Here is a 57,671-nt window from a genome sequence, read left to right as displayed (position 1 = left end):
GCGGTGACCGTCTCGGAGACGGGGGCGGGCGGGTTGGAGACCGTGCACGGGGTGTCCAGCTCCAGGAGGTAGCTGGTGTGGATGTTGTAGTCGCCGGGCGAGAGGGTGATCGCGCCGGGGGTGGTGACCGTGAAGGTGCCGGTCATCGAGAACGACGGGAAGGCACCCTTCCCCGGTACCGGGTCGTTCTTCTTCGGGCCCGCGACCGTGATGTCACCGGCCTGCGCGCCACCGAGGGTGACCTTGCCGGTGGGCGTCATGATGTCGGCGGGCAGGGCGATGTCGACCGGGTTGGACGCGGCGGGCTTGACCACCGTGTACGTGACGATGACCATGTCGCCCACCTTGGGCGCGGCGTTGTCCACCGTGATCTTGGCGGTGGTCGTGCCGTCGATCGGCGGGATGCCCGCGATGGGCGGCGGGACGCAGTGCGTGGCGAAGTCGACCTGCTGAGGCTCCGCGCTCGCGGGACAGGCGAGTGCGCCTCCCCCGGTGACCGCTAGTGCGGTCGCTCCGAGAAGTGCCGCCCAACGGTGGCGTCTTCGGGTTCCTGAACCCATGGTTGCCCCTCCTGAGGATGCGGGCGCAGCGGCTCTTCCGCGTTCTTCTGCGCCGACAGGGGGACATTGATGTGTGGGTTGTGTGAAATGTCAATGGAATCACCGGACGGGAACTGATGGGCCATCAGTTTCTGTCAACTTGCTTGAGATGAGGGGAAGTTGACGTACTCCGGAATCCCCACGCGCCCGCCTCCCGGGGAGCTCAGCACATCGACCGGTGCCGCCGCGCGCAGGCGGCACCGGTCGATGGCTCGACTTGCTCGTGGGGGGCTACGGGGGAGGGCTACAGCCCGGGACTCACTCGAACACGAACGGGCCCGGCGACTGCGCTTCCTCCGCCGTACACGTCACGGTGATGAACCCGAAGATCACCATCTGCAGGGAGCCGCCGAACGCCTCCAGGCTGTCGCCGGGCGCCACGGTGCCGGTCAGCGGGCCGACCGAGACACCGTCGCCCGCCGCCATCGCGGGGTTCTTGGTGCCAGTGAAGGCGGTCGTGCCACCGCTCGCCTTCACCATGGTGAGTGTGGAGGCGATCGAGTCCGCGTCGAGGGCGAGCGGCGCGGTGATCTCGGAGGAGCTGAGGGTGATGGTGGCGGAGGTGCCGGTCTGGGTGGCCGTGAGGGTGGCCTCACCGCCACCGTAGGTGCCGCAGTCGGCGATGATCGTGGCGGACTGGGGGACGACGGCCGCGGCGCCCGGAGCGAGGGCCAGGCCGGCGGCGAGGGTGCCGGCGGCTAACGCCGCACCGATTCCGAGTCGCTTGCATCTCATTGGGGGATTCCCTTCCCTTGTACGGGAATTGCCATGTGGGGACGTTCGACGGGCGCGCCGTCGTGCGGGCACGCGTGCTTGCCACCGGTGCCTGTTCGCGGGCCGGCGACGGTGCGGGGATTCACGTGCGCACGGACCAGTCACCGCGAGCGGTGTGCGGGCACGCTGCGCGGCGACGAATCTGACGGTCCGTCGGAAGAGCTGTCGTCCATTGAGACGCGAGCGGCTCGGGATTGCAAGAGAAGCGGTGGGGAATCTTCCGCCGACCGAAGATGTGGCCGAAGTCGACCGGTGGGACCCGCGCCCCTTGAGGGGCGCGGGGAACCGCGCGACCAGCCACACCCAATCCGCACCCGACAACAAACCCAACGGGGCCTGGGGCGGAGCCCCGGTTTCGGAACGGGGTGGGGCTGGGGAAAGGAAACCGCCCGGGCCTCAGCCCGCAGCCACCCGCACCCGAACCTCCCCATCAAGCCCGGCAACCAGCACAACCGTCCCCGGCCCACCAAGATCCCGTACAACCGCCAGATCGCCGTCCGCCAAGGACTCCGCCTCGGTCACCACAGCCCCCGCCTCCAACGCCTTCGCCCCGGAAGCCACGGCCATGGCCACCGCGGTCTGCAGCGCACTGAGCCGCAGAGAAGGCAGGTCAACGGTCCCCGCAACATACGTACGGCCGGTTTCGTCCCGCACGGCCGCCCCCTCGGGCACACCATTGCGGGCCCGCACGGAACGGGCCAGGGTGACGATCTTGCGGTCCTCGGGATCGAGCGCGGTGCTGTCGGTCATGCCCAGAGCATACGAAGCCCCACCCGATCCCCGCGCGGCGGTACGCGACACCGCCCAGCCGTAGACCCGACACAGCTGCAAACCCTGCACACTCATCCCGGCAGCCCCGGGCTACCGCCTACCTCCGCCACCCTGCTCCCCCCGCTGCCCGGCCACCCCCGCGCTACCCGGCAACCGGATACATCGCCCCACGCCGCCCCTCCGCGGAGGCCAGCCACTCCAGCTTCGCCGAGGTGTTCGCCTCGGGCAGCGGTGTGTGCAGCACGATCGTGAGGTCGGGCCGCGCCGGCACCTTCATGGCGGTCGCCTCCAGGACCAGCACCCCGACCAGCGGATGGTCGAGCTCCTTGCGCGTCTGCCCCGGAGCCTCGATGTCCCGCCTCTCCCACAGCTCCGTGAACTCGGCACTGGCCGCCTTCGCCCTGGCCACTACGTCCTGGAACCCCTCGTCGTCGGGCGCGGCGGCGCAGGAGGCGCGGAACTGGGCGACGACCGTCCGGGCGTTCTCCTGCCAGGTCAGCGACCGCCCCCGGTAGAGGGGGTCGGTGAAGAAGTCGAGGAGGCAGTTCTGCATGTCCTTGGGACGCATGCCGAGGACCGCCCCGGCGGCGTCGTTGTACATGACGCAGTTGTAGTACGCGTCCATGATGTGCGCCGGAAACGGCATCCACGTGTCGATCAGCCGCCGCAGCCCCTCGCACATGTCCCGGTCCCCGGGCGCGACCTCGGGCGCGGGCGGATTGAGCCCGGCGAGCAGATACAGGTGGCGCCGCTCGGCGTTGCTCAGCCGCAGCACACGGGCCACCGAGTCGAGGACCTGCGGCGAGACGGAGATGTCCCGCCCCTGCTCCAGCCACTGGTACCAGGACGCGCCGACACCCGCGAGTACGGCGACCTCCTCGCGACGCAGCCCCGGAGTACGCCGACGGGCACCGCCGTCCGGCAACCCGGCCTCGGCCGGGGACACCCGCGCCCTGCGGCTCATCAGGAACTCACGCAGCTCACTCAGCCGACGGGTCTTGAGCACGTCGTCAACCACGTACGAATCCCCCTCCGGGTGGCTGGTGTTGCGACCACCAGCATAAGTTCCGGCTCCCCACCGATATTCCGACGGCCACAAGCTCGTGCCATGGCGATCGAACCCTCCCCCGTACACGAGCAAGAACGCGAACGCGGACACAACCACGAACCCACCGATCGAGAACCGGCAGCCCCAACCACAACGCCATCCCCCGCCCCCCACCTCTCCCCCCGAGACAAACTCGTCCTCTTCGTCCTCTGCGCGGCCCAGTTCATGGTCGCGCTCGACTTCTCCGTGCTGAACGTGGCCCTGCCGGTGCTCGGCCAGGACCTGGGCATGAGCCAGTCGGCCCTCCAGTGGGCGGTCACGGCGTTCGCACTGCCGTCCGGTGGATTCCTGCTGCTCTTCGGACGGATGGGTGACCTGTACGGGCGCCGCAGGCTGTTCCTCGCCGGGCTGGCCCTCTTCGGCGCGGCCTCGCTGCTCGCGACCTTCGCCTGGGACCCGGCGTCGTTCCTGGCCGGACGGGCACTGCAGGGCCTCGGCGCGGCGGCGATCGTACCGACGGGCATGTCGCTGCTGACGACGACGTTCCCGGAGGGCCCGGCCCGCGACCGTGCCCTCGGCATCAGCGGCACCCTGCTCTCCCTGGGCTTCACCGTCGGCATGGTGGCGGGCGGGGTCCTGACGGACGCGTTCGGCTGGCGCTCGACGATGGGCCTGCTGACGCTCTTCGCCCTGATCGTGCTGCCACTGGCCCCGACCCTGCTCCCGGAGTCCCGGCACACCGAGCGTCCCCGCCTGGACGTGCCGGGCGCGGTGACCGTCACCGGCGGTCTGCTGGCCCTGATCTACGCTCTGTCGACGGCGGCGGAACGCGGCTTCGGCAGCGCGGACGTGATCGCGACCCTGGTCGCCGGAGTCGCCCTGCTCGCGCTCTTCGGGTACGTCGAGTCGCGCACCGCGGAGCCCCTGGTCTCCCTGCCGATGCTGCGCCGCCGCACGGTGGCGTGGGGCAACCTGGGCGGACTGGTCACCTTCTCGATGATGTCGACGGTGATCTTCGTCCTGACGCTCTACCTCCAGGAGACCCTGCACCTGTCGGCCTTCGAGACGGGCCTGGTCTTCGGCGTCGTGGGCGTGATGTCCGCGGTGGCGGGCACCTACGCCCCGAAGGTCATCGGCCGCCTCGGCGCCCGCCGCACACTGGTCGCCTCGCTCGCCGGCCAGGGCGCGTTCATCGCTTCCCTGCTCGCTCTCGGCACCGGCGGCTGGTCGGTCTGGCTGGCCACGGTCGCGGTGTCACTGGCCTGCATGTGCCACCTGGGCGCGATCATCTCGTACGGCCTGACCGTCACCTCGGGTGTCCCCGACCACGAACAGGGCCTGGCCACAGGCCTGGTGACCTCCACCCAACAGGTCGGCCTCACCCTGGGCATCCCACTCCTCGGCATCCTGGCCACCACGGCCCCGAACCTCCTCTCCGGCGTCCACACGGTGGTGGCACTGGACGCGGCGATCGTGCTGGGGGCGGCGGTGCTGGTCGCGGTCGGACTCGGCCGGCGGACGTCAGGGGCGGTCGAGTCGCAGCCGCTCGGCCTTCGGTAGACCGGCGACCACCAGGTCGTACGAGTCCTCGATGAGCTCCCTGACCAGCCGGTCAGGGAGGTCTCCGTCGACCGTCACCGTGTTCCAGTGGCGTTTGTTCATGTGGTAGCCGGGGATGATCAGGCCCTCGTACTCGCCGCGCAGGCGCACCGCGTCATCGGGGTCGCACTTCAGGTTCACCGTGAGCGGCCGTGCGTCCAGGCGGGTCAGGGCGAACAGCTTTCCCAGCACCTTGAAGACCGAGAACTCCGGGGTGAAGGGGAAGTCCTCGACGGTCGCGTTGAAGGACAGGCAGAACGTGCGCAGCTCCTGCGGGGTCACTCCGGCTTCTCCTCCTCGGGGGAGCCGGCCGGGCCCACGGGCTCGACCAGCACCGTGACGATCTTGTTCCGGCGGCCGGCCGAGGCCTCCGCCGTGAGCCGCAGCTCGCGCCCGTCGGGCAGTTCGACCACCGACGAGGCGCTGGCGATGGGCACGCGGCCGAGGGCCTTCGCGAGGAGGCCGCCGACCGTCTCGACGTCCTCGTCGTCGTACGCCTCGAAGCCGTACAGCTCGCCGAGGTCGCCGATGTCGAGCCGTGCGGTCACCCGGTAGCGGTCGTCGCCGAGGTCCTCCACGGGCGGCAGTTCACGGTCGTACTCGTCGGTGATCTCGCCGACGATCTCCTCGAGGATGTCCTCGATGGTGACGATGCCGGCCGTGCCGCCGTACTCGTCGATGACGACGGCGACGTGGTTGCGGTCCTGCTGCATCTCGCGCAGCAGATCGCCGGCGTTCTTCGTGTCGGGGACGAAGGCGGCGGGCCGCATCGCCGTCGACACCAGCTCGCTCTCCGCGTCCCGGCTGATGTGCGTCTTCCTGGCCAGGTCCTTCAGGTACACGATCCCCACGATGTCGTCCTCGCTCTCCCCCGTGACGGGGACGCGGGAGAAACCGGACCGCAGGGCCAGCGTCAGCGCCTGCCGGATCGTCTTGTAGCGCTCGATGACCACCAGGTCCGTACGCGGGACCATGACCTCCCGTACGAGCGTGTCGCCCAGCTCGAAGACGGAGTGCACCATGCGGCGCTCCTCGTCCTCGATGAGCGACTCCTTCTCCGCGAGGTCGACCATCGCCCGCAGCTCGGCCTCGGAGGCGAACGGGCCGCGCCTGAAGCCCTTGCCGGGCGTGAGCGCGTTGCCGATGAGGATCAGGAGCGGCGGGATCGGGCCCATGATCCTGGCGAGCGGCAGCAGTACGTACGCGGCCGCCGTCGCGGTGTTCAGCGGGTGCTGGCGGCCGATGGTGCGCGGGGAGACGCCGACCGCCACGTACGAGACGAGGACCATCACGCCGATGGCGACGGCGAGCGCCTCCCAGGTCTCGGTGAACTCCTTCAGACAGGCGTACGTGACGAGCGCGGCGGACGCCATCTCGCAGGCGACGCGCACCAGCAGCGCCACGTTCAGATAGCGGGTCGGGTCGGCGGCGACCTGGGCGAGCTTGGCGCTGCCGCGGCGGCCGGACCGTACGGCCTCCTCGGCACGGAAGCTGGAGACGCGGGCGAGACCGGCCTCCGCGCAGGCGGCGAGCCAGGCGACCACGACAAGGGTGATGGCGCCTACGACGAGTTGCGGGCTCATGAGACGGTCGGGGCCGGGGACGGGCCGGTCAGGCCCTTCTCCGCACGCCAGCCGTTCACGATGGCCGCCTGGAGGCCGAACATCTCGGCCTTCTCGTCCGGCTCCTCGTGGTCGTAGCCGAGCAGATGCAGCACTCCATGGACGGTGAGGAGCTGGAGCTCCTCGTCCATGGAGTGCTGCGTGTCGGCTTCCTTGCCCTGCCGCTCGGCGACCTCGGGGCAGAGCACGATGTCGCCGAGCAGCCCCTGGGGCGGCTGCTCGTCGTCGTCCTTCGACGGCGGCCGAAGCTCGTCCATCGGAAACGACATGACATCCGTCGGACCGGGCAGGTCCATCCACTGGACGTGCAGCTGCTCCATGGCGTCGGCGTCCACGACGATCACCGAGAGCTCGGAGAGCGGGTGGATCCGCATCCGCGCGAGGGCATAGCGGGCGATGTCGAGGATCGCCTGCTCGTCGACCTCGGTTCCGGACTCGTTGTTGACGTCGATCGACATGGTCGCGCTGGTCTACTTTCGCTTGTTACGGGCGCCCTTGTGGGTGCCGTTCTCCGTACCGTTATCGCTGTCGTACTTCTCGTACGCGTCGACGATACGGCCGACCAGCTTGTGCCGTACGACGTCGGATGACGTGAGGCGGGAGAAGTGGACGTCGTCGAGGCCCTCCAGGATGTCCTGGACCTGACGCAGACCGGACTTCGTGCCGCTCGGCAGGTCGACCTGGGTGACGTCACCCGTGATCACGATCTTCGACTCGAAGCCGAGGCGGGTGAGGAACATCTTCATCTGTTCGGGGCTCGTGTTCTGGGCCTCGTCCAGGATGATGAAGGCGTCGTTGAGCGTGCGGCCACGCATGTACGCCAGCGGGGCCACCTCGATCGTCCCGGCCGCCATCAGCCGGGGGATCGAGTCCGGGTCGAGCATGTCGTGCAGCGCGTCGTACAGCGGGCGCAGGTAGGGGTCGATCTTCTCGTAGAGCGTGCCGGGCAGGAAGCCGAGCCGCTCTCCCGCCTCCACCGCGGGGCGGGTCAGGATGATGCGGTTGACCTGCTTGGACTGCAGTGCCTGCACGGCCTTGGCCATGGCGAGGTAGGTCTTGCCCGTACCGGCGGGGCCGATGCCGAAGACGATGGTGTGCTTGTCGATGGCGTCGACGTACCGCTTCTGGTTGAGCGTCTTGGGGCGGATGGTGCGGCCGCGCGAGGACAGGATGTTCTGTGTGAGCACTTCGGCCGGGGTCTCCTGGCCGTCGCCCTCCCCGTTCTCGCTCGCCCTCAGCATGGCGATCGAGCGTTCCACTGCGTCCTCCGTCATCGGCTGTCCGGTGCGGAGCACCAGCATCATCTCGTCGAACAGGCGCTGGACGAGGGCCACTTCACGGGCATCGCCGACGGCGCTGATCTCATTGCCCCGGACATGGATGTCGGCCGCCGGGAAGGCCTTCTCGATCACGCGCAGAAGGGCGTCTCCAGACCCCAGCACAGTCACCATGGGGTGCTTGGCCGGGACGGTGAACTGCGCTCGTGACTGCCCCTGCGCGGGGGTGTGAGCTGTGGGTGTCTGCGTCATGGGCCGGCTCTGTAGGCCTGCTCATCCTCCTCGGTGAGGCACGCTTGCCGGTACGGCAGCCTTGTGCATCCAAGAGTACGACGGGGCACCGACAACGCCGTAGGACTTTTCGCCCGCACCGGTGGCCCCAGGCGAATCCGCCGGTGCCCCCCGCGCGGATCCACGCCCGACCGCACCCGGATCCACCTGCGCCCTCACGCGGATCGGCCGAACCCGATCGTCGGTACCGCCCGCCGCAGGGGCCACGCCCGGCTCATCTCCGGAAGGAGGGGTTCCAGGAAGGCGTACCGGCCGAGCGCCGCCGGATCCTGGTGGTCGTACGACTGCACGCGGCGCCACCACCCGGCGATCTCCGACCAGCCGGGGGCGGACAGGGACCCCCCGAACTCCTGGACCGACAGGGCGGCGGTGAGGCCCGCGAAGGCGAGCCGGTCGGCCAGCGGCCAGCCGGCCAGGGTGCCCGTGACGAACCCGGCGACGAAGACGTCCCCCGCGCCGGTGGGGTCCATGGCCTCGACCTCGATGGCCGGAACCTCGGCGGTCTCACCGGTCCGTCCGTCCACGGCGTACGCGCCCTCGGCACCGAGAGTGACGACGGCGAGCGGCACGTGCTCGGTGAGGGCGTGGGCGGCGGCGCGGGGGCACGAGGCGCCCGTGTACCGCATGGCCTCCTGGGCGTTCGGCAGGAACGCCTCGCAGTGCGCCAGGTCGGGGAGCCCGGCGAGGTCCCAGCGGCCCGTGTCGTCCCAGCCGACGTCGGCGAAGATCCGCGTCCCCTTGCCCGCCGCCCCGGCGATCCAGGGGGCTCGGGTGCCGGGCGTGAGCGAGGCGACGGCCGCGCGTGCGCGGGGCGGGCAGTCCGGGGCGGGCTCCTCCGGGGGCGGCTCGTGCCCGTGGCTGACCATCGTCCGCTCGCCCTCGTACGCCATCGAGACCGTCACCGGGGAGTGCCAGCCCGGTACCGTGCGTGATGTGGAGAGGTCGATGCGTTCGCCCTGCTCCAGGGCGTCCCAGCAGTACTCGCCGTAGTGGTCGTCGCCGAAGGCGGCGGCGAGGGACGTCTTCAGGCCGAGCCGGGCGAGCGCGGTGGCCATGTTGGCGACCCCGCCAGGGCTGGACCCCATCCCGCGCGCCCAGGACTCGGTGCCGCGGACCGGGGCGGAGTCGAGTCCGGTGAAGATGATGTCGAGGAAGACTGTGCCGGTGAGGTAAACGTCCCAGGGCGGGTCGTCGTGAGCGCGCAGCCCTTCGAGGGGGTCGACCTGTGCGGCCCGGCTGTGCGGTCCCTCTCCGTTGGACGCGGTCACGGTGCGCTCCCATGAGGTGGTGCGGATTCAGGCCAGTGTGCACCAATCACTCCACCGACCGTGGAGTGTCACGCCGCGCCCGAAGGGTTTTCGCCCCCGCCGCCCCTACCCTCCCCCACTCTCGGCTTCGCTCGAGCGGGGGGACCCCCATCGTCCCTGACTCAGGGGCTCCGCCCCCGAACCCCCAAAAGACTGCGCAGTTCCTCGCGCCCCTTTCAGGGGCGCGAGGAACTGCGCGATCAGCCACAGCCGGACCCGCACCCGACAACACACCCCCACGGGGTCTGGGGCAGAGCCCCAGGGGAAGGGAACGGGTAGGGGCGGCGGGGGCGAAGAAAACCCCCGGCTCCGTCACGGGAACTCGTACATCTCCACCTCCGCGAGGTACCGCGCCCGTCGCTCCTCGTCGTGGTCGAGGAAAGACGCCACGAACGAGTTGCGGGCGAGCTCGCGCAGGCGGTCGGGGGACAGCCCCAACGCCTCCCGCACGGCAAGGAAGTTGTCCCCGACGTACCCACCGAAGTACGCGGGATCATCGGAGTTGACGGTGCACAACAGCCCCGCGTCGAGCATCGCGGGCAACGGATGCTCCTCCAGAACATCCACGGCCCGAAGCCGCACATTGGACAGCGGACACAACGTCAACGGCACCCGCTCCCGTACGAGCCGAGCCACCAGCTCAGGATCCTCCATGCACCGCAGCCCGTGATCGATCCGCTCGACCCCGAGCACATCGAGCGCCTCGGTGATGTAGGAGGGCGGCCCCTCCTCCCCCGCGTGGGCGACCCTCCGCAGCCCGAGCGCGGCAGCGGCCTCGTACACCTCGCGGAACTTCACGGGCGGATGCCCGACCTCGGCGGAGTCGAGCCCGACGCCGACGATCCGGCCGAGGTACGGCTTCGCGGCCTCCAGCGTCTCCATCGCGGACTCGGCGGACTCGTCCCGCAGGAAGCACATGATCAGCTGGGTGGAGACCCCGTGCACGGCCTCGCTCCGGTCGAGCGCCCGCCCGAGCCCCTCCACCACGGTCCCGATCCCGACGCCCCGGGAGATGTGCGCCTGCGGATCGAAGAAGATCTCCGCGTGCCGCACCCCCTGCGCGGCGGCCCGCGCAAGATACGCGTCGGCGAGGTCCGCGAAGTCGTCCTCGGTCCGGAGCACGGCCATGAGCTCGTAGTACAGGTTCAGGAACGACTGCAGGTCCGAGAACTGATACGCCTTACGGAGATCGTCGGTGTCCGCGTAGGGCAGCGCGACACCGTTGCGCGCGGCGAGCGCGAAGGCCAGCTCGGGCTCCAGGGTGCCTTCGATGTGGAGGTGCAGTTCGGCTTTCGGGATGGACATCAGGGCATCGTACGGCCGTCTCATCTGCGCTTCGGTACCGGCACCCGCAGCAGATCGTGTGCCACCGTCAGCTCCCCCTCGAAGCCGGCGGCCCGCGCCTGCCGCTCGAACTCCTCGGGATCGTCGTACCGCTGACTGAAGTGCGTGAGCACGAGATGCCGTACGCCCGCGTCCCGGGCCACCGCGCCCGCCTGACCTGCCGTCAAGTGCCCGTGATCGACGGCGAGTTTGACGTCCCCGTCCAGGAACGTCGACTCGATTACGAGCATGTCGCAGCCCTCCGCGAGCGCGTACACCCCGTCGCACAGCCGGGTGTCCATGACGAACGCGAACCGCTGCCCGCGCCGCACCTCGCTGACCTCGTCGAGCGACACCTCCCCCAACGCGCCCTCCCGCTGGATCCGCCCCACATCCGCGCCCCTGATCCCGTACGAGGCGAGCCGCTCGGGCAGCATCCGCCGCCCGTCGGGCTCGACGAGCCGGTAGCCGTACGACTCGACGGGGTGGGAGAGCTTGCGGGCCTCCAGCACGTACGACGCCGTGGTCGCGAGGACGCCGTCGGAGTCGACCGGTGCCTCGGTGAGCGGGACCGTCTCGCGGTAGGCGGTCGAGTACCGCAGCCGGTCGTAGAACCGCTGCCCTGAGCGCGGGAAGTGGGCGGTGATCTCGTGCGGCACCCGGTCGAGGTTGATCCGCTGGATCACCCCGGCGAGGCCGAGGGAGTGGTCGCCGTGGAAGTGCGTGACGCAGATCCGGTGGAGGTCGTGCGCGGCGGCCCCGGCCCGCAGCATCTGCCGCTGCGTGCCCTCGCCCGGGTCGAAGAGGATGCCCTCGCCGTCCCAGCGCAGCAGATAGCCGTTGTGGTTGCGGTGCCGGGTGGGCACCTGGCTGGCGGTACCGAGGACCACCAATTCGCGTACGGACACGTCGAGTTACCCGGGTTTCCCGTGCGCCGCGGCTAGCCCGGCGGCCACTGCATGCCGCGGCCGCCCAGCACATGGGCGTGCGCGTGGAAGACGGTCTGCCCCGCCCCGCTGCCGGTGTTGAAGACGATGCGGTAGCTGTCGAGCTTCTCCTCGGCGGCGACCTCACCGGCCTCCCGCACGACATCCGCGAGGATCGCCGGCTCGGCGACCGCGAGGGAGGAGGCGTCCGGGTGGTGGACCTTCGGGATCACCAGGACGTGGATGGGTGCCTGCGGGTTGATGTCCCGGAAGGCGACGGTCGTTTCGGTCTCACGGACGACGGTCGCCGGGATCTTCCCATCGACGATCTTGCAGAACAGACAGTCGTCCTGCGCTTCCCCTGCCATGCGGCCTCCTCACGCTGGATGATCGTTGCCCGGGCATGGTACCGAGCGGCAGTCACTCCCGACCCGGTCCCGTGCCCCGTCAGGGGCGCGGGGAACTGCGCGACCAGCCCCCACGCACCCGCACCCGAAGAACCGCACCCCGGGGGTCTGGGGGCGGAGCCCCCAGGGACGGCACCCTCAGCCCCGGCCGCCCTACTCCGACGGCAACACCGGAGCCGTCCTCGCCGGGTTCTCCTCCAGCGCCGCCAGCGCGATACGGATCGCCTCGTCGAGCTGTACGTCACGCCCGGCCGCGTAATCCTGCGGAGCCTGGACCACCTCGACGTCCGGATCGACGCCGTGGTTCTCCACGCCCCACTCGTACCCCTCGAGCCAGAACGCGTACTTGGGCTGAGTGACGAGCGTGCCGTCGACGAGCCGGTAGCGGCTGTCGATCCCGACGACGCCACCCCACGTACGCGTACCGACGACGGGCCCGATACCGAGGGCCTTGATCGCGGCGTTGACGATGTCGCCGTCCGAGCCTGAGAACTCGTTGGCGACGGCGACGACGGGCCCGCGCGGCGCGTCCTCCGGATAACTGGTGGGCCGCATGCCGCGCGCGAGGTCCCAGCCGACGATGCGCCGGGCGAGCTTCTCGACGACCAGCTGGGAGGTGTGGCCGCCGCGGTTCTCGCGGACGTCCACGACGAGGCCCTCGCGGGCGACCTCGATCCGCAGGTCGCGGTGGATCTGGGCCCAGCCGGGCGCCTGCATGTCGGGCACGTGCAGATAGCCGAGCCGGCCGCCGGACTTCTCGTGGACGTAGGCGCGCCGGTCGGCGACCCACGCGTGGTAGCGCAGCGGCTCCTCGTCGGAGATCGGTACGACGACGGCGTGCCGCGGATCACCGCCGCCCGCCGGGGACACGGTGAGCTCGACGGCCTTGCCCGCCGTGCCGACGAACAGCGGTCCCGGCCCGGTCACCGGGTCGACGGGCCGCCCGGAGACGGCCACGATCGCGTCCCCGGCGCGCACGGCGACCCCGGGCGCGGCGAGCGGCGACTGCGCGTCGGGGTCGGAGGTCTCCGACGGCAGGATGCGGTCGATGCGCCACCGCGGCGAACCCTGTGGGCCGTCCTCGTGGCGGGAGATGTCGGCCCCGAGCAGCCCCTGCCGCTCGCCGCCGCCGTATCCGCCGCGCGGCATGACGTACGCGTGCGAGGTGCCGAGTTCGCCCTGCACCTCCCACAGCAGGTCGACGAGGTCGTCGTGGGTGGCGACCCGTTCGAGCACGGGCCGGTACCGGTCCAGTACGCCGTCCCAGTCGGTGCCGCCCAGGTCGGGGCGCCAGAAGTTGTCGCGCATGAGGCGGCCGGTCTCGTCGTACATCTGACGCCACTCGGCGGCCGGGTCGACGGTCTGGCGGATGCGCGAGAGGTCGACGGTGATGTTCGTGTCGCTCTCGTCGTCGTTCGAGGCGCGCCGGTCGCTCGGTACGACCTTGAGCTTGCTGTCGGTCCACAGCAGGATCCGCTTGCCGTCGCCGGTGACCATGAAGCCGTCGGCGTCCGAGGCGAGATGCTCCATGCGCTGCTGGACGAGGTCGTAGCGCTCCAGGTCGGTCTTCGGGTCCGGGTCGTCCGGGGTGGCGCGGGAGGCGCCGAGCACGCCCCGCACGGGGTGCCGCAGCCACAGCAGCCCGTCCTTGGCGGCCTTCAGCCCGGAGTAGCGGGCGGCCTCGACGGGGAACGGCACGATGCGGTCGCCGAGTCCGTCGAGGTCGATGCGTGTCGCCGGGGAGCCCTCGCTGTCGGGCGTCTCGTCCTTGTCGGGCGCCTCGAAGGGCCGTCCGTGCCGCTGCGGCCCGAAGGGCGAGGGGGTGGTCGCGGCGAGGGTGATGAGATGCGGCCGCGAGCCCCCGACGAAGGCCAGGTCGAAGACGTGCTCGTCGTAGACGGGGTCGAAGGACCGCGCGGACAGGAACGCCAGATGCTTCCCGTCGAGCGTGAACGCGGGCGCGTAGTCCCGGAATCTCAGCGGCGTCGCCTCGGTCACGGACAGGTCCGCGGTGTTGGCGAGCTTGAGCTGGCGCAGCGGGCGCGGGCCGGGGTGCGACCAGGCGAGCCAGGCCGAGTCGGGCGAGAAGGCGAGCCCGGAGACCTCGCCGTCCTCGCTGCGGTCGACCTCCCGTACCTCGCCGGTCTCCCGCTCGACGAGCAGCACGCGTCCGTCGTGCGAGGCGACCGCGGCGCGGCTGCCGTCGGGCGCCACCGCGAGCCCGAGCACCCGCCCGAGCTGTCCGGCGGCGAGGCGACGCGGGGTGGCCCCCGGCGCGACACCGGTGGCGGGCGCGAACTCGAGCGCGTCATCGCCCTCGGCGTCCGTCACCCACACCACATGCTCCTCGCCGTCCGCGCGGAAGGTGCGGGGCAGCCGGGCCCGTACGCCCTGTTCGGCGGCGAGCGCGCGGGCCGGACCCGAGCGGTGGGTGACCCAGTGGACGGCTCCGCGCACGGCGACCGCGCTGCCGCGTCCGGTGTGGTCGGGCGCGGCGGCACCGAACCAGCGGCCCGCGCTCACGGGATGCGGCTGCAGATCGACGCGCTGTCCGCCGAGCCGGATGTCGAGCCGCCGCGGCTCGGCCCCGTCGAGGTCGTCGAGGATCCACAGCTCACCGGCGGGACGCGTAGACGACGCGCGTGACGTCGGTGGAGGCGTGCCGGGCGTAGAACCCGTCAACTGCCGTATGCCGCCGCAGATCCGACCCGTCGGCGAGGGAGGAGTACACGGCCCCCACACCTTCATGATCGGAGAGGAAGACGACCCGCTCGCCCACCCACGAGGGGTACTCCAGATTCCCGTCCAGGTCGGCATGCAGCCGTACGAACTCCCCGGCCTCCCCGTCGCCCTCCCGGTCGATCCACAGCTTCCCGGCCGTGCCGCCCCGGTACCGCTTCCACCAGGCGGCCTCACGGCCCATGGGCGCGGACAGCAGGAGCGTGCCGGGGCCGCCCCGGGCCACATCGCCGACAGGCCCGTACGGGAGGGTGGTTGCCGGACCGCCGTCGAGCGGGACGGCCCGGGCCCAGCTGCGGCGCAGGCTCGCCTGGCCCTGCGTGCTGAGGGCGAGCACCTCGCCCTCCGGGGTCCAGCCGCGCACCTGGGTCTTCCAACTCCCCCAGTACGTAAGACGTTTGGTGGACCCGCCGTCGACGGGGGCGATATGCACCTCGGGTGCCCCGTCTCGGGTGGAGGTCCAGGCGACGGTCGTTCCGTCCGGGGAGATGCGGGGATGGTTCACCGGGACGTTGTCGGCGCTGACCCGCCAGGCACGGCCACCGTCGAGTGGCGCGACCCAGACGTCGTCCTCGGCGGTGAAGGCGATCAACTCGCCGTGCAGATGCGGGTACCGGAGATACGGGGCAGATGCGGCGGATGCAGTCTGTGTCACCCGATCACCCTATGCAGCGGCCCTGTCCGCGACCAGAGCTTTCGATCACTTGCCCTGGAAGCAGGAGCAGGTGGGGTGCGGGTACTCGGTGACGGTCCTGGTGACAGTGACGGTCGCCTCCGGCCGGCCGGGCGGCGGGGTCGTCTTGTGATCAACAGGCGGTGTCCACGGGTTGACGGTGCTCGGCGTACCCGCCCTGCAGTTCCCGAGCACGTCCACCCGGAACCACTCCTTGCCGCCCACTCTGGCGGTCAGGTCACCCCGTACGCAGGTCCCGTTGATCTCCTGCGTCACCTTGCCCTTGATGGTGATCTCGCGCCCGTCCTTCTCCTCCCCGACACAGTCGACGGTCGCGAAACTCCGCACGCTGGGAGAACTCCCGCCGGTCTGCCCGTTGTCCCCGTTGTTCCCGTACGAGGCGGTGCAGCTGAGCCACTGGACGTCGACGCCCTGCTTCTCCAGCTCGCGGGTTCCCGTCTGGTCGGTCGTGATCGCCACCGCGGCGGCGCTGATTCCGTTGCCGGGTTCACACGCGACCGCGCCGAACACGGCCACGACGACGGCGCCGGCCGCGACCGGTCCCCGCCGCCCGCCCAGCCGACCCCGTAAACGCCTCAATGCCCCCATAGACGGCAGCGTGCCACCCCCGAGCGAAGCTCGATAGACCGCATGCAGCCAGGATTCCACCCCCGCCGCCCTTACCCATTCCCGTCCCCTGGGGGCTGCGCCCCCAGACCCCCCTTATCGGCCTGAACGGCCTCGTCCTCAAACGCCGGACGGGCTGAAAGTGTCGGCCCGGGCCGCAATGTATTCAGCCCCTCCGGCGTTTGAGGAGCGGGGGTTCGGGGGCTGGCCCCCGAAAAGGGACGGGAATGGGTAGGGGCGGCGGGGGCGAGAAAACTGGGCGTCAGGACCAGCGGCCCGTGCGGGTCAGTAGCAGGGCCGTCGCGGCCGTGCCTGCGGTGGAGGTGCGCAGCACGCTGCGGCCCAGCCGGCAGGCCTTCGCTCCGGCCTCGGTGAAGGCCTCCAACTCCGCAGGGGACACGCCGCCCTCGGGGCCCACGACGAGCACGATCCGCCCGGCGGAAGGGAGTTCGGCCGTCGCCAGCGGCTCGCCCCCGTACGCCCGGTCCTCGTGCAACACCACCCCAAGGTCCGCTTTGGCGAGAAACGCGGCAACCTGCTTGGTCGTCATCGCGTCCGCGACCAGCGGAAACCGCACCCGCCGAGACTGCTTCCCCGCCTCACGCGCGGTGGCCCGCCACTTCCCGAGCGCCTTGAGCCCCCGCTCGCCCTTCCACTGCGTGATACAGCGGGACGCGGCCCACGGGACGATCTCGTCGACACCGGTCTCCGTCATGGTCTCGACGGCGAGTTCACCGCGGTCGCCCTTGGGGAGGGCCTGGACGACGGTGATACGGGGAGCCGGCTCGGGCTCCTCACGTACCTCGGCGATGTCCGTCACCACGAGCCGGTCCTTGCCCTCGGCGGCCTTGACGACGCCCTCGGCCCAGCGCCCGAGCCCGTCGGTGAGGACGACGTCCTCTCCCGCCCGCAGCCGCTTCACGGACACGGCGTGCCGCCCCTCGGGCCCGTCGAGCACGAACTCGGGCCCGCCCGGCACCACGTCCACCACGAACACCGGGGCGGTCAACGGACCGGGCCCCCGCCCGAGTTGGACGACAACGCTGTCTTGGCGGCGGCGAGTTCGGCCGCGAGCACCTCGACCAGTTGCCCGGCGGGCAGCTCGCGCGCGAGCCGGTGGCCCTGTCCCGCCCACAGCGCCATGCCCTGGGCGTCCCCCGCCTTGGCCGCGGCCTTGCGGAGCGCGGAGGTGAGGTGGTGGACGTCCGGGTAGGCGGCGGGCGCGTACGGCCCGTGCTCGCGCATGAAGCGGTTCATCAGACCCCGCGCGGGCCGGCCGGAGAAGGCGCGCGTCAACTCCGTACGTACGAAGAGGGGGTTGGTCAGTGCCTGCTTGTGCACGGCGTTGGCGCCGGACTCGGGGGTGGCGAGGAACGCCGTGCCGAGCTGGGCGGCGCTCGCGCCCGCGGCGAGCGCGGCGGCGATCTGGCTGCCGCGCATGATGCCGCCGGCCGCGACGATCGGGATCTGCACGGTCTCGCGGACCTGCGCGATCAGCGAGAGCAGTCCGATGCCGGAGCCGTCGGTCTCCGGGTTGTCCCGGTGGGTGCCCTGGTGGCCGCCGGCCTCCACGCCCTGCACGATCACCGCGTCGGCGCCCGCCCACTGCACGGCCTGCGCCTCCTCGGCGGTGGTCGCCGTGACGAGGGTCAGCGTGCCGGCCCGGCTCAGGGAGTCCAGGACGTCGCGCGTCGGGCAGCCGAAGTGGAAGGAGACGACCGGTACCGGGTTGTCGAGGAGTACGGCGAGCTTGGCGTCGTATCCGTCGTCGCGTCCGCTGTCGGGGTCGCCCAGTTCGGTCTCGTACCAAGAGGCCTCGCCGGCCAGTTGGTGGGCGTAGACCTCGACTGCGGCCGGGTCGGCGTACTCGGGCTGCGGCATGAACAGGTTCACGCCGAACGGGCGGCTGGTGGCGCCCCGCAACTGCTTGATCTCCTGGTACATGCCGTCGGCCGTTTTGTACCCGGCGGCGAGAAAACCGAGCCCGCCGGCTTCGGACACGGCCGCTGCGAGCTGCGGCACGGAGACGCCGCCCGCCATGGGGGCCTGCACGATCGGGAGTGGGAAGAGATCGGTCAGCGCGGAGGACATGACGGCATGTTGTCACGTCCTCCGTACAAGTCCGAATCCGGCCTTCCCCCGGGCATAAGCCACGGGAATTGGGCCGCGGGGAGAGTTCTTCGCCCCCGCCGCCCCTACCCATTCCCATCCCTGACTCAGGGGCTCCGCCCCCGAACCCCCAAAAGACTGCGCAGTTCCCCGCGCCCCAGGTCTTCAGGGGCGCGGGGAACTGCGCGACCAGCCACATCCGGACCCGCACCCGACAACGCACCCCACGGGGTCTGGGGCAGAGCCCCAGGAGGACGGGAATGGGTAAGGGCGGCGGGGGCGAAACAAACCCTCAGCGACCGTTGAACGCGTCCTTCAGCCTGGAGAACAGCCCCTGCTGCCCGGGCTGAAACTGACCCGTGGGCCGCTCCTCCCCCCGAAGCTGCGCCAGCTCGCGCAGCAGCCGTTCCTGCTCGGGATCAAGCTTGGTCGGCGTCATGACCTCGACATGCACGATGAGATCACCACGCCCCCCACCCCGCAGATGCGTGATCCCACGGCCGTGCAGCGGAACCGACTGCCCGGACTGCGTACCCGGACGGATGTCGATCTCCTCCATCCCGTCGAGCGTCTCCAACGGAACCTTCGTGCCGAGAGACGCCGCGGTCATCGGGATGGTGACCGTGCAGTGCAGGTCGTCACCGCGCCGCTGGAAGGTGGAGTGCGCGACCTCGTGGATCTCTACGTAGAGGTCACCGGCGGGACCACCACCGGGCCCGACCTCGCCCTCGCCCGCGAGCTGGATCCGCGTGCCATTGTCGACACCGGCGGGAATCTTCACGGTCAGGGTCCGACGCGAGCGGACCCGCCCGTCACCGGCGCACTCGGGGCACGGCGTCGGAACAACCGTCCCGAACCCCTGGCACTGCGGACACGGCCGGGACGTCATGACCTGGCCCAGGAAGGACCGTGTCACCTGGGACACCTCACCGCGACCGCGGCACATGTCGCAGGTCTGCGCGGAGGTGCCGGGCGCTGCGCCCTCGCCACTGCACGTCGTACACACGACGGCCGTGTCGACCTGGATGTCCTTCGTCGTACCGAAAGCCGCCTCGTCGAGGTCGATCTCCAGCCGGATCATCGCGTCCTGGCCGCGCCGCGTGCGCGACCGCGGGCCCCGCTGCGACGCCGTACCGAAGAAGGCGTCCATGATGTCCGAGAAGTTCCCGAACCCGCCGGCGCCGAAGCCGCCCGCGCCCTGGCCGCCCGCCTGGGACAGCGGGTCACCGCCGAGGTCGTAGACCTGCTTCTTCTGCGGGTCCGACAACACCTCGTACGCGGCGTTGATCTCCTTGAAGCGCTCTTGCGTCTTCGGATCGGGATTGACGTCCGGATGCAGCTCGCGTGCGAGCCGCCGGAATGCCTTCTTGATCTCGTCCTGGGACGCGTCGCGGCGCACGCCGAGTACGGCGTAGTAGTCCGTGGCCACTTACGACTCCGCCAGGATCTGTCCTACGTACCGTGCCACCGCTCGTACCGCTCCCATCGTTCCGGGGTAATCCATGCGCGTCGGGCCGACCACGCCAAGTTTTGCTACTGCCTCGCCGCCCGAACCGTAGCCGACCGAGACGACGGACGTGGAGTTGAGTCCCTCATGGGCGTTCTCGTGACCGATCCGTACGGCCATGCCCGAATCATTGACCTCACCAAGGAGTTTGAGGAGAACGACCTGCTCCTCAAGTGCCTCCAGGACCGGACGGATGGTGAGGGGAAAGTCATGTCCGAAGCGGGTCAGATTGGCGGTGCCGCCGATCATCAGCCGCTCCTCGGTCTCCTCGACGAGGGTCTCCATGAGGGTGGAGAGCACCGTCGCGACCGTCCCCCGGTCGTCCGACTCGAAAGCGTCGGGGAGATCCTGCACCAGCTGCGGGACGTCCGCGAAACGGCGGCCCGCGATCCGGCTGTTGAGCCGCGCGCGTAGATCCGCCACAGAGGCCTCCCCGAAGGGCGCCGGGCAGTCCACCATGCGCTGCTCGACCCGGCCGGTGTCCGTGATCAGTACGAGCATGACGCGAGCCGGGGCCAGCGACAGCAGCTCCACATGACGCACGGTCGACCGCGTCAGGGACGGGTACTGCACGACGGCCACCTGCCGCGTGAGCTGCGCGAGGAGCCGGACGGTCCGCCCCACGACGTCGTCGAGGTCGACGGCGTTGTCGAGGAAGCTGTGGATCGCCCGCCGCTCCGGCGCGGTCATCGGCTTGACGCCCGCGAGTCTGTCGACGAAGAGGCGGTAGCCCTTGTCCGTGGGGATACGGCCGGCGCTGGTGTGCGGCTGGGCGATGTAGCCCTCGTCCTCAAGGACCGCCATGTCGTTACGGACGGTCGCCGGGGAGACGCCCAGCCGGTGGCGCTCCGTGAGCGCCTTGGAACCGACCGGCTCCTCGGTGCCCACGTAGTCCTGGACGATGGCGCGCAGCACTTCGAGCCTGCGTTCACTGAGCATCGCGCACACCTCCAGCTGGTCTTCCCCGCGGTCTTCGATCATCCTCGATCGCCTTGCCTGGCACTCAGCGTGCGCGAGTGCCAGCATCCCCGGGCCAAGTGTACGGCCGGTAGGTGCGACCCGGGCAAGGGCGGCCCTGCGATGTCACGACGACGTGTACGGGGCTGTCCTGCTCTGTCCCGACTACTGTCCGCGCACTTCACGGGGCGTAGGGCTAGCGTCGGTGTATGAGGGTGACTTGGGAAGAGGCCGGGTGGGAGGAACTGGGTCCGCGGGTCGGGCGCTGCCGGCTTCCGGTGTGGGACTGCACGGTGGGGCTCGTGGTGGGCGAGGGTGCGGCGCTCATGATCGACGCGGGGTCGGGGCTGCGGGAGGGCGCGCGGCTGCGTACGGAGGCGCGACGGTTGCTCGGGGGCGGGCGGGTCACCCATCTCGCGCTCACCCACCCGCACTTCGATCATGTCTTCGGCGCGGCGGCGTTCGCGGGGGTCGAGGTCTTCGGAGCGGTGGGCCTTGAGCGGGTGCTCGTCGACGGAGGGGACGAGTTGCGGGCGGACGCCGAACGCAACGGCGCCGATCCGGGCGAGGCCGCCGAGGCGGCGGATCTCCTCGTCCGCCCCCGGCATCTCGTCTCCGGCGAGTGGACGCTCGACCTGGGCGGCGGAGTGCAGGTCCTGCTGGCGAACGTGGGCCCCGGCCACACCGGCCACGACCTGGCGGTTCTGGTCCCCGGAAGCCCTGGAGCCCCCGACGGCACCGACGGCACCGGGACGCGCTCTCCGGAGATCGTCTTCTGCGGCGACCTCGTCGAGGAGTCCGGCGAACCCCAGGCGGGCCCCGACGCCGTCCCCACCCGCTGGCCCGCGGCCCTGGACCGGCTGCTGGCCCTCGGGGGCGAGGACGCCGTGTACGTGCCCGGCCACGGGGCGGCGGTCGACGCCGGGTTCGTACGGGCCCAACGGGACGCGCTGGCACGGCGTTTCGGCGCGTCGTAGGGGCTCGCGGGGCCGGGTCGCAGGAGGCTTGTCGGCGTGTCGCAGGGGGCTCGGTGCGCCGGGCGGGGACGTTCTCCTATCGTCATCCGAATGCGCCAGTACTCAGCGGACCTGACCCCTCCGTGGAAGAAGCCCAAGCCCGTGCCCGAGGTGGCGGCGGAGCCGGGGCTCGTGGTCGAGGAGCCCGGGACCGGGTTCTGCGGTGCCGTGATCCGTTGCGAGGCCGGGACGGTCACCCTGGAGGACCGCTTCGGCAAGCACCGGGTGTTTCCGCTGGAGCCTCGGGGGTTCCTGCTGGAGGGGCGCGTGGTGACGCTGGTGCGCCCGTCGTCCGCACCCGTACGCCCCAGTCGTACGGCTTCGGGTTCGGTTGCCGTCCCCGGGGCCCGGGCACGGGTCGCCCGGGCGGGGCGCATCTACGTCGAGGGGCGGCACGACGCGGAACTGGTCGAACGGGTCTGGGGTGACGACCTCCGGATCGAGGGTGTCGTCGTCGAGTACCTGGAGGGCATCGACGATCTGCCCGCCATCGTCGAGGAGTTCGATCCTGGGGCGGATGCGCGGCTCGGGGTGCTGGTCGACCATCTCGTGCCCGGCACGAAGGAGTCGCGGATCGCGGAGGCCGTGACGAGTGAGTACGCGCTTGTCGTGGGGCATCCGTACATCGACGTCTGGGAGGCCGTGAAGCCGGCGTCCGTCGGCATCCCTGCGTGGCCCCGCGTGCCGCGGGGGCAGGACTGGAAGACGGGGGTCTGCCGGGCCCTGGGCTGGCCCGACAACACGGGTGCCGCGTGGCAGCGGATCCTCGGCTCGGTCCACTCCTACCGGGACCTGGAGCCGGAGCTCCTGGGCCGCGTGGAGGAACTGATCGACTTCGTCACGGCACCGGGGTGAGCGGGGCGGTCGCAGGGCTTTTTCTCGCCCCCGCCGCCCCTACCCATTCCCGTCACCTACTCGGGGGCCAGCCCCCGAACCCCCGCTCCTCAAACGCCGGAGAGGCTGAAATACCCAAGGGGCGCGGGGAACTGCGCGATCAGCCACATCCGGGCCCGCACCCGAAATCACACCCCCACGGGGTCTGGGGCGGAGCCCCAGGGGACGGGAATGGGTAGGGGCGGCGGGGGCGAAAACAGGCCCTCAGTCCACCAGGTCCCGTACCACCGCGTCCGCCAGCAACCGCCCCCGCAGGGTGAGCACCGCGCTCCCGGCCTCGTACGGCCCAGGCTGAAGGAGACCGTCCGCGAGGGCCCGACGAGACGCCGCAAGCCCGTCCGCATGGAGCAGCGCCAGCGGAACCCCCTCAAGGAGCCGCAGCTCCAGCAGGATCCGTTCCACCCGCCGGTCCTCCTCAGACAGAAGCTCCCGTCCCGCTCCGGGCGACCTCCCCGCCGCCAGAGCCCCCGCATACGCCCCCGGATGCTTTACGTTCCACCAGCGAACACCCCCCACATGGGAGTGCGCCCCGGGCCCGGCTCCCCACCAGTCGGCCCCCCGCCAGTACAGCTCGTTGTGAAGGCAGCGCCCGGCATCGGACGTGGCCCAGTTGGAGACCTCGTACCAGGAGAAGCCCGCCGCGGAGAGACGGTCCTCCGCGATGAGGTACCGGTCCGCGTGCACGTCGTCGTCCGTCATGGGCACCTCCCCGCGCCGGATGCGGCGCGCGAGCTGTGTCCCCTCCTCGACGATCAGGGCGTACGCCGACACATGGTCGGGCCCGGCACCGATCGCCGCGTCGAGCGAGGCCCGCCAGTCGTCGTCGCTCTCACCGGGCGTGCCGTAGATGAGGTCGAGGTTGACGTGGTCGAACCCGGCCGCGCGGGCCTCGGCGACACATGCCTCGGGCCGGCCGGGGGTGTGGGTGCGGTCCAGGACCTTGAGCACATGCTGCCGAGCGCTCTGCATGCCGAACGAGACGCGGTTGAACCCGCCCTCCCGGAGCGCGGCCAGATAGGCCGGGTCCACCGATTCCGGGTTCGCCTCCGTCGTGATCTCCGCGTCCGCCGCGAGCCCGAACTCGTCCCGGACCGCCCCCAGCATCCGTACGAGATCGTCGGCGGCCAGCAGGGTGGGCGTACCGCCGCCGACGAAGACCGTACGGACGGGCCGCGGGTCGTCGCCGAGGACCTTGCGGGCCAGACGGATCTCGTCGATCAGGGTCGAGGCGTAGTTGTCGCGGGAGGCGAGCACGCCCCCCGAGCCGCGCAGCTCCGTCGCCGTGTACGTGTTGAAGTCGCAGTAGCCGCAGCGGGTCGCGCAGTACGGGACGTGGAGGTAGAACCCGAGCGGACGGTCGGCCGCGCCGGCCAGGGCGTGCGCGGGCAGCGCCCCGTCGTCGGGGACGGGCTCGCCGTCGGGAAGTGCGGAAGGCATGTACTCCATTGTCCAGCACCTTCGGCACTCCCCGCCCAGCCCCCTTCGGGGCCGCCTACTCCGCCTGCAGCACCAGCAGTGCCAGGTCGTCCTCCGGCGGTTTGCCGCCGAACTCGTGGACCAGCCGTCGGATCCGTTCGGCGATCAGCTCGGCGCTCAGGCCCGCGCACCCGGCGAACGCGGCGGCGAGGCCGTCGTCGTCGTCGAACTGCCGGTGCCCGCTGCGGCGCTCGGTCACGCCGTCCGTGACGCACAGGAGGCTGTCGCCGGGGCGCAGCTCGAAGGTCCCGCAGAGGTAGCTGGCGTCCTCGAAGACGCCGAGGAGGGTCTGCGGCTGGGCCACCTCGGCGACCTGCCCGGACGGTTGCAGGAGCAACGGCAGCGGGTGCCCGGCGGAGGCGACCGTGCAGTGCACCCCGCCCTCGAAGGGCACCAGCTCGCCGTAGAGGAGGGAGAGGAAACGGGTCTGCGGCCCCTCGTCCGCGAGCCCGGTGCCGCCCGCGGACACCAGGGCCCGGGCGGCCGCGTCGGAGGCCTCGGTCGCGTCGTCGAGGAGCAGCTGGTTGAGGCGGTCGAGGACGTCGGGCACCTCGTAACCCTCCCGCGCGAGGAGCCGCAGCCACGGCCGGGCCAGACCGATCACCACGGCCGCCTCGGGCCCCTTGCCCTGTACGTCGCCGAGGGCGAAGCACCAGCGGCCGTCCCCGGCGGGAAAGAGATCGTAGAAGTCGCCACTGGGTCCGCCCTTGTCGCACGGCTCGTAGACGAGCGCGCTGCGTACGCCGGGGATCTCGGCGACCGCCCCGGGCAGCAGCCCGCGCTGCAGTACGCGGCTGATGGTGGCCTGGCGCGCGTACTGCCGGGCCGCGCCGATGGCGAGCGCGACCCGGCGGCTGAGGTCCTCGACGAGCCCCGTGATCTCGTCGGGGAAGCGGGTCTGCCCGGACCGGCCGATGACCAGCGTGCCGAGCGGTCTGCCGCCCGCGATCAGCCGGAACGCGAGTGCCGATCCGCCGGTCGCCCGCGCTCCCAGTGCCTCGGCGGGCCACGGCACGGGCACGGGGCCCGCGCGGTCCGATTCGGGCAGTTCGGGCGGGTCCTTCTCCAGGAGCCGGCGCAGTTCCTCGATGCGGTTCTCGCTGCCGTGCCAGACGCGGGCGAGCCGTGGCCCGCCGAAGACACCCCCGTCGGAGCGGCCCGGGGCCTCGTCCTCCAGCCATACCGCGCACCAGTCGGCGAGCCGCGGTACGAGCAGCTGCCCGGTGAGCGCGGCGACCAGGTCCTCGTCGAGCTGCCCGGCGAGCAGGTCGGAGGCCTCGGCGAGGAAGGAGAGGACGCCGCGGCTGCGCCAGTCCTGGTCCTGCATGCCGCGGCGGGGTGCGGGGGCGAGGATCTCGGCGGCCCGCTGCCCGCGCCGCAGCGCGTGTTCGCCGTCGTACGCCTCCGCCTCCTCCTCGGCGGTCACGGTCCCGTCGACGGGCAGGCGTGCCCACACTGTCTTGACGCCGGTGCGGTAGGTGATGCCCCACGCCTCGGAGAGCGCGGAGACCAGGTGCAGGCCCCGGCCGTACTCGCCGGTGTCGTACGGCCGCTCGGCCCCGTCGTCGTGCACCGCGCGCGCGGGGTGATGGTCGGACACCTCTATGACGAGGACGCCGGAATCGGGGACGGGCCCTGGCTCGGAGTCGTTGCCCGCACCCTCGCCATTGCCCGAACCTTCGTACGAAGCGGCCGTTCGTACGGTCCTGGAGTCCGACGCGGCGGCCGCCGGGCAGTCCTCCGAGCAACGGCCGAGCCGGCACAGCAGCTCCACGTCCGTGCCGGCGTGCACCACCGCGTTCGTGACGAGTTCGCTGACGACCACCATGGCGTCGGCGACGAGCAGGTCGGTGATGAACTCGGCGCCGGGCAAGGCGAGTTCGGTCCATTCGGCGAGCGCGGTGCGGACGAACCGACGGGCGGCGCCCGGCGCGAGAGGGTTGCCCGGTAAGGACGTACGTGCCACCGCCCGCGGGCGCTCTGGCGCCTCAGGAGCACGGGACACGGACTCCCGTTGCGTCGGTATGGGCCCCACTGTGCGGCTCCCTGAGCAGTTCGGACGATACGCCTCAGACGATGCGGACAGAGTGACAGACTGACCACGCCCATAAGCGCCGAGTTACCGAAGTTGGGCCACCATGAGTGAGAACAGTGCTACGCATGTGCTCGAAGACGGACAGATTCGGGCATCAGATCTGCGTCCTCTGCTCGCCGCCATGACCGCCGCCCGAGACGGCGATTTCAGCAAGGTGCCCGAATCGGGCCACGGGCTGGTGGCCGAGCTGGTCACGGTGTTCAACCAGATCCTGGACCGCAGCCTGCATTTCAACTCCGAGGTGCAGCGCGTCCGCCGGGAGCTCGTCCGTCACGGCCGGCTCGACGAGCGGCTCTCCGCGAGCCCGGGACAGGGCCACTGGACGACCCGGGTCAACGACGTGAACCAGTTGCTGGACGCGCTGGTGGCACCGGCCGCCAACGCGACACGTGTGCTCGACGCGGTGGCGGGCGGCGACCTGACCCAGCGCGTCGACCTGCACGACGGCAACCGTCAGCTGCGGGGCGATCTGCGCCGGTTGGGCCGGACGGTCAACAAGATGGTCGACCAGCTGTCCCTGTTCACCGGCGAGGTGACCCGGGTGGCCCGCGAGGTCGGCACGGAGGGGCGGCTGGGCGGCCGCGCCAAGGTGACGGGCCTGTCGGGCAGTTGGCGGGACGTGACCGAGGCCGTGAACACGATGGCGTCGCGGTTGACCGCCCAGGTCCGTGACATCGCCCTGGTCACCACGGCGGTGGCGCGCGGCGACCTGACCCGCACGGTGACGGTCGAGGCGACCGGTGAGCTGCTCGAACTGAAGCTGACCGTGAACACGATGGTCGACCAGCTCTCCGCCTTCGCCGACGAGGTCACGCGTGTGGCCCGCGAGGTGGGTACGGAGGGCCAGTTGGGCGGCCGGGCCCAGGTGCGCGGTGTGTCCGGGGTCTGGAAGGACCTCACCGACAACGTCAACTTCATGGCCTCGAACCTGACCTCGCAGGTCCGCAACATCGCCCAGGTGACGACGGCCGTGGCCAACGGCGACCTGAGCCAGAAGATCACGGTCGACGCGAAGGGCGAGATCCTGGAGCTGAAGTCCACCATCAACACCATGGTCGACCAGCTCTCCGCCTTCGCCGACGAGGTCACCCGCGTCGCCCGCGAGGTGGGTACGGAAGGCAACCTGGGCGGGCGCGCGCAGGTCCGTGGTGTGTCGGGGGTCTGGAAGGACCTCACCGACAACGTCAACTTCATGGCGGACAACCTGACTTCACAGGTCCGCAACATCGCGCTCGTCTCCACCGCCGTGGCCCAGGGCGACCTCGGCAAGAAGATCACGGTGGAGGCGAAGGGCGAGATCCTGGAGCTGAAGTCCACCATCAACACGATGGTCGACCAGCTCTCCGCCTTCGCCGACGAGGTCACCCGCGTCGCCCGCGAGGTCGGCACCGAAGGAAACCTCGGCGGACAGGCTCAAGTGCGCGGCGTCTCCGGCGTCTGGAAGGACCTCACCGACAACGTCAACTTCATGGCCCTGAACCTGACTTCACAGGTGCGGAACATCGCCCAGGTGACGACGGCCGTGGCGAACGGCAACCTCGGCAAGAAGATCACGGTCGACGCGCGCGGCGAGATCCTGGAGCTCAAGGACACCGTCAACACGATGGTGGAACAGCTTCGCGCCTTCGCCGACGAGGTCACGAGGGTGGCCCGCGAGGTCGGCACCGACGGACGGCTCGGCGGCCGCGCCCAGGTCCTCGGCGTGTCCGGCGTCTGGCGGGACCTCACCGACAACGTCAACTACATGGCGGACAACCTGACTTCACAGGTCCGCAACATCGCGCAGGTCGCGACCGCCGTGGCCCAGGGCGACCTCTCCAAGAAGATCGACGTGGACGCGCGCGGCGAGATCCTGGAGCTGAAGACCACGATCAACACGATGGTGGACACGCTGTCGTCGTTCTCGTCCGAGGTCACGCGCGTGGCCCGCGAGGTGGGTTCGGAGGGCCAACTCGGCGGCCAGGCACGGGTGGAGGGTGTGTACGGCACCTGGAAACGCCTGACGACGAACGTGAACGAGCTGGCGTCCAACCTCACCACCCAGGTCCGCGCGATCGCCGAGGTGGCGTCCGCGGTGGCCCAGGGCGACATGTCCCGCTCGATCACGGTGGAGACGCAGGGCGAGGTCGCCGAGCTGAAGGACAACATCAACCTGATGGTGGCCAACCTCCGCGAGACGACCCGCGCGAAGGACTGGCTGGAGTCGAACCTCGCCCGTCTCGCCGCGCTCATGCAGGGCCACCGGGACCTGATGGAGGTCGCCGACCTGATCCTGCGCGAGCTGACCCCGCTGGTGAACGCGCAGTACGGCGCCTTCTTCCTGGCCGACCCGGAGGAGGACGGCGCCTCGCTGCACACGGCCGTGCCCGCCAAGGGGCTCGCCTTCATCGCGGGATACGGCTCGGCGCAGGGCGCGACCGTCGACACGGGCACCATGCCGGTGCACGGGCTCGTACGGCAGGCCGCGCGGGAGAAGAAGCGGATCCTGGTGGAGGAGGCCCCGCCGGACTACATCAAGATCAACAGCGGTCTGGGGGAGGCGGCTCCCGCGAGCGTCGTCATCATCCCGATCCTCTTCGAGGACAAGCTGCTGGGGGTGATCGAGCTCGCCTCGTTCTCCCGCTTCTCCGATGTGCACCTGGCGTTCTTCGACCAGTTCGTGAACACCATCGGCGTCGCGATCAACACCATCATCGCCAACTCCCGTACGGAGTCACTGCTCGGCGAGTCGCAGCGCCTGGCCGTCCAGCTCCAGGACCGCTCCGACGAACTGCAGTCGCAGCAGGCCGAGTTGCAGCGCTCCAACGCCGAACTGGAGGAGAAGGCGGCGCTGTTGGCCACCAGCTCCCAGTACAAGTCGGAGTTCCTGGCGAACATGTCGCACGAGCTGAGGACGCCCCTCAACTCGCTGCTGATCCTGGCCAGGCTGCTCTCCGACAACCCGGACGGTCATCTCTCGGACCAGGAGGTGCAGTTCGCGACGACGATCCACCGCTCGGGCTCCGACCTCCTCCAGCTGATCAACGACATCCTCGACCTGTCGAAGATCGAGGCCGGCCGGATGGACGTACGCCCGAAGAAGCTTCCGCTGATCAAGCTGCTCGACTATGTGCACGCCACGTTCCGGCCGCTCACGCTGGACCGGGGGCTCGCCTTCGAGGTGTCGGTCGGCGAGGACGTACCGCGCGAGATGTACTCGGACGAGCAGCGGCTCCAGCAGATCCTGCGCAACCTGCTCTCCAACGCGATCAAGTTCACCGCGACGGGCCGGGTCGAGCTGCGCGTCAACCGCGTCAAGGACACCGAGCACCGCTACACCCGCGAGAAGAGCGACCATGTGATCGCCTTCGCGGTCTCCGACACCGGCATCGGTATCGCCCCGGAGAAGCTCCCGGTGATCTTCGAGGCGTTCCAGCAGGCCGACGGCACGACGAACCGCAAGTACGGCGGCACGGGCCTCGGCCTGTCCATCAGCCGGGAGATCGCGGGCCTGCTGGGCGGCCGCATCATCGCCGAGAGCATGCCCGGCAGGGGTTCCACCTTCACGCTGTACGTGCCGGTCGTCAGCCCCGGGCACTCGGCGACCGAGCCGGGCGCCGAGGAGCGGGCCCTGACCATGCCCGAGCAGCTGTCCTCCGAGCCCTACACCGTCCACGACCAGGACGACGGCTGGCCGGCACCCACCAAACTGGAGGCGTGGAAGGCGGGGCGGGCAGGCCAAGTCCTGCCAGGACGACGGGTGTTGATCGTGGACGACGACATCCGCAACGTCTTCGCGCTCACCCATGTACTGGGCCGGGTCGGGATGCCCGTCCTGTACGCGGAGAACGGGCGCGAGGGCATCGAGACACTGGAGCGCAACCCCGACGTCCAGCTCGTACTGATGGACATCATGATGCCGGAGATGGACGGCTACGAGACCATCTCCGCCATCCGCCGCACCCCGCGCTGGGCCGGACTCCCCATCGTCGCCCTCACCGCCAAGGCGATGCCGGGCGACCGCGAGAAGTCCATCGCGCGCGGTGCGAACGACTACGTACCCAAGCCGGTGGACGTCGATCAGCTGCTGACCGTCGTCTGTGCGCTCCTGGACCCCGAGAGCACGGATGCCGAGGAGCAGGGCCTCTCCGTCGCGACCGGCGCGGCGGAACCCCTCGGTTCCGGTGCGCCCGAATCCGTCGCATCGGAGGAGCCCACCGTCCCGCCGGCGAACCAGTGAGGCAGGCAGTCAATCACCATGAGCACTGAGGCATCGACCGACGAGCGCGCCAGCATCCTCCTCGTGGACGACATGGAGGACAACCTGATCGCGCTGGAGGCCGTCCTGGGGTCCCTCAACGAACCGCTCGTACGCGCCCGTTCGGGCGAGGAGGCGATGAAGGCGCTGCTGCGGCAGCGGTTCGCCGTCGTCCTGCTCGACATCCGGATGCCGGGCATGGACGGCTTCGAGACGGCCGCGAACATCAAGCGGCTCGACCAGACCAAGGACGTACCGATCATCTTCCTGACCGGCACGGACTCCGACGCGGGCTACGCGTTCCGCGGGTACGCGACCGGAGCCGCCGACTATCTCACCAAGCCGTTCGACCCCTGGGTGCTGCGTGCCAAGGTGACCGTTTTCCTCGATCTGCACCGCAAGAACCGGCAGTTGGAGCGGATGCTCGCCCGCGAGCAGGCACAGTTCGACGAACTCGCCGACCGCCTGCGCGCGATCGAGACCCACATGGCGACCAGCGGCCTCAAGGACGTCCTCGAACTCCGCCACCACATACGCCACATGGAGGACCTGCTGCGCGAAATGCGAAAGGGGCGGGCTCTGTGACCCTTCCCCGCGCCCCTGTAAGGGGCGCGGGGCTGTGTCGTCGTGCGGCTCCGCCGCGGGGCGCGACCAGCCACAACGAACCCGCAGACGAACCAACACGCGCACCCCCAGCCGGGCCAGGGGCGCCCTCGAGCCCGACGGCTAGGCCTCGCGCGACCCGGCGTACATCTCGTCGATCAAGTGCTTGACTGCATCACCGCGGGGGACGACCCCCGCACCCCCAGCCGGGCCACGACCGCCCTCAAGCCCGACGGCCAGGCCTCGCGCGACCCGGCATACATCTCATCGATCAAGTGCTCGGCTGCATCACCGCGGGGGACGACCCCCGCACCCCCAGCCGGGCCACGACCGCCCTCCAACCCGACGGCTAGACCTCGCGCGACCCGGCATACATCTCATCGATCAAGTGCTCGGCTGCATCACCGCGGGGGACGACCCCCGCACCCCCAGCCGGGCCACGACCGCCCTCCAACCCGACGGCTAGACCTCGCGCGACCCGGCGTACATCTCGTCGATCAGGTGCTTGTACTCCCGCTCGACGACCGGGCGCTTCAGCTTCAGGCTGGGCGTCAGTTCGCCGTGTTCGATGTCGAGGTCGCGCGGGAGGAGCTTGAACTTCTTGATGGTCTGCCAGCGCTGGAGGCCCTCGTTGAGCGTCTTGACGTAGCCGTCGATGAGCTCGACCGTCGCGGGGGCGGCGACGACCTCGGCGTACGACTTGCCCGACAGGCCGTTGTCCGCGGCCCAGCCGAGGATCGACGGCTCGTCGAGGGAGATGAGCGCGGTGCAGAAGTTCCGGTCGGCGCCGTGCACGAGGATGTTGGAGACGTAGGGGCAGACGGCCTTGAACTGGCCCTCGACCTCGGCGGGCGCGATGTACTTGCCGCCCGAGGTCTTGATGAGGTCCTTCTTGCGGTCCGTGATGCGCAGATAGCCGTCGGGGGACAGCTCGCCGATGTCGCCGGTGTGGAACCAGCCGTCGGACTCCAGCACCTCGGCCGTCTTCTCGGGCAGCCCGTGGTAGCCCTCCATGATGCCGGGGCCGCGCAGCAGGATCTCGCCGTCGTCCGCGATGCGCACCTCGGTGCCGGGCAGCGGCTTGCCGACCGTGCCGGTGCGGTACGCCTCGCCAGGGTTCACGAAGGAGGCCGCGGACGACTCCGTGAGCCCGTACCCCTCCAGGATGTGGATGCCGGCGCCCGCGAAGAAGAAGCCGATCTCGGGCGCGAGGGCCGCCGACCCGGAGACACAGGCGCGCAGGTTGCCGCCGAAGGCCTCACGGATCTTGGCGTAGACGAGCGCGTCGGCGACCTTGTGCTTGGCCGAGAGGCCGAAGGGCGCGGAGGCGGTGCCGGTACGGCGGAAGTTGTCCTGCGTGGCCTTCGCGTACTCGCGGGAGACACCGGCCGCCCACTGGAAGATCTTGTACTTGGCACCGCCGCCGGCACGGGCCTTCGCGGCGACCCCGTTGTAGACCTTCTCGAAGATCCGCGGGACGGCCGCCATGTACGTCGGCTGCACGACCGGCAGATTCTCGATGATCTTGTCGACACGGCCGTCGACGGCGGTGACGTGCCCGACCTCGATCTGGCCGGACGTGAGCACCTTGCCGAAGACGTGCGCGAGCGGCAGCCACAGGTACTGGACGTCCTCCTGGCCGACCAGACCGGTCGCGGCGATGGCCTTCGCCATGTACGACCAGTTGTCGTGCGGCAGCCGGACACCCTTGGGGCGGCCCGTGGTGCCGGAGGTGTAGATGAGGGTGGCCAGCTGCTCCTTGGTGATTGCCCCGACCTTCTCCTTGACCAGGTCGGGGTTCTTCTCCAGGTACGCGGCGCCGCGGGTCTCCAGCTCGGCGAGGGTGAGGACCCACTCGCTGGACTCCACGCCGACCGGGTCGATCACGACGACATGGGTCAGCTCGGGCAGGTCACCGCGCTTGTCCCGGGCCTTGGCGAGCTGCGCCGCGTCCTCCGCGATCAGCACCTTGCTCTCGGAGTCGGCCAGGATGAAGGCCGACTCCTCGGCGTTCGTCTGCGGGTAGACGGTGGTCGTCGCCGCGCCCGCGCACATGATGCCGAGGTCGGCGAGGATCCACTCGACGCGGGTCGAGGAGGCGAGCGCGACGCGCTGCTCCGGCTGCACACCCAGCTCGATCAGACCGGCCGCGATCGCGTAGACCCGGTCGGCCGCCTGCGTCCAGCTCAGGGACTTCCAGTCGTCCGGGCCCTCGCTTGAGGCCGACGGCACCGGGTAGCGGTACGCCTCCGCGTCCGGCGTCGCCGCCACGCGCTCCAGGAAGAGGGCCGCCACGGACGGCGGACGGTTCTCGATCAGGGTCTGTGTGTCGCTCACGACATCCTCCGGGGCCCGCGACAGTGCGTGTGGCTGGCTGATTGCGGTTGGCTCTGACAGTTGGCTCAGGGGCAGATTGATGCTGGTGACTCACTGGCGACTGGCTCGACGCACTCGTTGTTTAACTCACGAGTAACCAGCGAGTGGTGATCAGAGTAAAGCCCGTCCGCCCGGTGCGTAAGGGGCGGCGTGCTGTCACTTCCTACAGAGCGTGGGCGGAACGCGGCAGTCCGTGGACGCGGCGGGCCCGTCGCGCGAAAGCGCGACGGGCCCGTGATTCCGCGGCCGTCCGACGACCGGGCCGACGGCTACTTCTTGCCCTTGCCCGAGCCGGCGGCGTCGTCGCTGGACAGAACGGCGATGAAGGCCTCTTGCGGAACCTCCACAGAGCCCACCATCTTCATCCGCTTCTTGCCTTCCTTCTGCTTCTCCAGCAGCTTCCGCTTACGGGAGATGTCACCGCCGTAGCACTTGGCGAGGACGTCCTTCCGGATGGCGCGGATGGTCTCGCGGGCGATGACCCGGGACCCGATGGCCGCCTGGATGGGAATCTCGAAGGCCTGGCGCGGGATGAGCTCGCGCAGCTTTGCGACGAGCCGTACTCCGTACGCGTAGGCCGCGTCCTTGTGCGTGACGGCGGAGAAGGCGTCGACGCGGTCGCCGTGGAGGAGGATGTCGACCTTCACCAGCGAGGCGTCCTGCTCGCCGGTGGGCTCGTAGTCCAGGGAGGCGTACCCGCGGGTCTTGGACTTCAGATTGTCGAAGAAGTCGAAGACGATCTCGGCGAGGGGGAGCGTGTAGCGGATCTCGACGCGGTCCTCCGACAGATAGTCCATACCGAGGAGGGTGCCGCGGCGGGTCTGGCAGAGCTCCATGATCGAGCCGATGAACTCGCTGGGAGCGAGGATCGTGGCCCGGACGACCGGCTCGAAGACCTTGTCGATCTTGCCCTCGGGGAACTCGCTCGGGTTGGTGACCGTGTGCTCCTTCCCGTCCTCCATGATCACGCGGTAGACCACGTTGGGAGCGGTGGCGATGAGTTCGAGGTTGAACTCGCGCTCCAGGCGCTCACGGATGACGTCGAGGTGCAGCAGGCCGAGGAAGCCGACGCGGAAGCCGAAGCCGAGGGCCGCGGAGGTCTCCGGCTCGTAGACCAGGGCGGCGTCGTTGAGCTGGAGCTTGTCCAGCGCCTCGCGCAGGTCGGGGTAGTCGGAACCGTCCAGCGGATACAGACCGGAGAAGACCATCGGCTTCGGGTCCTTGTACCCGCCGAGGGCCTCGGTGGCGCCCTTGTCCTTGCTGGTGATCGTGTCACCGACCTTGGACTGACGGACGTCCTTCACGCCGGTGATGATGTAGCCCACCTCGCCGACGCCGATGCCGTCGGCCGGCGTCATCTCGGGGGACGAGACGCCGATCTCCAGAAGCTCGTGGGTGGCGCCGGTCGACATCATCTTGATGCGCTCGCGCTTGTTGAGCTGCCCGTCGATGACACGTACGTACGTGACCACGCCCCGGTACGAGTCATAGACCGAGTCGAAGATCATCGCGCGGGCGGGGGCGTCGGCGACCCCGACCGGGGCCGGGACGTCACGGACGACCCGGTCGAGGAGCGCGTCCACACCGATGCCGGTCTTCGCCGAGACCCTGAGCACGTCCTCGGGCTGGCAGCCGATGAGGTTGGCGAGCTCCTCGGAGAACTTCTCCGGCTGGGCGGCCGGCAGGTCGATCTTGTTCAGTACAGGGATGATCTTGAGGTCGTTCTCCATCGCCAGGTAGAGGTTGGCGAGAGTCTGCGCCTCGATGCCCTGAGCGGCGTCCACGAGGAGGACGGTCCCCTCGCAGGCGGCGAGCGACCGGGACACCTCATACGTGAAGTCCACGTGCCCGGGGGTGTCGATCATGTTGAGGATGTGGGTGTTGCCCGGGTCGTCGGTCGGGGCCCAGGGCAGTCGCACCGCCTGGGACTTGATCGTGATGCCGCGCTCGCGCTCGATGTCCATCCGGTCGAGGTACTGAGCGCGCATCTGCCGCTGCTCGACCACCCCGGTCAGCTGGAGCATCCGGTCGGCGAGCGTGGACTTGCCGTGGTCGATGTGCGCGATGATGCAGAAATTGCGGATCAGAGCCGGGGCGGTGCGGCTCGGCTCGGGCACATTGTTAGGGATCGCGGGCACGCAGGGTCCTGTCTCTTGAGGCGCCTGTCGCCTCGGGTCGGATCGATACGTAGGCTCCATGGTCCCACGGGCGGGGGCGTGCGACCGGTTTGGGCCACTCGTACGGTGACTGGTAGCCTGAACAGCTGTGTCTCATGCCCTCTCTGCAGGAGGCACATCCTCAAGAAACCAAACGGTGCATGAGGCGAGCGCGTGAGGCGTATTTCCGTTTCCCGATTCTCGTTTCTCGCGTGCCAGAACCTGAGAAGGCTCATTCGTGGCGAACATCAAGTCCCAGATCAAGCGGATCAAGACCAACGAGAAGGCTCGGCTGCGCAACAAGGCCGTCAAGTCTTCGCTGAAGACCGCGATCCGCAAGGCCCGTGAGGCTGCTGCCGCGGGTGACGTCGAGAAGGCCACGGAGGCCGCGCGCGAGGCTTCGCGCAAGCTGGACAAGGCTGTCTCGAAGGGCGTCATCCACAAGAACCAGGCCGCCAACAAGAAGTCGGCGCTTGCTTCCAAGGTCTCCACCCTCAAGGGCTGAACTCACTTGATTTAACCGCCGGAAGGACCTGAGCGGGCCCTCTCTCATCCGCTCCCGACCGGCACCCCGACTCGTACGCGATCTGCGTTCGCCACGCGGGTACGAGTCCCCCGCACAATCCGAGGCCCCGGCCGCTCTCCCTTCCCCAGGGGGGAGGGTCGGGGCCTTTGGTGTGGGGGGATGGTGCTGCAGCGGCGAGGGTTGTGCTGCCGGGGGGCGCTGGGGGTGCGCTGCGGGGGCGGTGGGTTGCGCTGGGGGCGTGGCCGACACTCTTCAGCCCGTCCGGCGTTTGAGGACGAGGCCGCCAGGCCGATTCCCCACCCACCCACGGCCAACCCGCTCACCTTCGTCAGCCCCCGCCCACCCAGCCTGTCCGGCGTTTGAGGACGAGCGCGTCAGCGCTATGCGGGGGCCTGGGGGCGGAGCTCCTGGAAAGGGACGGGAATGGGTAGGGGCGGCGGGGGCGAAAAACGCCCGGCGGCAGCTAGCCGCGGCGGGCGCGGGCCGCCCGGGCAATGGCGACGACGGCCTTCTCGAGGGCGTACTCGGGATCGTCACCCCCACCCTTCACACCGGCATCGGCCTCCGCGACAGCCCGAAGCGCAACGGAAACCCCATCCGGAGTCCACCCCCGCATCTGCTGCCGAACCCGATCGATCTTCCACGGCGGCATCCCCAGCTCCCGAGCAAGATCCGCAGGCCGCCCCCCACGAGCGGACGACAGCTTCCCGATCGCCCGCACCCCCTGCGCCAACGCACTAGTGATCATCACAGGCGCGACCCCGGTCGACAGAGACCACCGCAGAGCCTCCAACGCCTCAGCCGCCCGCCCCTCGACCGCCCGATCGGCCACCGTGAAGCTGGAGGCCTCGGCCCGACCCGTGTAGTACCGCCCGACAACGGCCTCGTCGATCGTCCCCTCGATGTCCGAGACAAGCTGCGTCACGGCGGACGCCAGCTCCCGCAGATCACTCCCGATGGAGTCGACAAGGGCCTGGCAGGCCTCAGGCGTGGCGGACCGCCCCAGCGCCCGGAACTCGCTCCGCACGAAGGCCAGCCGATCCGCCGGCTTCGTCATCTTGGGGCAGGCGACCTCACGCGCACCCGCCTTGCGCGCGGCATCGAGCAGCCCCTTGCCCTTGGCCGCACCCGCGTGCAACAGCACGAGCGTGATCTCCTCGGCGGGGGCGCCCAGATACGCCTTCACGTCCTTGATCGTGTCGGCCGACAGATCCTGGGCGTTACGCACCACGACGACCTTGCGCTCCGCGAAGAGCGACGGACTGGTCAGCTCGGCGAGCGTGCCCGGCTGCAACTGGTCCGACGTGAGGTCCCGTACATCCGTGTCCGCGTCGGCGGCCCGCGCGGCGACCACCACCTCCCGCACGGCGCGGTCGAGCAGGAGGTCCTCCTGCCCGACGGCGATCGTGACGGGGGTGAGCGGGTTGTCCTGTGCAGAGTTCCTTGCCATCGCGCCCAAGCATCCCACGCACCACTGACAACGGACTCCGCCCGCGAGCTGACCCGACGCCCGTGGGAGTCAGGCACCTGGAGGGCGAGCCGTCGGCCGCGCCGAGGCCCGGCGACCGCACGGAGGCCCGCCTGCCAAGGGCCAAGCCCACGGTCGTGCAGCGGCCGAGCTGGTCCTCACCCGCAACCGCGGCCTACGGCTCCTCGCGCCACCCGTCCCACTCCCCCGCGAACGCGTCCAGCTCCCCCGCATCGAGCCGCCCGTCCGAGTCCCGCAGGACCAGCAGCCACTGCGCGTCCTCGGCGTCGTCCTCGCCGGCCAGGGCGTCCCGTACGAGCTGCGGCTCCTCGTCGAGTGCGAACCGCTCCCCGAGCGCCTCCGCCGCCTCATGCGCGGCATCGCGGTCGGGCAGGACCAGTACATGTCTCACATCGCTCACCCGGCCATTTTCCGGTACACGGACAACGCTCCGCGCCGAGGGCGGGCGATCCCCAAAACACCAGGTCAGACCTGCCGGTCGAGGCAGATCCACAGACCAGGCAGTCCCATGAGCCCCGTCAGCCCCGTCAGCCCTGTCAGCCCTGGCAGTCCCGTCAGCCCTTGGGCACGATCTGTACGTCCAGATCGACCGTGATGCTCGGGCCGACCACGGCGATCCCCCGGGCGAGCATCGTCTGCCAGCTCACCGTGAAGTCGTCGCGGCGCAGTTCGGTGCTGGCCCGGCAGGCCGCCCGCACCTCGCCCTCCATGCCGTTGCCGACGCCGAGATACTCCGTGTCGAGCGTGACCGTCCGCGTCACCCCGTGCAGCGACAGCGCCCCGGTGACCGCCCACCGGTTGCCACCCCGGTGCGCGAACCGGTCGCTGTAGAACTCCAGCGTCGGAAACCGGTCGACATCGAGAAAGTCCGCGGACCTCAGATGGTCGTCCCGCATCTTCACGTTCGTGTCGATGGACGACGCGTCGATCACCACATGCATGGCCGAGTGCTCCGCACGCTCGGCCAGCCGTATCACCCCCGCGAACGTGTTGAACCTGCCCCGCACCTTGGCCAGCCCGATGTGCCTGGCGGTGAACCCGATCGTGGAGTGCGTCGGCTCGATCTCCCAGTCCCCCGGCCGGGGCAGTGCGGGCGGCCGGGCGACGTGCAGCATCACTTCGCCGAGCGAGGCCAGCGCGTTCTCCTCCACCGTGGCGTTCGCCCTGAACGGCGCGTACCCCTCGGCCGACACCGCGAGCCGGTACTCGCCCGCCGGCATCGTCACCGTGAAGGACCCGAACGGATCCAGCCCCCCGCCGACCACTTTTCGCCCCGACGTGTCCGTGACCACGAACTCGGCATGCGGCACCGGCTGGTTGACCGGATCCAGCACCCGGCAGCTGAGTACTCCTGCCCCGTCGGGCATCGGCACCGCGGCGACACGATCCGCCCGTTGCGTTCGGTTCGAACGGTTCCCCAGCCAGCTGCCGACCATCTGCGACCCACCCTCGCGCGACACGAACGTTGTGAAATCACCGTTGCAGAGGAGGTATTCGACCACTGATGCGACTTTCGAGGCAACAGACGACTACATCGCAGGAATCCAGCACATGTGCTGGGACTACGCACCAGTAGCCCGAATTGGCAGCTCCGTCAATGTTTCTCCCTCAGGATTGGCCTTTCCTGACAACCGGGACGCGTTCCAGCTCGATCCCGAACCGTTCCCGATACGCCTTCAACACCTCCTCGTCCGTGGCCAGATCCGACCCCTCCTTCCCTCCGTCGGGGTCCGTGACCGTGAGCGTGCGTCCGCTGAGCGTGATGCGCCCACCGTCCTCGGTGAGCCGCGAGCAGACGAGCGACTGCGTGAAGTGCGAGGCCGGCGAGGTGCTGTGCCACCAGGCCCCGGCCAGGCAGTCCCCGAGCACCCGCGGCCGGGTCTCCAGCCGGTACTGCGACCTGCCGTCCCGCACGACGTCCAGGTCCCCGAACCGCCTGTCGTTCCCTCGCACCCCCGCCGGATCCGCCCCGGCCACGATCACCCGGAACGTGCCGCCCGGATCCGTCTGCTCGCCCCGCTCCCCGTACGCCAGCGGATAGTGGCTGTTCGCCCCGAAACCGACGTCGACGAGCCAGTCGCCGCCGTCCACCGTCCGCACCCGCAGCGCGAGATGGTCGAACGGAACCCCCAGTCGCCCCTCCTCCCCGTACACGCGCGCCGCGAGCAAGGTCACATCGAAGCCCAGTGCCCCGAGCAACATCCCGAACGCCCCGTTCAGTTCGTAACAGAAACCGCCCCTCCGGGAACCCACCAGTTTGTCCAGCAGCCACTCCTCCTCCAGCACGATCTCCTCGCCGAGATGGATCGACAGGTTCTCGAACGGCACCGTCATCAGGTGTCGCAACTGGAGCTCACGCAGTACGTCGGCGGTGGGCCAGGCGGGGTGGGCGGCGCCGATACGGCGGAGGTAGGCATCAGCCTGTGCGGGTTTCATGTACTCAGTCTCCCGCCACCAGCAGGCGCTCACCGCCTCCTGCCACGGCGACCGCCCCGTCCTCGTCCGTACGCAGCACCCCCGCACCCCCGGCCCGCAGCGCCGCCACCGTGCTCGGCGCCGGGTGCCCGTACGGATTGTCGGCACCGCAGGAGATCAGGGCCAGGCGCGGCGACACCCGGCGTATGAGGTCCGGATCCTGATAGGCCGACCCGTGGTGGGCGACCTTGAGCACGTCCACGTTTCCCAGGCCGGCGCCCGCCGGTGATCTCAGCAGTGCCTGTTGCGCTGGTGGTTCGAGGTCTCCGAGCATCAGCAGCGTCAGGCCCGCCGACCGTACGAGCAGGGTGACGCTCGCGTCGTTCGGGCCCTCGGGTCGCGGGGCCCGCTCCGGTGGCGGCCACAGGACCTGCCAGTCGAGCGCACCCGTGCGACGCCGCTCCCCCGCCACCGCCCGCGTCACCGGGATCCGCCGGGCCGCCGCCTGCCGGTGGACGGACTCCGCCTGGTCCAGCGGCTCTTCGAAGCCCGTCGTCTCGATCGCGCCCACCGATCGCCCGCGCAGCACGCCCGGCAGCCCGGCGACATGGTCCGCGTGGAAGTGGGTCAGCACGACGAGCGGGATCCGTGTGATGCCGAGCGCTCGCAGGCACCGGTCGGCCAGCATCGGGTCCGGTCCCGCGTCGACCACGACACCGGTACCGTCGCCCGCCGCGAGCACCATCGCGTCGCCCTGTCCCACGTCACACATCGCGAACCGCCAGCCGGGCGGCGGCCACCCCGTGATCACCCGGGTGAGAGGAGGCGGCTGCACCATCACCAGCAGGAGCAGCACTCCGCAGGCCGCGCTGAGCCAGGGGTGTCTCAGGAGTCTGCGGCCGACCAGCACCACAACGGCGATCACCAGGGCCAGCAGCAGGGCGCCTGTCCAACTGCCCGGCCAGTCCACTCCTCCGCCCGGCAGCGCGGCCCCCGCGCGGGCGATGTCCGCGATCCATCCCGCGGGCCAACTCGCGCACCACGCCAGTGCCTTGGCGACGGGCATCGCCCAGGGAGCCGTGGCCAGGGTCGCGAAGCCCAGCACGGTGGCCGGCGCGACCGCGAACTCCACCAGCAGATTGCACGGCACCGCCACCAGGCTCACCCGGGCCGAGAGAACGGCGACCACCGGCGCACACACCGCCTGCGCGGCCCCCGCGGCCGCCAACGCCTCGGCCAGCCGGGGCGGCACCCCGCGCCTCCGCAGCGCGGAACTCCATCTCGGGGCCAGCGTGAGCAGGGCGCCGGTGGCGAGCACGGAGAGCAGGAACCCATAACTCCGCGCCAGCCAGGGGTCGTACAGCGCCAGCAGCAGAACCGCCGTGGCCAGCGCCGGGATCAGTGATCGGCGGCGGCCGGTCGCGATGGCCAGCAGCGCGATCGATCCGCAGGCCGCGGCCCGCAGCACGCTCGGGTCCGGCCGGCACACGATGACGAATCCGAGCGTGAGCGCTCCGCCGGCCAGGGCGGTCGCCCGCAGGGGGATGCCGAGGCGCGGTGCCAGTCCTCGGCGCTCCGCCTGCTGGGCGCGACCGGGTGGCCCGATGAGCAGGGCCAGCAGGATCGTGAAGTTGGCGCCGCTCACCGCAAGGATGTGGGTGAGATCCGTCGCCTTGAACGCCTCGTCCAGCTCCGGCGTGATCCGTGAGGTGTCCCCCACCACCAAGCCCGGCAACAGCGCCCGGGCGTCCGACTCCAGCCCGTCGGTCGCCGCCCGCAGCCCGCCTCGCAGCTCTCCGGCGAACCGCTGTGTGTCGGACGGCTGCCCGACCACTCGGGGCGGGCCGCTGCCGCGGACACGCAGCACCGCCGCGATCCGGTCACCGCCTCCGAGCGGGGGCACGACCCGTGCCGTCACACGCAGCCTCGTGGAGGGCAGGAGGGAGAGCCAGGGCGATCCCTGTCGCTCACGGGCCACCCGCGCACCCGCGTCCACGATCAGCAGCACCGGCGTTCGGGTTTCCACCACCGTCCCGTCCAGCTTCTCGACCTGCCTGACCTCAGCGTTGAGCAGGATGGCGGTCGGAGCCGCGTGATTGCCCTTGATCCGCGGACGCGTCAGCCGTGGATCCGAGGTGACCTCCACCTCTGCGGTCGCCTGGGCGTACTGCCGCGCCAGCTCGGGGACAGGGCCACGCCGCAGATCCGCGCCGTGCAGACCACCCGAGGCGGCCGCCGCCGCGACACAGAGCAACACGGCGGCAACGGAGACCTTCGGCCACGAACGCCATCGACCTCGCCGCGAACTGCCCTGCGGCACACCGCCTCGCTCCGGCTCCGGCTCCGGCTCCGGCTCCGGCTCCGGCTCCGGCTCCGGCTCCGGCTCCGGCTCCGGCTCCGGCTCCGGCCGATGATGCGGCCGCGGCTCACCGCTCGCGCGGCTTCGGCTGGTGGCCAACAACCCACCGGCCACGACGACGCAGACGATCACCACACCGGTGACCCAACCCGGCGGCGCGTCCAGCGCCAACGCTGCCGTCGCCCACGCCGCCAGTGCCGGCGGCACCAACCGCAGATCCGTCGGCGCCTCTTGGCGGGGATGGGCTGCACCGAGCGGATTGCCGGACGTGGCGTGCACGCCCGGGCGGCGGTCGTCGGATCGCAGAGAGCCGTTCTGCACGCCGGGCGCCGGTGAGGCCTGCCTCGCTCCCGGCCCCGGCCCCGGCCCCGGCCCCGGCCCCGGCCCCGGCGGACCGTGCGTCTCCGGGCCCCTCATGGCCGTACGAGATTCTGCAGATCGGCGAAACGGCGGTCGCCGATTCCGTTCACCTCACGGAGTTCGTCGACCGAGCGGAAGCCGCCGTGCTGAGTGCGGTAGTCGATGATGTGCTGGGCGAGTACGGGACCGACACCGGGCAAGGTGTCCAGTTGTTCCAGCGTGGCCGTGTTGAGGCCGACCGGAGCGGCGGCAGCCCCCGCGCCGGCTCCGCCGGAGCCCACGGCACCCGGACCTCCCGCCACACCCGGCCCGGCGACAGCCGGAGGCGCTCCGACGAACACCTGCTCACCGTCCACGAGCAGCCGCGCCCGGTTGAGTCCCTCGGTGTCCGTGCCGGGACGCACCCCGCCGGCCGCCCGGAGGGCATCGGCCACCCGAGAACCGGCCGGCAACCGCTGAATACCCGGCTCCCGCACCTTGCCGCTGACATCGACCACGATGACGGCACCAGCGCCAGCACCGACACTGGCCGCACCAGCCGTACCGGCCACGCCCACAGGATCCCGCGCGGCAGCGGACGATCCCGCCGCCGCCTCCTGCCCGCCCTCACCCTCTCCCCCGTACGAACCCGCGGCCCGCACCACTTCAGGTGCCCGCACCGGCTGGGTGCGCCCCGACCAGAAGTGCTGCGCGGCGAAGACCGCCGCGACCACGAGAACCACCGTGAGCGCGACCACGCTCCTCCGCTCCAGCCCGCACCTGGACTGCAGCCACAAGGGCATCCGCTCCCTGACGGCAAGCCCGGTCCGCTCCCGCCACACGGCCCCAGCTCCAGCCCCAGACCCGGCCGCAACCCCAGACCCAGTCTCGCCTTCAGAGCCAGCCTCGAACTCGGCCCCCGCCCGTCCCCGGCCCCCCGCCCGTGCATCGGTCTCAACACCGGCGACTACACCACCGCCGCCACGGCTCCACTCCTCCCGCCCCGACACCACCGGCGGACCGTGCCTCAACTCCCCGCGCACTCTCGTCCGTTCGGCGAAGAGTGTCTCCGCGCGCAGGCGCAGCGCCTCCGCGGAGGCCTCTCGGCGCCGGGACCTGCCGCGATGGCCGCGATGGCGATGACGGCGGTGTCGCATGCGGCTGTCGGAGACCGGGCCCCGTCCCGGCCCGCTGGTTGCTGTCGCTGTCCGTGAAGGTGATCGAAGTGCCATGCGACGAGAATCGGGCACAACCGCCGAACCGCGATGATCTTGCTCAGTTCCCGGGGATTACCGCCCAGTTGTGGATAACTCCGTCACCCACACGCGCCAGTCCACCCTCATCGAACCGAGGAGATCCGACTTCACCGAACCGAGGAGATCCGACCTCACCGAGGAGAAACGACCGCCCCGAGCAGCCCGGGCCCGGTGTGTGCCCCGATGACCGCCCCGACCTCGCTCACATGCAGATCGGCCAGCCCCGGCACCCGAACCCGCAGCCGCTCCGCGAGCGCCGCCGCCCGCTCGGGCGCGGCGAGATGGTGGACCGCGATGTCGACCTGCGCACTGCCAGCCCGCTCGGCCACAATCTCCTCCAGGCGGGCGATCGCCTTGCCCGCGGTCCGCACCTTTTCCAGGAGCTCGATGCGCCCGCCGTCCAGTTGCAGCAGCGGTTTCACGGCCAGCGCCGACCCGAGCAGCGCCTGCGCCGCCCCGATCCGGCCGCCCCGCCGCAGATAGTCGAGGGTGTCCACGTAGAAGTACGCGTACGTGCCCGCGGCCCGTTTCTCCGCCGCGGTGACCGCCTCGTCGACCGTGCCGCCCGCCTCGGCGGACTCGGCCGCGGCCAGTGCGCAGAAGCCGAGGGCCATGGCGACCATCCCTGTGTCCACCACCCGCACCGGCACCGACGCCTCGCGCGCGGCGAGGACAGCGGCGTCGTACGTTCCCGAGAACTCGGCTGACAGGTGCAGCGAGACGATGCCGGTCGCGCCGGACTCAGCGACCCTGCGGTAGGTCTCGGCGAACACCTCGGGGCTGGGCCGGGAGGTGGTGACGGACCGTCGCTTCTGCAGCGCCTGGGCCAGTGAACGGGCCGAGATCTCGGTGCCCTCTTCGAGTGCCTGGTCGCCGAGGACCACGGTCAGGGGCACCGCGGTGATGCCGTGGCGCTCCATCGTCCGTGGCGGCAGGTAGGCCGTTGAATCGGTGACGATCGCGACATGGCGGGACATGAGCTGGAGGTTACCTGTCAGTCAGCGTGGGCGGCAGTCCGCCCCCTCCCACCTGCGGTCGGGCAGGCGGGATCAAGTCGTGCTCTCGGGGCGGGGCTTCTTCTCCCAAGGGTAGGCCTGTCGCTGCACGGGCGGGTCGATCGCGGCCCGGGTGGGCTCCTCGGCCCTGCGCGACTCGGGGTTCTCCGGCCAGGTCTGCTGATCGGCGGGGACGGGCGGCGCCTCGGGCCACGAAGACGGAGGCGGCGTCTGTCCCGCAGCCGGCTCCGGCGTCCGTGTGGGCGCCGGACCGGGCACCCCCGCGGACGGACCCGGCATCCCTGCAGAGGAGCCGGGCGCCCCTGCGGACGGGCCGGGCCGCCCTGCGGAAGACGGATCCGATGACGTCCCCGAGGAAGCCGGCTCCGTCGTCCAGTGCCGCAGCGCGCCCGCCTCCATGTCGATCTGAGTGCTCAGCGAGTCCAGGTCGTCGTCACCGAAACGCTGGGCGCGGTCGCGGGCCGCCCAGCGCAGGGCGTCCGCGGACTTCGTTATCTGCTCCGTGCGCTCCCTCAGCGAGGGAAGGCGCTCGGTGAGGCGGTTCCTGTCCGGCTCGCGCTCCAGTCGCTTCAGCTCGCCGTCCAGCTCGTGGCCATGGGCGCTGAGCCGCTCGAAGAGTGCCAGGGACTCCTTCAGCGACTCGTCCTCCGTCACGCCCGCGTGCAGCGCGTCCTGGGTGGCGCGCATCGATGTGCGCAAGGAGAGGCGCAGTTGGGCGATCTCGCCCTGGGGGCCCGGCTGGGCGAAGGTCTTCGCCCTGAGCGTGGAGTCCTCCACCGTGCGGCGGGCCTGGGCGACCGTGCGGTCCACTCCGCGCTTGGCCGCGCCGACCACCTTCACCGTGGCATACGCCCCCAGCGCCACGAACAGCACGAAGATCAGCGCCACGATTGCGACCACGGCTTCCATGACGATCCTCTCGGGTGCTGCTTCCAGTGCCCGGCGGTGCCGGCCGGCTCTTCCACGGTAAACGGAAAAGGCAGGCCGAGGGTTCCAGCGGAACCCCCAACCTGCCCGTAGGGGACTACCCCGACAAGGGGAAGTACCCCCGGCCTACCCCCGGCCCGCTCTGGCCACCGTCTACGCGGGAACGATGTTCACCAGCTTCGGCGCCCGCACGATCACCTTGCGGATGCCCGCCCCGTCCAGCGCGGCGACCACCTTCTCGTCGCTCAGCGCCACCTTCTCCAGCTCCTCGTCCGAGATCGACGGGGAGACCTCCAGGCGCGCCTTGACCTTGCCCTTGATCTGCACGACGCAGGTCACGGTCTCGTCCACGACGTACGCCGGGTCGGCGACCGGGAAGTCCCGGTGCACGACGGAGTCGGTGTGGCCCAGCTTGCGCCACAGCTCCTCGGCGATGTGCGGGGCCAGCGGCGCGACCAGCAGCACCAGCGACTCGGCGACCGTGCGCGAGACCGGCCCTCCCACCTTGGTCAGGTGGTTGTTCAGCTCGGTGACCTTGGCGATGGCGGTGTTGAAGCGCATGCCCTCCAGGTCCTGCCGCACGCCGTCGATGGCCTTGTGCAGGGCGCGCAGCGCCTGCTCGTCCGGCTCGGTGTCGACGACGGTGACCTCACCGGTCGCCTCGTCGACGACGTTGCGCCACAGCCGCTGCAGCAGCCGGAACTGGCCCACCACCGCGCGCGTGTCCCACGGCCGCGACACGTCCAGGGGACCCATCGCCATCTCGTACAGACGCAGCGTGTCCGCGCCGTACTCGGCGCAGATCTCGTCCGGAGTGACCGCGTTCTTCAGGGACTTGCCCATCTTGCCCAGCAGCCGGGAGACCTTCTCGCCCTGGTGGTAGTACGCGCCGTCGCGCTCCTCCACCTCGGCGGCCGGTACGGCGATGCCACGGCTGTCGCGGTACACGTAGGCCTGGATCATGCCCTGGTTGAACAGCTTGTGGAACGGCTCGACCGAGGAGACGTGCCCCAGGTCGAACAGCACCTTGGACCAGAAGCGGGCGTACAGCAGGTGCAGTACGGCGTGCTCGGCGCCGCCGACGTACAGGTCGACGCCGCCGTGCGGCTGGCCCTCGCGCGGGCCCATCCAGTACTGCTCGATCTCCGGGTCGACCAGCTTCTCGGAGTTGTGCGGGTCCAGGTAGCGCAGCTCGTACCAGCAGGAACCGGCCCAGTTGGGCATGGTGTTGGTCTCGCGGCGGTACCTGCGCGGACCGCGGCCGTCGCCCAGGTCCAGCGTGACGTCGACCCAGTCCTCGTTGCGGGACAGCGGGGTCTCCGGGGACGTGTTCGCGTCGTCCGGGTCGAAGGTGCGCGGCGAGTAGTCCTCGACCTCGGGCAGTTCCAGGGGCAGCATCGACTCGGGCAGCGGGTGGGCGATGCCGTCCTCGTCGTAGACGATCGGGAAGGGCTCGCCCCAGTAGCGCTGGCGGCTGAACAGCCAGTCGCGCAGCCGGAAGTTGACGGTGCCGTGGCCGATGCCCTTGCGCTCCATCCACTCCGTGATGCGCGCCTTCGCGTCGGCGACGCCCATGCCGTCCAGCGAGATGTCGTCGTTGGCGGAGTTGATGATCTTCGCGTCGTACGCCCCGAAGGCGTTCTCCCACGTCGACGTGTCGGTGCCACGCCCGTCGGTCGGCTCGACGATGCAGTGGATCGGCAGCTCGAAGGCGCGCGCGAACTCGAAGTCGCGCTGGTCGCCCGCCGGTACGGCCATGATCGCGCCGGTGCCATAGCCCATCAGGACGTAGTCGGCGATGAAGACGGGGATCTGCTCGCCGTTGACCGGGTTGGTCGCGTACGCGCCGATGAAGACGCCGGTCTTGTCCTTGGCCTCGGCCTGCCGCTCCACGTCGGACTTGGAGGCGGCCTGCGCGCGGTAGGCGGCGACGGCCTCGGCGGGGGTGGCGTGCCCGCCCGTCCAGACGTCGTGGGTGCCCTCGGGCCAGCCGGCCGGGGTGAACTTCTCGACCAGCGGGTGTTCGGGCGCCAGGACCATGTAGCTCGCGCCGAACAGGGTGTCCGGGCGGGTGGTGAAGACCGTGATGGCCTCGCCGTCCACGGGGAAGTCGACACGGGCGCCCTCGGAGCGCCCGATCCAGTTGCGCTGCTGCAGCTTGATGGCCTCGGGCCAGTCCAGTGCGTCCAGGTCGTCCAGCAGCCGGTCGGCGTACGCGGTGATCCGCATGTTCCACTGGCGCAGCTTGGCCTTGAAGACGGGGAAGTTGCCGCGCTCGGAGCGGCCGTCGGCGGTGACCTCCTCGTTGGCCAGGACGGTGCCCAGCCCGGGGCACCAGTTGACGGGCGCGTCGGAGGCATACGCCAGGCGGTACTCGCTCAGGATGTCGGCGCGCTCGACGTCGGTCAGCTCGCTCCAGGAGCGTCCACCGGGTACCGCGCGCTCACCGATCTGGAACTGTGCGACCAGTTCGGCGATCGGGCGGGCCTTGTCGGCCTCGTCGTCGTACCAGGAGTTGAAGATCTGCAGGAAGATCCACTGGGTCCACTTGTAGTAGTCCGGGTCGATCGTCGCGAACGACCGGCGCTTGTCGTGGCCCAGGCCCAGCCGGCGCAGCTGGACCTTCATGTTCTCGATGTTGGCCTCGGTGGACACCCGCGGGTGCGTGCCGGTCTGCACGGCGTACTGCTCGGCGGGCAGGCCGAAGGCGTCGAAGCCCAGGGTGTGCAGGACGTTGTGGCCGGTCATGCGCTGATACCGGGCGAATACATCGGTGGCGATGTAGCCCAGGGGGTGACCGACGTGCAGGCCCGCACCGGAGGGGTACGGGAACATGTCCATGATGAACTTCTTGGGCTTGGCGACCAGCGAAGGGTCTCCGGCCAGGTCGCCCTTCGGGTTGGGCGCCTCGTACGTGCCGTCGGCGTCCCAGAAGTCCTGCCAGCGTGCCTCGATCTGCTCGGCCATGGCGGCCGTGTAGCGGTGCGGCGCGGCCACCTCGGAGGCGGCAGCGTTGTTCGTCTCGCTCATGATCCTCAAAGCTCCATCGATCGTCTCTGCCAGCGGCTCAGGAAATGAAAAAACCCCTCGCACAGGAGGGGGCGCCGCGCCGATGCCGGTCGCGGTTTTCCGGCGACCGGGATTGATCAGCGCGGCTCACTAAGCAGAAGGCGTACGGCACGCATGGCGTCAGGGTACCGCAGCGGCCGAGCGGGCCGCGACGCGCTTTCGGCTACGCTGCGGCACTGCGTGTCACGTCCGCGCCGGGTCGACAGAAGCTGAACGAAAGTCAAAAGTTACTTCGCGTAAGGGCCTCTAAGGGACATCACAACTCCCTCGCAGCCCTTTGATAACAGCGCAATAACTCAAACCTCGTACCCCTCGGTATGGCTCGACCTAGAGTGCGGCAGCGGGACCGCTTTCCCGAACTGTTCGGAGTTGCCCCCATGAACTCTCGCCGCAACAACAGCACGCTCACCCAGCCGAGCCGATCGGTCCGGGGCGGAGTGACGGCTGCCGCTTTGCTGCTGATACCCCTCGTCGTCGTGGTCGGAGGTGACGGATTCCGCGAATTCCTCAACTTCGGAGCGGGCGTCCTGTCGCTCGTGTCCCTCACCCTCTCGGTGCTGTGGGGGCTCGTCGCGACCGACCGGGTCTTCCTCAACACGCGCCAGAGGCTGATCGCCCAGGCCGTGCACAGGAGCACGGCGGTGGCCTCGGTCGGCTTCCTGCTGCTGCACATCTCGGTCAAGCTCGTGCTCGACCACACCTCGGCGATCGCGGTCGTGATCCCCTTCGGCCTCGGTGTCACCGGCACCGAGGGGCTCATCGGTTTCGGCACCCTGGCCGGCCTCCTGATGGTCGTCACGGCCCTCACCGGCGCGCTGCGCAGCGCCTTCTCGTCCCCCGTGCAGGTCGCCGGTCGCTGGCGCGCGCTGCACATGCTGGCCTACCCCGCCTGGTGCTCGGCCCTGATCCACGGCCTCTTCGCCGGGCGCGAGGCGAAGCCGGTCTTCGTGATCCTCTACAGCCTGGCCCTGGTCGCCGTCATGGGCGCGCTGCTCCTGCGGTCGGCGCCCCTGCCGTTCAAGCGGAAGGTCGCCAGGCGCGTCCTGTCCCTGCTCGACGGCGGCAACCGGTCCTACCGCGAAGAGCCCGGGACACGCCGTGCCGCCGACTCCTCGCTGCCCGGCGGTGGCGGTCGTCCAGGCTTCCCGGACATGGCGGTTCCCTCGCAGCGGACGTCGTCCCCGTCCGGGTCGTACGCGTCCCCGCAGCGCTCCGCCCTCCAGGACTCGGCGTCCTTCACGGACACCGGATCCCTCACGGACACCGGCGGCTTCGCGGCCGCGTACCGGGCCGTCAACACCCCCCGCGCGCAGGACCCGATGACGCCCGACCCCACCCAGCGCATGCAGGTTCCGATGGACATGCAGGCCACGGAGGCGATGCCGCGCGTCGACGGCAACACCGGGCCCCGCTGGCCGACCCCGTCCCCGCCGCTCTACGAGGCCCCGCCGCGCCCCGCCGGGACACCGACGTACGACACCGGGACGATCCCCACGTACGACGCGAACGGCGGGTACGACACCGGCGCCATTCCCACGTACGGCACAAGTGATGTGTACGACACCGGTGAGACGAACGACCCCCTCGGTACGTACAACCCGAACGACATGTACAACAGCGGTCCCGCCACTGAAACGCAGCCCGGTTCCTACGAGGCACCCAGCAACGGCGAACCCTGGAACGCGCCTTCCGGAGGCTTTTAGTGAACGAGGCCCTTCCCAACATCCCCGAAGTCCGAGTGGTGGGCCTTCCCCAGCTCACCTCCGGTTTCGATCTCGTCGAGAGACTCGACCTGCCCATGCACCTGAAGGTGCACGGGCCGCTCGAGCCGATGGGCGGTGAGCAGCTCGCGCAGCTCTCCGAGCGCATCAACCTGAAGGGCCGCGGCGGAGCGGGTTTCCCGTTCCACAAGAAACTGCGGTCGGTCGCCGAGGCGGCGATCCGCCGCGGTGTACGTCCGGTGGTCGTCGTCAACGGAAGCGAGGACGAACCCGCCTGCCGCAAGGACACGGTGATGATCAACCGTGCCCCGCACCTGATCCTGGACGGCGCCCTGCTGGTCGCCGAGGCGCTGGGCGCACGCACCCTGGTCGTCGGTGTGACCCGTGAGTCCACGCAGCGGTCGATGGAGGCGGCGCTCTCCGAGCGCGGGCTGACCAACCGCCGCGGAGCGACCATCCGCGCGCGCGTGCAGCGCAATCCGGTGCGCATGGTGACCGGAGCGGCGGCCTCGCTCGTCCGCTCCATCGACGGCGGTCCGGCGATCCCGCCCGGCCGCAAGACCAGCGCCTCGCAGAACGGTGTCGGCGGCGCGCCCACCCTGCTGTCGAACGCCGAGACGTTCGCCCAGCTGGCGATCGCCGCGCGCATCGGCGCCGAGCGCTACGGCAACACGGGCCTGTACGACGAGCCCGGCACGGTCATGCTCACGGTCTCAGGAGCGGTCGCCCGCCCGATGGTGATCGAGGCCCCCACGGGCGTACCGCTGCGGTACATCCTGCAGCTGGCCGGCGCCCCGCCGGTCCCGCAGGGCGTGCTGACCGGCGGGTACCACGGCAAGTGGCTGGACTCCGCGACGGTCAACGAGGCGATCGTCTCGCGCAACTCCCTGGACGCGGTGGGCGGTGCGCTCGGCGCGGGCGCGATCCTGCCGATCAGCACGGCGACCTGCCCGCTGGGCGAGTCGCTGCGGGTGGCGCAGTGGCTGGCGGAGGAGAGCGCGGGACAGTGCGGTCCCTGCTACCTCGGGCTGCCCGCCGCGGCGCGCGGCATGGAGGACATCCTCAACGGCGGCGGCCCGGCCGCCCTGGAGGCGCTCAAGCAGGTCGCCAACGCCGTGAAGCGGCGCGGCGCGTGCTCGCACCCGGACGGCTCCGCGATGTTCCTGGAGTCGACCATCAAGGCGTTCACGGACGACCTGGCCGCGCATGTCCTCGGCAACGGCTGCGGACGGCCCGTGGAGGGCGTTCTGCCGCTCTTCGAGGGCGGCCAGCAGCCCACCGGCATCCCGGGCGGCCAGGCGGAGCCTGAGCAGGGTCCCAGCCGCCAGAAGATCTACGTCGACTGGACGCTGTGCCGCGGACACGGTCTGTGCGCGGACATCCTCCCGGAGGTCTTCCAGCTGGGCGCCGACGGCTTCCCGACCGTCGCGCAGGCGGGGGTGCCCCGGTACGCGGAGGCGAAGGCGCTGCGTGCCGTACGCCGCTGCCCGGCGCTCGCGCTGCGCCTTGAGGAGGACACCCGCGGAGCGGCTCCCCGCCAGAACCTCCCCGCCGTACGCGAGGGCGGTGGCGGCGGACGCCGAGCCCTGGGCCGCGGACGCTGACCCACCGGCGGCCCGGGAGACCGGGCCGCCGAACCGCACGACAGCCGAACCGCACAACAAGAGACACAAGCAAGAGCCACAAGAGCGAGCCCATGCAAAAGGCGGGCCATCCTTTTCGGATGACCCGCCTTCATGTGCTGTGGAGCTAAGGAGATTTGAACTCCTGACCCCCTGCATGCCATGCAGGTGCTCTACCAACTGAGCTATAGCCCCTTGCGGTGTTCCACCGGACTTCCCCGGCGGCGACGCCAACATTACCGGTCCCCCGGTGCACCACCAAATCGTTTCCGGGGCGAACGGACAAGCCGGACAAGAGGGATGGCACGCCGGATAGCGTCCGCCTTCGTGGCCGTGATCGCGTTCCCTGGACCCGCTCGTCCTCCACACGCGCGTGGAGGACGTCTGGTGGGCCGCCTCGGCGTCCCTCACGGGCTTCCCGGGGTCCTGGGTCGCCGCGGCCCCGGAACCGCGCGGGAGGCGCGCCTGTGCCGTCGTCGCCTGCGCGGTGAAGGCGCTGAGGGGTTCGCTTTCGTGGTTGCCGGCCATGACCGGGGTCACCCTGTGGTGAAACCCCGGTCGGCGTCAGGCAGTGGCGAAGGAATAGAACCGTTTGAGCGTGCAGTGCTCGTCGAGGAGCCGGCCGTAGATCGGCTCGCCCTCCAGCTCGCGGTACGTCTCGATCGGGTCGCCTTTTATGATCAGCGCCCGGGCGCATTCCTCGCACCAGTACTGGTAGTCGTGGTTGACCGGCTCCATGTCGCGCACGATGGGCGTACCACTGCCGCACCAATCGCACTTGCGCCTGTGTGCACCCATCGATCAGCTCCCGCTGTGGCCGCAGGCCGTGCACACGTAGGAAATTCCGCCGCTGTCGCCGAGAAGCAGGGCGACGTGGGCCGAAACGCGGGAAGGGTGGTCGAGGCGGGTGATCCGGTCCCGTATCACCTCGGATCCGGGAAGGTCGCCGACCTCCCCGAGGATGCTCGCAGGCATCGCCACTCCCTCCCGTCGGGCCGCCCCTTCCGGCCGTTTGATTCTGCCACGGCCGGGCCAATACGGTCAGCGACGCCTTCGTACCAGTCCGGACACGGCACCCGTCGCGGCGGTCGCGGCCAGCGCGAACATGCAGACGAGAAGCGCGTCCGAAGAGGTATACGCCCCCGGGGCCCCAAGTGACTCAAGCCGATTCAAGAAGAGTGTGCCGAACATCGCGACACCGATCAGCTGACCGAGCTGGGTGACCGTGGCGAGCAGGCCGCTGGCGTCCGCCGCGTCCTCGGGGCGCACGGTGGCGAGCGCCCGCGTGAGAGTGGGACTGAAGCCGAGCGCGAGCCCGGTACCGACGCCGGCGAAGGCGACGTACAGCCAGAAGCCGGCCCCGTGGCCGTCCCGCAGCGCCAGGCCCACGCCCGCGACGGAGACCGCGGCGAGCGCGAACCCGGCCGGGATCAGGGCGCGTTGCCAGGAGGCGGGCCACCCGCGCCAGGTCAGCCCGACCAGCCCGAAGACCACCGCGGTCGGCGCGAAGGTGAGTCCCGCGCGCAGCGCGCTGAAGCCGAGGCCGCCCTGCACGTGCAGGGTCAGCGCGAACAGGAAGCCTCCGTTGACCGCCATCACGGCCATGATCCGGAAGACCGCGAGCCCCATGCCGGGGTGGCGCAGCACCCTGGGCGCGATCAGCGGGGTGCCGCCGCGCCGGGCGAGCCGGGACTCGTACGCGCAGAACAGGGCGAAGGCGATCGCGGCGGCCGCGAGCGACAGCCAGGACCACAGGGGCCAGTCCTCCTCCTGCCCGAGCACCAGCGGCACCGTGAGCAGCGACACGGCCGCGCCCAGGAGCACCAGGCCCGGCAGGTCGAGCCGGTGCGCGCGCTCCGGGGCGCGTGCGTCGTCACGCGGCAGGGCGCGCGCGCCGAGCGCCAGCAGTACGAGGCCCACGGGCACGTTCACCAGGAACACCGGGCGCCAGCCCGTGCCGAACAGGTCCGCGCTGACCAGGATCCCGCCGACCACCTGTCCGGCCGCGGCGCCGGTCGCGAGGACCGCCGCGTAGAGGCCGAGGGCCCTTCCCCGGGCCTCACCGGTGAAGTTCCGCTGGATGAGGCTGAGGACCTGCGGGATCATCACGGCCGAGCCGGCTCCCTGGATCAGCCGGAAGGCGATCAACTCGCCGGTTCCCTGGGCGAGTCCGCAGGCGAGCGAGGCCGCCGTGAACAGCGCGAGGCCGGCCAGATAGACGCGGCGGTGGCCGAGCAGGTCGCCCAGGCGGGCGCCGGTGATCAGCAGGACGGAGTACGTGATGGCGTATCCGGCGACCACCAGCTGCAATTCGGCGCCGGAGGCGTGGAGTTCGGCGCCGATGGTGGGGACCGCGACATTGACGATGAAGACATCGAGGAGCGCCATGAACTGGGCGGCGAGGACGATCGCGAGCAGTCGTCCGGGGCGATTGTCAGTGCCGGGAGTTTTACTTGTGGCAGGCCTTGGTCCGGAGCCGGATCCTGGTGCGGAGTCCGGGGCCGCGGGGGTTGTCGTCGTCATGGCATCGAGCCTGGGGGCGGGCGGGTACGGGTGTGGAGAGCCCGCCGATGCTGGTACTGACAGCACCTGGCAGGGACCGGGCCAGGGGTCGACGATGGGGGATGTGACGACGATGGCCACGACACAGCGGCGTCGGCCGGAGCTGGCCGCCTTCCTGCGGAGCAGGCGGGCACGGGTGACACCGGCCGATGTGGGGATGCCGCCGGGTCTGCGCCGCCGCACGCCCGGGCTGCGGCGCGAGGAGGTGGCGCAGCTGTCGGGGGTCGGCGTCACCTGGTACACGTGGCTGGAGCAGGGACGGCCGATCAATGCGTCACCGCAGGTGCTGGACGCCGTGGCGCGCACGCTGCGGCTCGACCAGCCGGAGCGCGAGCATCTCTACGACCTGGCGGAGGTCCCGTACACCCACGGCTTCGAGTCGACGACGCCGGCCCTGGGTCCGGCGGTCCAGGAGATCGTCGACGCCCTCGACCCGAGCCCGGCGGTGGTCTACAACGCGCGGTACGACATCCTCGCGACCAACCCGGCCTACCGGGACGTGTTCTTCGTGCCGGAGACGCTCCCCGCCGGCGGAGCCGTCCGTAACGCGCTGTGGACGCTGTTCACGGCCTCCGAGGAGGCCTGCCCGCTGGTGTTCCGGGAGAGCGAGCTGCCGGTGATGGTGGCGACGCTGCGGGCCGCGTACGGGAGACATGCCGGCGAGCCCGTGTGGGAGGACTTCATACGCAGGCTGTCGGAGGTCAGCGGACACTTCGCCCAGCTGTGGCGGAACGGGGACGTGGCGCCGCCGGGACCGCGCGTGAAGACGTTCCGGCACGTGGCGGTGGGCGAGTTGCGGATGACGTCGGTGTCGTTGTCGGTCGACGGGATGCCGGAGTGCCGGGTCGTGGTCTACCGGCCGGCCGACGAGGAGACGAGTGCGCGGGCGGCACGGCTGAGGGAGATCCGGCGGCAGCGGAGGGCACGAAGAATCCCGCCCCCTGATGGGAACGGGATCATCGATCTGGGGTGCTGATGTGTGGAGCTAAGGAGAATTGAACTCCTGACCTCCTGCATGCCATGCAGGCGCTCTACCAACTGAGCTATAGCCCCTTGCGGTGTCCGGCCCGGCTTCCCGGCGGCGGAACAAGAAGAACTTTAGCCTGCGACCAGCCGGAAAGTGAAATCCGGTCCCGCGGGGCATCGGAGGCCGGACGGAACACCCGGCGACGTGCCCCAGGAGTGCCCGGCGACGGCTCGCGCCGAACGCCACGAGCACCTCGCGAAGGAGCGGCCCGGCCGGAAGCCCGAGAGGCTGCCGGCGGAGCGCCTAGTCGTCGTCTCCCAGTACCGGCTCCGGCAGTGTCCCCGCGTTGTGTTCCAGCAGTCGCCAGCCGCGGGCGCCCTCGCCGAGGACGGACCAGCAGCAGTTGGAGAGGCCGCCGAGGCTCTCCCAGTGCTGGGACTCCAGGCCGAGGAGACGGCCGATGGTGGTGCGGATCGTGCCGCCGTGGCTGACGACCACGAGCGTGCCGTCGTCCGGAAGCTTGTCGGCGTGCCGGAGGACCACCGGGGCCGCGCGGTCGGCGACCTCGGACTCCAGTTCCCCGCCGCCCCGGCGCACCGGCTCGCCGCGCTTCCACGCCGCGTACTGGTCGCCGTGGCGCGCGATGATCTCCTCGTGCGTCAGGCCCTGCCAGACGCCCGCGTACGTCTCGCGCAGGCCCTCGTCGTGGGTGATGTCGAGGCCGGTGAGCTCGGACAGCTCGGCGGCCGTGTTCGCCGCCCGTTTCAGGTCCGAGGCGACGATCGCGTCGGGCTTCAGGGACGCGAGCAGCCGAGCGGCGCGGCGGGCCTGGCCCACGCCGGTCTCGGTGAGCTCGACGTCCGTCGTGCCCTGGAAGCGGCGCTCCACGTTCCACAACGTCTGGCCGTGGCGCCACAGGATGACGCGGCGCCCACGGCCCGCCTTCTTCCCGGCCTCGGACAGCGGCCTGCCGTCCGGCGCCGGATGCCCCGCCCCGGCGGTCACCGAAGCTCTCCGCGCAGCTCGGCGGCGTCCTCCGCGTCCTGGAGCTCGGCGTGCTCGGCGCCCTTGCCGCGCGTGGCCTTCGCGTCCGCGGGCAGGTCCAGCTCGGGGCAGTCCTTCCAGAGCCGCTCCAGCGCGTAGAACACCCGCTCCTCGCTGTGCTGGACGTGCACCACGATGTCGACGTAGTCGAGCAGGATCCAGCGGGCGTCGCGGTCGCCCTCGCGGCGCACCGGCTTCGTGCCGAGCTCCTTGTTCAGCCGCTCCTCGATCTCGTCGACGATCGACTTGACCTGGCGGTCGTTGGGCGCGGAGGCCAGCAGGAAGGCGTCCGTGATCGACAGCACGTCGCTGACGTCGTACGCGATGATGTCGTGCGCGAGCTTGTCGGCGGCCGCCTGCGCGGCGGTGGTGATGAGCTCGAGAGAGCGGTCAGTGGCGGTCACTACAAGGCTTTCCGTAGACGGTCAGGAGTCCCCGAGGGGTTGGGGCCTGTGCGGCGGATCAGGCCGGAGACGCGGGGTCTGGCACGCGCGTCCGCGCTTGCCGGACGCCATCGCACTCCTCCGGCCTGCTCCGCCGGGCAGGCCCTGCCCCAAGGGTCTCACGGACCGCCGACAGCGCCCCACGCGATTGACCGATCGCGCCGCGGGCGCTGCCCGGGCCTCCGGACCGCACCCGGGCACGCCCGGCGCCTGTACGAGGTGTCCGCGCCGGATGCCTGCACCGGCGCCCGCACCGAGTGCCGCACCGGTATCCGCACCGGTATCCGCACCGAGTGCCCGACTCGCCACGCGGTCCCGGCACCCCCACAGGCACCGCCCGACACACGCCCCGTCAGCCGCCCGACGAACCCGCCGAGCCGCCCACCTTGTAGTCCTGGCCGAGTACGACCGACACATCCGCGTTCGACGTGGTCTTGCCCTTCTTCACAGAACTCGTCGGCAGGCCGAGCGTCTTGGCGACCTCCACCGCGTCGTCCTTCTTCGCGG

General features: G+C 70.6%; 45 protein-coding genes, 2 tRNA genes and 1 pseudogene (2 of these 48 only partly in view). 9 read left to right on the top strand and 39 right to left on the bottom strand.

The features are described from left to right. The 4 genes from QF035_RS34625 to QF035_RS34610 form a co-directional block, all read right to left on the bottom strand. A protein-coding gene (locus QF035_RS34625; RefSeq protein WP_307524532.1) for a beta-xylosidase crosses the window boundary here: on the bottom strand, positions 1-560 show its beginning. It extends 766 nt beyond the left edge of the window; the window shows 560 of its 1,326 coding nt (coding positions 1-560); it begins with the start codon at positions 558-560; the stop codon falls past the left edge of the window. Positions 561-857: 297 nt separating this feature from the next. Further along, positions 858-1,334, bottom strand: a complete 477-nt coding sequence (locus QF035_RS34620; protein ID WP_307524530.1) for a hypothetical protein — start codon at positions 1,332-1,334, stop codon at positions 858-860. A 435-nt stretch (positions 1,335-1,769) separates the two neighbouring features. Next, entirely contained in the window at positions 1,770-2,123 is a 354-nt protein-coding gene (locus QF035_RS34615) for a cytidine deaminase (protein WP_307524528.1), read from the bottom strand. A 163-nt stretch (positions 2,124-2,286) separates the two neighbouring features. Next, positions 2,287-3,108: a helix-turn-helix transcriptional regulator gene (locus QF035_RS34610; protein ID WP_307531646.1), complete on the bottom strand. Its 822-nt coding sequence runs from the start codon at positions 3,106-3,108 to the stop codon at positions 2,287-2,289. Between the two features lie 144 nt (positions 3,109-3,252). On the opposite strand from QF035_RS34610, the gene QF035_RS34605 reads away from it, so the two are divergent. Continuing rightward, complete coding sequence (locus QF035_RS34605; protein ID WP_307524527.1) at positions 3,253-4,752, top strand: MFS transporter; 1,500 nt, start codon at positions 3,253-3,255, stop codon at positions 4,750-4,752. Here QF035_RS34605 and QF035_RS34600 read toward each other — a convergent pair. The 14 genes and pseudogenes from QF035_RS34600 to hrcA all read right to left on the bottom strand — a co-directional run bounded on the left by QF035_RS34600 (position 4,714) and on the right by hrcA (position 20,538). Next, a complete protein-coding gene (locus QF035_RS34600) occupies positions 4,714-5,073 on the bottom strand; it encodes an MmcQ/YjbR family DNA-binding protein (protein ID WP_307524525.1) in 360 nt (119 codons plus the stop codon). The genes QF035_RS34605 and QF035_RS34600 overlap by 39 nt on opposite strands. Further along, positions 5,070-6,374, bottom strand: a complete 1,305-nt coding sequence (locus QF035_RS34595; RefSeq protein ID WP_307524523.1) for a hemolysin family protein — start codon at positions 6,372-6,374, stop codon at positions 5,070-5,072. The genes QF035_RS34600 and QF035_RS34595 overlap by 4 nt, the downstream gene beginning before the upstream one ends. Next, positions 6,371-6,871, bottom strand: a complete 501-nt coding sequence (gene ybeY, locus QF035_RS34590; RefSeq protein ID WP_307524521.1) for an rRNA maturation RNase YbeY — start codon at positions 6,869-6,871, stop codon at positions 6,371-6,373. The genes QF035_RS34595 and ybeY overlap by 4 nt, the downstream gene beginning before the upstream one ends. Before the next feature lie 12 nt (positions 6,872-6,883). After that, positions 6,884-7,942, bottom strand: a complete 1,059-nt coding sequence (locus tag QF035_RS34585) for a PhoH family protein (protein WP_307524519.1) — start codon at positions 7,940-7,942, stop codon at positions 6,884-6,886. A 194-nt stretch (positions 7,943-8,136) separates the two neighbouring features. Further along, positions 8,137-9,249, bottom strand: a complete 1,113-nt coding sequence (locus QF035_RS34580; RefSeq protein WP_307524517.1) for a carbohydrate kinase family protein — start codon at positions 9,247-9,249, stop codon at positions 8,137-8,139. Positions 9,250-9,600: 351 nt separating this feature from the next. Continuing rightward, on the bottom strand, positions 9,601-10,593 hold the full coding sequence (locus QF035_RS34575) for an adenosine deaminase (protein WP_307524515.1): 993 nt from the start codon (positions 10,591-10,593) through the stop codon (positions 9,601-9,603). 20 nt (positions 10,594-10,613) lie between these two features. After that, on the bottom strand, positions 10,614-11,519 hold the full coding sequence (locus QF035_RS34570) for a ribonuclease Z (RefSeq protein ID WP_307524514.1): 906 nt from the start codon (positions 11,517-11,519) through the stop codon (positions 10,614-10,616). Between the two features lie 32 nt (positions 11,520-11,551). Next, entirely contained in the window at positions 11,552-11,905 is a 354-nt protein-coding gene (locus QF035_RS34565) for a histidine triad nucleotide-binding protein (protein WP_307524512.1), read from the bottom strand. A 192-nt stretch (positions 11,906-12,097) separates the two neighbouring features. Further along, positions 12,098-15,287: pseudogene (locus QF035_RS34560) on the bottom strand (S41 family peptidase). Between the two features lie 96 nt (positions 15,288-15,383). Further along, a complete protein-coding gene (locus QF035_RS34555; protein ID WP_307524510.1) occupies positions 15,384-15,965 on the bottom strand; it encodes a hypothetical protein in 582 nt (193 codons plus the stop codon). Between the two features lie 280 nt (positions 15,966-16,245). Then, positions 16,246-16,992, bottom strand: a complete 747-nt coding sequence (locus QF035_RS34550) for a 16S rRNA (uracil(1498)-N(3))-methyltransferase (protein ID WP_307524508.1) — start codon at positions 16,990-16,992, stop codon at positions 16,246-16,248. Continuing rightward, the gene (locus tag QF035_RS34545; RefSeq protein WP_189837902.1) at positions 16,989-18,074 is read right to left on the bottom strand and encodes a nitronate monooxygenase; all 1,086 of its coding nucleotides are present in this window, start codon (positions 18,072-18,074) and stop codon (positions 16,989-16,991) included. Before QF035_RS34545 ends, QF035_RS34550 begins: the two co-directional genes overlap by 4 nt. 310 nt (positions 18,075-18,384) lie before the next feature. Then, on the bottom strand, positions 18,385-19,521 hold the full coding sequence (gene dnaJ, locus QF035_RS34540; RefSeq protein WP_143632055.1) for a molecular chaperone DnaJ: 1,137 nt from the start codon (positions 19,519-19,521) through the stop codon (positions 18,385-18,387). Beyond that, positions 19,522-20,538, bottom strand: a complete 1,017-nt coding sequence (gene hrcA, locus QF035_RS34535; RefSeq protein WP_189837900.1) for a heat-inducible transcriptional repressor HrcA — start codon at positions 20,536-20,538, stop codon at positions 19,522-19,524. A gap of 227 nt (positions 20,539-20,765) precedes the next feature. Between hrcA and QF035_RS34530 the strand changes: the two genes are divergently transcribed. Then, complete coding sequence (locus QF035_RS34530) at positions 20,766-21,533, top strand: MBL fold metallo-hydrolase (RefSeq protein WP_307524505.1); 768 nt, start codon at positions 20,766-20,768, stop codon at positions 21,531-21,533. A 90-nt stretch (positions 21,534-21,623) separates the two neighbouring features. Further along, the gene (locus QF035_RS34525) at positions 21,624-22,427 is read left to right on the top strand and encodes a DUF3097 domain-containing protein (RefSeq protein ID WP_307524503.1); all 804 of its coding nucleotides are present in this window, start codon (positions 21,624-21,626) and stop codon (positions 22,425-22,427) included. A gap of 243 nt (positions 22,428-22,670) precedes the next feature. Here the strand turns inward: QF035_RS34525 and hemW are convergent, their stop codons facing one another. Together hemW and QF035_RS34515 are read right to left on the bottom strand one after the other, a co-directional pair. Next, positions 22,671-23,903 carry a radical SAM family heme chaperone HemW gene (gene hemW / locus QF035_RS34520; protein WP_307524501.1) on the bottom strand — a complete coding sequence of 411 codons (1,233 nt, stop codon included), beginning with the start codon at positions 23,901-23,903 and terminating at the stop codon, positions 22,671-22,673. Positions 23,904-23,958: 55 nt separating this feature from the next. Then, entirely contained in the window at positions 23,959-25,977 is a 2,019-nt protein-coding gene (locus QF035_RS34515) for a SpoIIE family protein phosphatase (protein WP_307524500.1), read from the bottom strand. A 181-nt stretch (positions 25,978-26,158) separates the two neighbouring features. Here QF035_RS34515 and QF035_RS34510 point away from each other — a divergent pair, with 181 nt between their 5' ends. Next, positions 26,159-30,256 (top strand): HAMP domain-containing protein, encoded by a 4,098-nt coding sequence (locus QF035_RS34510; RefSeq protein WP_307524498.1) that lies wholly within the window; start codon positions 26,159-26,161, stop codon positions 30,254-30,256. 18 nt (positions 30,257-30,274) lie between these two features. After that, complete coding sequence (locus tag QF035_RS34505) at positions 30,275-30,859, top strand: response regulator (RefSeq protein WP_307524496.1); 585 nt, start codon at positions 30,275-30,277, stop codon at positions 30,857-30,859. A 480-nt stretch (positions 30,860-31,339) separates the two neighbouring features. Here QF035_RS34505 and QF035_RS34500 read toward each other — a convergent pair whose 3' ends face one another. Both QF035_RS34500 and lepA read right to left on the bottom strand, forming a co-directional pair. Next, positions 31,340-33,214, bottom strand: coding sequence for an AMP-dependent synthetase/ligase (locus tag QF035_RS34500; protein ID WP_307524495.1), 1,875 nt, complete (start codon positions 33,212-33,214; stop codon positions 31,340-31,342). A gap of 308 nt (positions 33,215-33,522) precedes the next feature. Beyond that, positions 33,523-35,391 carry a translation elongation factor 4 gene (lepA, locus tag QF035_RS34495; RefSeq protein ID WP_307524494.1) on the bottom strand — a complete coding sequence of 623 codons (1,869 nt, stop codon included), beginning with the start codon at positions 35,389-35,391 and terminating at the stop codon, positions 33,523-33,525. A 256-nt stretch (positions 35,392-35,647) separates the two neighbouring features. Between lepA and rpsT the strand changes: the two genes are divergently transcribed. Then, on the top strand, positions 35,648-35,914 hold the full coding sequence (gene rpsT / locus QF035_RS34490; protein ID WP_055615123.1) for a 30S ribosomal protein S20: 267 nt from the start codon (positions 35,648-35,650) through the stop codon (positions 35,912-35,914). 484 nt (positions 35,915-36,398) lie between these two features. Here the strand turns inward: rpsT and holA are convergent, their stop codons facing one another. From holA to leuS, 9 genes are all read right to left on the bottom strand, one after another. Further along, a complete protein-coding gene (gene holA, locus QF035_RS34485) occupies positions 36,399-37,385 on the bottom strand; it encodes a DNA polymerase III subunit delta (protein WP_307524493.1) in 987 nt (328 codons plus the stop codon). 193 nt (positions 37,386-37,578) lie between these two features. Beyond that, positions 37,579-37,824: a hypothetical protein gene (locus QF035_RS34480; protein WP_055610569.1), complete on the bottom strand. Its 246-nt coding sequence runs from the start codon at positions 37,822-37,824 to the stop codon at positions 37,579-37,581. A 154-nt stretch (positions 37,825-37,978) separates the two neighbouring features. Further along, complete coding sequence (locus QF035_RS34475) at positions 37,979-38,860, bottom strand: YceI family protein (protein WP_307524490.1); 882 nt, start codon at positions 38,858-38,860, stop codon at positions 37,979-37,981. A gap of 172 nt (positions 38,861-39,032) precedes the next feature. Then, the gene (locus tag QF035_RS34470; RefSeq protein ID WP_307524489.1) at positions 39,033-39,860 is read right to left on the bottom strand and encodes an arylamine N-acetyltransferase family protein; all 828 of its coding nucleotides are present in this window, start codon (positions 39,858-39,860) and stop codon (positions 39,033-39,035) included. Positions 39,861-39,864: 4 nt separating this feature from the next. Further along, entirely contained in the window at positions 39,865-42,477 is a 2,613-nt protein-coding gene (locus QF035_RS34465; RefSeq protein WP_373467005.1) for a ComEC/Rec2 family competence protein, read from the bottom strand. Between the two features lie 134 nt (positions 42,478-42,611). After that, positions 42,612-43,769 (bottom strand): ComEA family DNA-binding protein, encoded by a 1,158-nt coding sequence (locus tag QF035_RS34460; protein WP_307524486.1) that lies wholly within the window; start codon positions 43,767-43,769, stop codon positions 42,612-42,614. Positions 43,770-43,924: 155 nt separating this feature from the next. After that, positions 43,925-44,770, bottom strand: coding sequence for a DegV family protein (locus QF035_RS34455; protein ID WP_307524484.1), 846 nt, complete (start codon positions 44,768-44,770; stop codon positions 43,925-43,927). A 72-nt stretch (positions 44,771-44,842) separates the two neighbouring features. Continuing rightward, entirely contained in the window at positions 44,843-45,718 is an 876-nt protein-coding gene (locus QF035_RS34450) for a hypothetical protein (protein ID WP_307524482.1), read from the bottom strand. 171 nt (positions 45,719-45,889) lie between these two features. After that, positions 45,890-48,766, bottom strand: a complete 2,877-nt coding sequence (gene leuS, locus QF035_RS34445) for a leucine--tRNA ligase (protein WP_307524480.1) — start codon at positions 48,764-48,766, stop codon at positions 45,890-45,892. Positions 48,767-49,182: 416 nt separating this feature from the next. Here leuS and QF035_RS34440 point away from each other — a divergent pair, with 416 nt between their 5' ends. After that, the gene (locus QF035_RS34440; RefSeq protein ID WP_307524479.1) at positions 49,183-50,508 is read left to right on the top strand and encodes a cytochrome b/b6 domain-containing protein; all 1,326 of its coding nucleotides are present in this window, start codon (positions 49,183-49,185) and stop codon (positions 50,506-50,508) included. After that, complete coding sequence (locus tag QF035_RS34435) at positions 50,508-52,130, top strand: NADH-quinone oxidoreductase subunit NuoF family protein (RefSeq protein WP_307524477.1); 1,623 nt, start codon at positions 50,508-50,510, stop codon at positions 52,128-52,130. The genes QF035_RS34440 and QF035_RS34435 overlap by 1 nt, the downstream gene beginning before the upstream one ends. A gap of 140 nt (positions 52,131-52,270) precedes the next feature. Here the strand turns inward: QF035_RS34435 and QF035_RS34430 are convergent. From QF035_RS34430 to QF035_RS34415, 4 genes are all read right to left on the bottom strand, one after another. Continuing rightward, positions 52,271-52,343: transfer RNA gene (locus QF035_RS34430), tRNA-Ala, on the bottom strand. 369 nt (positions 52,344-52,712) lie between these two features. Further along, the gene (locus tag QF035_RS34425) at positions 52,713-52,946 is read right to left on the bottom strand and encodes a hypothetical protein (protein WP_010986886.1); all 234 of its coding nucleotides are present in this window, start codon (positions 52,944-52,946) and stop codon (positions 52,713-52,715) included. A 3-nt stretch (positions 52,947-52,949) separates the two neighbouring features. Further along, positions 52,950-53,123 (bottom strand): hypothetical protein, encoded by a 174-nt coding sequence (locus QF035_RS34420; RefSeq protein WP_307524475.1) that lies wholly within the window; start codon positions 53,121-53,123, stop codon positions 52,950-52,952. Between the two features lie 66 nt (positions 53,124-53,189). Further along, positions 53,190-54,671: an MFS transporter gene (locus tag QF035_RS34415; protein ID WP_307524473.1), complete on the bottom strand. Its 1,482-nt coding sequence runs from the start codon at positions 54,669-54,671 to the stop codon at positions 53,190-53,192. A gap of 94 nt (positions 54,672-54,765) precedes the next feature. Here QF035_RS34415 and QF035_RS34410 point away from each other — a divergent pair, with 94 nt between their 5' ends. After that, positions 54,766-55,686, top strand: a complete 921-nt coding sequence (locus tag QF035_RS34410; protein ID WP_307524471.1) for a helix-turn-helix transcriptional regulator — start codon at positions 54,766-54,768, stop codon at positions 55,684-55,686. Positions 55,687-55,690: 4 nt separating this feature from the next. Here the strand turns inward: QF035_RS34410 and QF035_RS34405 are convergent. The 4 genes from QF035_RS34405 to QF035_RS34390 all read right to left on the bottom strand — a co-directional run. Further along, positions 55,691-55,763 (bottom strand) — tRNA-Ala (locus tag QF035_RS34405). Positions 55,764-55,980: 217 nt separating this feature from the next. Then, positions 55,981-56,640 carry a histidine phosphatase family protein gene (locus QF035_RS34400; protein WP_307531643.1) on the bottom strand — a complete coding sequence of 220 codons (660 nt, stop codon included), beginning with the start codon at positions 56,638-56,640 and terminating at the stop codon, positions 55,981-55,983. 38 nt (positions 56,641-56,678) lie between these two features. After that, positions 56,679-57,125 carry a ribosome silencing factor gene (rsfS, locus tag QF035_RS34395; protein WP_269648559.1) on the bottom strand — a complete coding sequence of 149 codons (447 nt, stop codon included), beginning with the start codon at positions 57,123-57,125 and terminating at the stop codon, positions 56,679-56,681. A 391-nt stretch (positions 57,126-57,516) separates the two neighbouring features. After that, a protein-coding gene (locus tag QF035_RS34390; protein ID WP_307524468.1) for an LCP family protein crosses the window boundary here: on the bottom strand, positions 57,517-57,671 show its final stretch. The gene runs 1,651 nt beyond the window's last position; the window shows 155 of its 1,806 coding nt (coding positions 1,652-1,806); the start codon falls outside the window, past its right edge — the gene reads right to left on this strand; the stop codon is at positions 57,517-57,519.

The organism is Streptomyces umbrinus (genome assembly GCF_030817415.1).
In the GTDB taxonomy this organism is placed as follows: Bacteria; Actinomycetota; Actinomycetes; order Streptomycetales; family Streptomycetaceae; genus Streptomyces; species Streptomyces umbrinus_A.
The sequence above is the reverse complement of the archived record's forward strand: the minus strand, read 5'-3'. Positions and strand labels throughout refer to the sequence as shown.

What these genes read in the sequence shown, in the direction of transcription:
- QF035_RS34620 (WP_307524530.1), bottom strand. Translation starts at nt 1,334, where the DNA reads ATGAGATGCAAGCGACTCGGAATCGGTGCGGCGTTAGCCGCCGGCACC.
- QF035_RS34615 (WP_307524528.1), bottom strand. Translation starts at nt 2,123, where the DNA reads ATGACCGACAGCACCGCGCTCGATCCCGAGGACCGCAAGATCGTCACC.
- QF035_RS34610 (WP_307531646.1), bottom strand. Translation starts at nt 3,108, where the DNA reads ATGAGCCGCAGGGCGCGGGTGTCCCCGGCCGAGGCCGGGTTGCCGGAC.
- QF035_RS34605 (WP_307524527.1), top strand. Translation starts at nt 3,253, where the DNA reads ATGGCGATCGAACCCTCCCCCGTACACGAGCAAGAACGCGAACGCGGA.
- QF035_RS34595 (WP_307524523.1), bottom strand. Translation starts at nt 6,374, where the DNA reads ATGAGCCCGCAACTCGTCGTAGGCGCCATCACCCTTGTCGTGGTCGCC.
- ybeY (WP_307524521.1), bottom strand. Translation starts at nt 6,871, where the DNA reads ATGTCGATCGACGTCAACAACGAGTCCGGAACCGAGGTCGACGAGCAG.
- QF035_RS34585 (WP_307524519.1), bottom strand. Translation starts at nt 7,942, where the DNA reads ATGACGCAGACACCCACAGCTCACACCCCCGCGCAGGGGCAGTCACGA.
- QF035_RS34575 (WP_307524515.1), bottom strand. Translation starts at nt 10,593, where the DNA reads ATGTCCATCCCGAAAGCCGAACTGCACCTCCACATCGAAGGCACCCTG.
- QF035_RS34565 (WP_307524512.1), bottom strand. Translation starts at nt 11,905, where the DNA reads ATGGCAGGGGAAGCGCAGGACGACTGTCTGTTCTGCAAGATCGTCGAT.
- QF035_RS34555 (WP_307524510.1), bottom strand. Translation starts at nt 15,965, where the DNA reads ATGGGGGCATTGAGGCGTTTACGGGGTCGGCTGGGCGGGCGGCGGGGA.
- QF035_RS34545 (WP_189837902.1), bottom strand. Translation starts at nt 18,074, where the DNA reads ATGTCCTCCGCGCTGACCGATCTCTTCCCACTCCCGATCGTGCAGGCC.
- hrcA (WP_189837900.1), bottom strand. Translation starts at nt 20,538, where the DNA reads ATGCTCAGTGAACGCAGGCTCGAAGTGCTGCGCGCCATCGTCCAGGAC.
- QF035_RS34530 (WP_307524505.1), top strand. Translation starts at nt 20,766, where the DNA reads ATGAGGGTGACTTGGGAAGAGGCCGGGTGGGAGGAACTGGGTCCGCGG.
- QF035_RS34525 (WP_307524503.1), top strand. Translation starts at nt 21,624, where the DNA reads ATGCGCCAGTACTCAGCGGACCTGACCCCTCCGTGGAAGAAGCCCAAG.
- hemW (WP_307524501.1), bottom strand. Translation starts at nt 23,903, where the DNA reads ATGCCTTCCGCACTTCCCGACGGCGAGCCCGTCCCCGACGACGGGGCG.
- QF035_RS34510 (WP_307524498.1), top strand. Translation starts at nt 26,159, where the DNA reads ATGACCGCCGCCCGAGACGGCGATTTCAGCAAGGTGCCCGAATCGGGC.
- QF035_RS34505 (WP_307524496.1), top strand. Translation starts at nt 30,275, where the DNA reads ATGAGCACTGAGGCATCGACCGACGAGCGCGCCAGCATCCTCCTCGTG.
- holA (WP_307524493.1), bottom strand. Translation starts at nt 37,385, where the DNA reads ATGGCAAGGAACTCTGCACAGGACAACCCGCTCACCCCCGTCACGATC.
- QF035_RS34475 (WP_307524490.1), bottom strand. Translation starts at nt 38,860, where the DNA reads ATGGTCGGCAGCTGGCTGGGGAACCGTTCGAACCGAACGCAACGGGCG.
- QF035_RS34470 (WP_307524489.1), bottom strand. Translation starts at nt 39,860, where the DNA reads ATGAAACCCGCACAGGCTGATGCCTACCTCCGCCGTATCGGCGCCGCC.
- QF035_RS34460 (WP_307524486.1), bottom strand. Translation starts at nt 43,769, where the DNA reads ATGGCACTTCGATCACCTTCACGGACAGCGACAGCAACCAGCGGGCCG.
- QF035_RS34455 (WP_307524484.1), bottom strand. Translation starts at nt 44,770, where the DNA reads ATGTCCCGCCATGTCGCGATCGTCACCGATTCAACGGCCTACCTGCCG.
- QF035_RS34450 (WP_307524482.1), bottom strand. Translation starts at nt 45,718, where the DNA reads ATGGAAGCCGTGGTCGCAATCGTGGCGCTGATCTTCGTGCTGTTCGTG.
- leuS (WP_307524480.1), bottom strand. Translation starts at nt 48,766, where the DNA reads ATGAGCGAGACGAACAACGCTGCCGCCTCCGAGGTGGCCGCGCCGCAC.
- QF035_RS34440 (WP_307524479.1), top strand. Translation starts at nt 49,183, where the DNA reads ATGAACTCTCGCCGCAACAACAGCACGCTCACCCAGCCGAGCCGATCG.
- QF035_RS34425 (WP_010986886.1), bottom strand. Translation starts at nt 52,946, where the DNA reads ATGGGTGCACACAGGCGCAAGTGCGATTGGTGCGGCAGTGGTACGCCC.
- QF035_RS34420 (WP_307524475.1), bottom strand. Translation starts at nt 53,123, where the DNA reads ATGCCTGCGAGCATCCTCGGGGAGGTCGGCGACCTTCCCGGATCCGAG.
- QF035_RS34415 (WP_307524473.1), bottom strand. Translation starts at nt 54,671, where the DNA reads ATGACGACGACAACCCCCGCGGCCCCGGACTCCGCACCAGGATCCGGC.
- QF035_RS34410 (WP_307524471.1), top strand. Translation starts at nt 54,766, where the DNA reads ATGGGGGATGTGACGACGATGGCCACGACACAGCGGCGTCGGCCGGAG.